Source organism: Halothiobacillus sp., assembly GCF_027346185.1.
In the GTDB taxonomy this organism is placed as follows: Bacteria; Pseudomonadota; Gammaproteobacteria; order Halothiobacillales; family Halothiobacillaceae; genus Halothiobacillus.
The window spans coordinates 1-43,934 of record NZ_DAIESY010000005.1 but is presented as its reverse complement, the minus strand read 5'-3'; the positions used below and the strand labels follow the sequence as shown (position 1 = coordinate 43,934).

General features: G+C 56.8%; 41 protein-coding genes and 1 pseudogene. 27 read left to right on the top strand and 15 right to left on the bottom strand.

All coding sequences use genetic code 11. The features are described 5' to 3' along the window. From M7R55_RS00570 to M7R55_RS00555, 5 genes are all read right to left on the bottom strand, one after another. Window positions 1-425 (bottom strand): peroxiredoxin (locus tag M7R55_RS00570; RefSeq protein WP_298217561.1); only part of this gene is annotated, 425 nt, incomplete at its 3' end. Window positions 426-586: 161 nt separating this feature from the next. Further along, entirely contained in the window at window positions 587-1,879 is a 1,293-nt protein-coding gene (lysA, locus tag M7R55_RS00565) for a diaminopimelate decarboxylase (RefSeq protein WP_298217559.1), read from the bottom strand. A gap of 1 nt (window position 1,880) precedes the next feature. After that, entirely contained in the window at window positions 1,881-2,042 is a 162-nt protein-coding gene (locus tag M7R55_RS12190) for a lipoprotein (RefSeq protein WP_366881105.1), read from the bottom strand. 297 nt (window positions 2,043-2,339) lie between these two features. After that, the gene (gene katG / locus M7R55_RS00560) at window positions 2,340-4,532 is read right to left on the bottom strand and encodes a catalase/peroxidase HPI (protein WP_298217557.1); all 2,193 of its coding nucleotides are present in this window, start codon (window positions 4,530-4,532) and stop codon (window positions 2,340-2,342) included. A gap of 98 nt (window positions 4,533-4,630) precedes the next feature. Next, on the bottom strand, window positions 4,631-5,923 hold the full coding sequence (locus tag M7R55_RS00555; RefSeq protein WP_298217555.1) for an RsmB/NOP family class I SAM-dependent RNA methyltransferase: 1,293 nt from the start codon (window positions 5,921-5,923) through the stop codon (window positions 4,631-4,633). Window positions 5,924-6,024: 101 nt separating this feature from the next. Here M7R55_RS00555 and M7R55_RS00550 point away from each other — a divergent pair, with 101 nt between their 5' ends. From M7R55_RS00550 to secF, 7 genes are all read left to right on the top strand, one after another. Continuing rightward, window positions 6,025-6,171: a hypothetical protein gene (locus tag M7R55_RS00550; protein WP_298217554.1), complete on the top strand. Its 147-nt coding sequence runs from the start codon at window positions 6,025-6,027 to the stop codon at window positions 6,169-6,171. Between the two features lie 167 nt (window positions 6,172-6,338). Continuing rightward, window positions 6,339-7,154 (top strand): alpha/beta fold hydrolase, encoded by an 816-nt coding sequence (locus M7R55_RS00545; protein WP_298217552.1) that lies wholly within the window; start codon window positions 6,339-6,341, stop codon window positions 7,152-7,154. Between the two features lie 881 nt (window positions 7,155-8,035). Then, entirely contained in the window at window positions 8,036-9,139 is a 1,104-nt protein-coding gene (queA, locus tag M7R55_RS00540) for a tRNA preQ1(34) S-adenosylmethionine ribosyltransferase-isomerase QueA (protein ID WP_298217550.1), read from the top strand. Then, on the top strand, window positions 9,129-10,253 hold the full coding sequence (tgt, locus tag M7R55_RS00535) for a tRNA guanosine(34) transglycosylase Tgt (RefSeq protein WP_298217548.1): 1,125 nt from the start codon (window positions 9,129-9,131) through the stop codon (window positions 10,251-10,253). Before queA ends, tgt begins: the two co-directional genes overlap by 11 nt. 289 nt (window positions 10,254-10,542) lie before the next feature. Continuing rightward, window positions 10,543-10,884 carry a preprotein translocase subunit YajC gene (gene yajC / locus M7R55_RS00530; RefSeq protein ID WP_298217546.1) on the top strand — a complete coding sequence of 114 codons (342 nt, stop codon included), beginning with the start codon at window positions 10,543-10,545 and terminating at the stop codon, window positions 10,882-10,884. A gap of 173 nt (window positions 10,885-11,057) precedes the next feature. Then, window positions 11,058-12,920: a protein translocase subunit SecD gene (gene secD, locus M7R55_RS00525; protein WP_298217544.1), complete on the top strand. Its 1,863-nt coding sequence runs from the start codon at window positions 11,058-11,060 to the stop codon at window positions 12,918-12,920. A 24-nt stretch (window positions 12,921-12,944) separates the two neighbouring features. Further along, entirely contained in the window at window positions 12,945-13,883 is a 939-nt protein-coding gene (gene secF / locus M7R55_RS00520) for a protein translocase subunit SecF (RefSeq protein WP_298217543.1), read from the top strand. A gap of 92 nt (window positions 13,884-13,975) precedes the next feature. Here secF and M7R55_RS00515 read toward each other — a convergent pair whose 3' ends face one another. Next, the gene (locus M7R55_RS00515) at window positions 13,976-14,767 is read right to left on the bottom strand and encodes an inositol monophosphatase family protein (RefSeq protein ID WP_298217541.1); all 792 of its coding nucleotides are present in this window, start codon (window positions 14,765-14,767) and stop codon (window positions 13,976-13,978) included. Window positions 14,768-14,875: 108 nt separating this feature from the next. Here M7R55_RS00515 and M7R55_RS00510 point away from each other — a divergent pair, with 108 nt between their 5' ends. The 14 genes and pseudogenes from M7R55_RS00510 to M7R55_RS00445 all read left to right on the top strand — a co-directional run bounded on the left by M7R55_RS00510 (window position 14,876) and on the right by M7R55_RS00445 (window position 29,027). Then, window positions 14,876-15,685, top strand: coding sequence for an RNA methyltransferase (locus tag M7R55_RS00510; RefSeq protein WP_298217539.1), 810 nt, complete (start codon window positions 14,876-14,878; stop codon window positions 15,683-15,685). Beyond that, a complete protein-coding gene (gene cysE, locus M7R55_RS00505) occupies window positions 15,682-16,533 on the top strand; it encodes a serine O-acetyltransferase (RefSeq protein WP_298217537.1) in 852 nt (283 codons plus the stop codon). Before M7R55_RS00510 ends, cysE begins: the two co-directional genes overlap by 4 nt. A 184-nt stretch (window positions 16,534-16,717) precedes the next feature. Next, on the top strand, window positions 16,718-17,221 hold the full coding sequence (locus M7R55_RS00500) for an Rrf2 family transcriptional regulator (RefSeq protein ID WP_298217534.1): 504 nt from the start codon (window positions 16,718-16,720) through the stop codon (window positions 17,219-17,221). Window positions 17,222-17,359: 138 nt separating this feature from the next. Next, window positions 17,360-17,788 (top strand): nucleoside-diphosphate kinase, encoded by a 429-nt coding sequence (gene ndk / locus M7R55_RS00495; RefSeq protein WP_298217532.1) that lies wholly within the window; start codon window positions 17,360-17,362, stop codon window positions 17,786-17,788. A gap of 63 nt (window positions 17,789-17,851) precedes the next feature. Next, the gene (gene rlmN, locus M7R55_RS00490) at window positions 17,852-19,015 is read left to right on the top strand and encodes a 23S rRNA (adenine(2503)-C(2))-methyltransferase RlmN (protein WP_366881106.1); all 1,164 of its coding nucleotides are present in this window, start codon (window positions 17,852-17,854) and stop codon (window positions 19,013-19,015) included. Further along, window positions 19,015-19,833 (top strand): type IV pilus biogenesis/stability protein PilW, encoded by an 819-nt coding sequence (gene pilW / locus M7R55_RS00485; RefSeq protein WP_298217531.1) that lies wholly within the window; start codon window positions 19,015-19,017, stop codon window positions 19,831-19,833. The genes rlmN and pilW overlap by 1 nt, the downstream gene beginning before the upstream one ends. Next, window positions 19,833-20,975 (top strand): RodZ domain-containing protein, encoded by a 1,143-nt coding sequence (locus tag M7R55_RS00480; protein WP_298217529.1) that lies wholly within the window; start codon window positions 19,833-19,835, stop codon window positions 20,973-20,975. Before pilW ends, M7R55_RS00480 begins: the two co-directional genes overlap by 1 nt. Beyond that, window positions 20,972-22,075: a flavodoxin-dependent (E)-4-hydroxy-3-methylbut-2-enyl-diphosphate synthase gene (gene ispG, locus M7R55_RS00475; protein WP_298217527.1), complete on the top strand. Its 1,104-nt coding sequence runs from the start codon at window positions 20,972-20,974 to the stop codon at window positions 22,073-22,075. Before M7R55_RS00480 ends, ispG begins: the two co-directional genes overlap by 4 nt. Before the next feature lie 36 nt (window positions 22,076-22,111). After that, window positions 22,112-23,404 carry a histidine--tRNA ligase gene (gene hisS, locus M7R55_RS00470; protein ID WP_298217525.1) on the top strand — a complete coding sequence of 431 codons (1,293 nt, stop codon included), beginning with the start codon at window positions 22,112-22,114 and terminating at the stop codon, window positions 23,402-23,404. 87 nt (window positions 23,405-23,491) lie between these two features. Continuing rightward, window positions 23,492-24,157 (top strand): tetratricopeptide repeat protein, encoded by a 666-nt coding sequence (locus tag M7R55_RS00465; RefSeq protein ID WP_298217523.1) that lies wholly within the window; start codon window positions 23,492-23,494, stop codon window positions 24,155-24,157. 2 nt (window positions 24,158-24,159) lie between these two features. Beyond that, complete coding sequence (bamB, locus tag M7R55_RS00460; RefSeq protein ID WP_298217521.1) at window positions 24,160-25,317, top strand: outer membrane protein assembly factor BamB; 1,158 nt, start codon at window positions 24,160-24,162, stop codon at window positions 25,315-25,317. A 77-nt stretch (window positions 25,318-25,394) separates the two neighbouring features. Next, complete coding sequence (locus tag M7R55_RS00455; RefSeq protein ID WP_298217520.1) at window positions 25,395-26,777, top strand: hypothetical protein; 1,383 nt, start codon at window positions 25,395-25,397, stop codon at window positions 26,775-26,777. A 210-nt stretch (window positions 26,778-26,987) separates the two neighbouring features. Beyond that, window positions 26,988-28,319 (top strand): annotated as a pseudogene (gene der / locus M7R55_RS00450) (ribosome biogenesis GTPase Der); the annotation flags it as partial. Between the two features lie 486 nt (window positions 28,320-28,805). Next, window positions 28,806-29,027 carry a hypothetical protein gene (locus M7R55_RS00445; RefSeq protein WP_298217519.1) on the top strand — a complete coding sequence of 74 codons (222 nt, stop codon included), beginning with the start codon at window positions 28,806-28,808 and terminating at the stop codon, window positions 29,025-29,027. A 68-nt stretch (window positions 29,028-29,095) separates the two neighbouring features. Here M7R55_RS00445 and M7R55_RS00440 read toward each other — a convergent pair whose 3' ends face one another. Genes M7R55_RS00440 through M7R55_RS00430 form a run of 3 tightly spaced genes read right to left on the bottom strand, consistent with a single transcriptional unit; the run spans window position 29,096 to window position 32,180 of the window. Further along, complete coding sequence (locus tag M7R55_RS00440) at window positions 29,096-29,959, bottom strand: ABC transporter ATP-binding protein (protein ID WP_298217518.1); 864 nt, start codon at window positions 29,957-29,959, stop codon at window positions 29,096-29,098. A gap of 8 nt (window positions 29,960-29,967) precedes the next feature. Further along, window positions 29,968-30,810, bottom strand: a complete 843-nt coding sequence (gene ntrB, locus M7R55_RS00435) for a nitrate ABC transporter permease (RefSeq protein WP_298217516.1) — start codon at window positions 30,808-30,810, stop codon at window positions 29,968-29,970. Window positions 30,811-30,812: 2 nt separating this feature from the next. Beyond that, complete coding sequence (locus M7R55_RS00430) at window positions 30,813-32,180, bottom strand: ABC transporter substrate-binding protein (protein ID WP_298217514.1); 1,368 nt, start codon at window positions 32,178-32,180, stop codon at window positions 30,813-30,815. Window positions 32,181-32,486: 306 nt separating this feature from the next. Between M7R55_RS00430 and M7R55_RS00425 the strand changes: the two genes are divergently transcribed. Then, window positions 32,487-34,106 carry a sigma 54-interacting transcriptional regulator gene (locus tag M7R55_RS00425; RefSeq protein ID WP_298217512.1) on the top strand — a complete coding sequence of 540 codons (1,620 nt, stop codon included), beginning with the start codon at window positions 32,487-32,489 and terminating at the stop codon, window positions 34,104-34,106. 25 nt (window positions 34,107-34,131) lie between these two features. Here M7R55_RS00425 and M7R55_RS00420 read toward each other — a convergent pair whose 3' ends face one another. The 5 genes from M7R55_RS00420 to M7R55_RS00400 form a co-directional block, all read right to left on the bottom strand. Further along, window positions 34,132-34,584: a CopD family protein gene (locus tag M7R55_RS00420; protein WP_298217510.1), complete on the bottom strand. Its 453-nt coding sequence runs from the start codon at window positions 34,582-34,584 to the stop codon at window positions 34,132-34,134. A 148-nt stretch (window positions 34,585-34,732) separates the two neighbouring features. After that, window positions 34,733-35,590, bottom strand: coding sequence for a sulfurtransferase (locus M7R55_RS00415; RefSeq protein WP_298217508.1), 858 nt, complete (start codon window positions 35,588-35,590; stop codon window positions 34,733-34,735). Window positions 35,591-35,650: 60 nt separating this feature from the next. Then, window positions 35,651-37,093, bottom strand: coding sequence for an FAD-dependent oxidoreductase (locus tag M7R55_RS00410; protein ID WP_298217507.1), 1,443 nt, complete (start codon window positions 37,091-37,093; stop codon window positions 35,651-35,653). A 30-nt stretch (window positions 37,094-37,123) separates the two neighbouring features. Beyond that, window positions 37,124-38,260, bottom strand: coding sequence for an acyl-CoA dehydrogenase family protein (locus M7R55_RS00405; RefSeq protein WP_298217506.1), 1,137 nt, complete (start codon window positions 38,258-38,260; stop codon window positions 37,124-37,126). Window positions 38,261-38,315: 55 nt separating this feature from the next. Then, window positions 38,316-38,879 carry an OsmC family protein gene (locus M7R55_RS00400; protein WP_298217505.1) on the bottom strand — a complete coding sequence of 188 codons (564 nt, stop codon included), beginning with the start codon at window positions 38,877-38,879 and terminating at the stop codon, window positions 38,316-38,318. A 457-nt stretch (window positions 38,880-39,336) separates the two neighbouring features. On the opposite strand from M7R55_RS00400, the gene cynS reads away from it, so the two are divergent. The 4 genes from cynS (at window position 39,337) to M7R55_RS00380 (ending at window position 42,939) form a co-directional block, all read left to right on the top strand. Beyond that, entirely contained in the window at window positions 39,337-39,783 is a 447-nt protein-coding gene (gene cynS / locus M7R55_RS00395; protein WP_298217562.1) for a cyanase, read from the top strand. A 607-nt stretch (window positions 39,784-40,390) separates the two neighbouring features. After that, window positions 40,391-40,858, top strand: coding sequence for a hypothetical protein (locus M7R55_RS00390; protein WP_298217503.1), 468 nt, complete (start codon window positions 40,391-40,393; stop codon window positions 40,856-40,858). A gap of 6 nt (window positions 40,859-40,864) precedes the next feature. After that, window positions 40,865-42,202: a GAF domain-containing protein gene (locus M7R55_RS00385; protein WP_298217502.1), complete on the top strand. Its 1,338-nt coding sequence runs from the start codon at window positions 40,865-40,867 to the stop codon at window positions 42,200-42,202. Window positions 42,203-42,354: 152 nt separating this feature from the next. Beyond that, window positions 42,355-42,939 carry a c-type cytochrome gene (locus M7R55_RS00380; protein WP_298217501.1) on the top strand — a complete coding sequence of 195 codons (585 nt, stop codon included), beginning with the start codon at window positions 42,355-42,357 and terminating at the stop codon, window positions 42,937-42,939. Between the two features lie 3 nt (window positions 42,940-42,942). On the opposite strand, the gene M7R55_RS00375 is transcribed toward M7R55_RS00380, so the two are convergent. Beyond that, window positions 42,943-43,170, bottom strand: coding sequence for a hypothetical protein (locus M7R55_RS00375; RefSeq protein WP_298217499.1), 228 nt, complete (start codon window positions 43,168-43,170; stop codon window positions 42,943-42,945). 143 nt (window positions 43,171-43,313) lie between these two features. Here M7R55_RS00375 and M7R55_RS00370 point away from each other — a divergent pair, with 143 nt between their 5' ends. Further along, the gene (locus M7R55_RS00370; RefSeq protein WP_298217497.1) at window positions 43,314-43,670 is read left to right on the top strand and encodes a DUF167 family protein; all 357 of its coding nucleotides are present in this window, start codon (window positions 43,314-43,316) and stop codon (window positions 43,668-43,670) included. Window positions 43,671-43,934 lie beyond the last annotated feature (264 nt).

Sequence of the window (43,934 nt, the reverse complement as noted above, 5' to 3'; positions counted from 1 at the left end):
ATGAACATTTTTTCGATCACGCCGTCCTTGACCAGCATGGAATAACGCCAGGAACGCTTGCCGAACCCCAGGTTTTCCTTGTCGACCAGCATGCCCATGCCTTCGCTGAATTCGCCGTTGCCGTCGGGAATGAACCGGATGTTCTCGGCCTTTTGATCCGCCGCCCACTCGTTCATGACGAAGGTGTCATTGACCGACAAACAAAGAATTTCATCCACGCCGTGTTTGAAGAACACCGGCGCCAACTCATTGAAACGCGGCACGTGGCTCGAAGAGCAGGTCGGCGTGAACGCACCCGGCAGAGAAAACACTGCCACGGTTTTGCCCTTGAACAGATCGTCGGTGGTGACATCGACCCATTGATTGTTTTCGCGCATACGGAATGTGACTTGGGGTACGCGTTGGCCTTCACGGTTTTCGAGCATAACGATCTCCTTAACAATTGATTACTGAACAACAATGCAATGATCTGACTTGCAAATCATTGAACTTTGATGACAATAACCCAACAAGTCATACGGTCAAAATTGAATGTTTGGATAAATTTGATAGAAATAAACTATCAAAACCAATTCCTCGCCTCAATCTATGCAAAATGTGCCGGAATCGATTCAGCCGCCCACAGCGACTCAACCGGCTCACGGGCGCGAATCAAGCTCGCGCCGTGCTCATCGACCAATACTTCCGCCGCCCGGCCGCGTGTGTTGTAGTTCGAGGCCATGGAAAAACCATAGGCTCCCGCGCCCAGAACGGCAATCAAATCGCCTTGCGCGAGTGCCAGATGACGACCATGGCCCAGAAAATCACCGGTTTCACACACCGGCCCCACGATTTCCCAGTCGCGCGCTGGCGTCGTTGCATCGGGCTTGACCGCTGCAATCGCCATGATGCTGCCATAAAGCGCCGGTCGCATGAGATCGTTCATCGCGGCATCGACAATCGCAAACGATTTTCCATCGGACGGATGCGGCTTGAGATACTCGACGCGGCTGAGCAACACCCCAGAGGGGCCCACCAGAAATCGCCCAGGCTCCAGCATCAAGGGCAGGTGGCGCGCAATGGGGTGCCGATCGACGACCGATGTGATGGCATCCACCCAATCGGCAGCGGATGGAGGGCGTTCATCGGTATAACGAATACCCAAACCACCGCCTAAATCAAGGTGCGCCAACTCGATCCCCTCCAGCAGGAGCGTATCCAGCAGCGCGAGCACACGCCGGGCCGCATCGGCAAAGGGCAATACATCGGTGAGCTGCGAACCGATATGGCAATCGATCCCGACCGCTTTAAGATTCGGATCGCGCGCGATATGGCGATACAAAGCGGGCGCCTGCTCGATGGGCACGCCGAATTTGTTGTCCTTCAAACCGGTTGAAATGTACGGATGCGTTTTGGCATCCACATCGGGATTCACCCGCAACGAAACAGGGGCGACGACACCGAGCGCAGCCGCCACTTCACTGATTCGAACCAACTCCGCCTCGGACTCGACATTCAGGCAACCGATTCCTGCGCGCAAAGCCTGCTCGATTTCATCACGGGTTTTGCCGACGCCCGAAAATACGATTTTTTCCGGAGCGCCGCCTGCTGTGAGCACGCGTGCCAGCTCTCCGCCGGACACAATATCGAAACCCGAGCCCAATCGCGCCAGCAAGGCGAGAATGGCCAGGTTGCCGTTGGCCTTCACGGCATAACAAATCCGGTGCGGACGGTCGCCGAACGCGGTCGTCAGCTCGGTGTAGGCTCGCTCAATGGCCGGGCGGGAATAAACATAGGTCGGCGTACCAAAGTCGATTGCCACTTGGTCGAGCGCGTACCCTTCCAGACATAAAGTTTGGTCAGCACCTTGGGTCAGATGGTCGTAGGGTAACGCAGTCATATCATGGTTTACCTGCGGTTTGAGAGGCCGTCGACGCGGGCGCATCCGATGGCATGACCAAGGGGCCTTTTTGGCCGCAGGCGGTCAGAAAAAGACAGAAAAAGCTAATCACCAGTGGCCATGTATATGGGCTGGCTTTGGCGTAAAAGCGGTAGTGATTCATAAAAAAGGGCTACTCGATAATGACCAAATCGGGAGTTCAGTTGGAAGTGTGCCGATGCCCGTGTTTTTTGTCCATGCTGCCAGAACCCTCTGCATAAACGCAGAGAGCTCTTAGAGCCGGTAAATCCCCCCTCCCCCCCTTTTTCAAAGGGGGGTGAATCCGTTGTTTTTCGGGTAAGTGCAGACCCTTTTTGTAACAAGGGGTGAAGCGCACTTAATTTTGCAAGAGCGCCTCCCCCTTTGTAAAAGGGGGAACGAGGGGGATTTACGAGGACTCCGTGGGTGCGAATTCCCTGGCTCAAACCAGATCGAATCGATCCAGATTCATGACCTTGGTCCAGGCGGCCACGAAGTCATTCCTGAATTTTTCCTCGCCATCTGCACTGCCATAGACTTCCGCCAGCGCCCGCAGCTCTGAGTTTGAACCGAACACCAGATCCACCCGGCTGCCCGTCCATTTGAGCTGACCGGTTTGGCGATCCCGCCCTTCGAACAGATTCTCGTCATCGGATTTGGCCGCCCAGGCCGTACCCATGTCCAGCAGATTGACAAAGAAATCATTGCTGAGCGTTTCTGGGCGCCCGGTGAACACACCGTGATCAGTGTGATCGGCATTGGTGTTCAATACGCGCATGCCACCGACGAGCACAGTCATCTGCGCAGGCGTTAAAGTAAGCAACTGCGCCTTGTCGACCAGCAATTCTTCTGCGGAAACCGTGTATTTGCCTTTCTCGAAATTGCGGAACCCATCGGCAATCGGTTCAAGCACGGAAAACGCCTCGATGTCGGTTTGTTCCTGCGTGGCGTCCATCCGGCCGGGTGTGAACGGAACCGTCACCGGGTGTCCGGCCTTTTGCGCAGCTAACTCGATACCCACACCACCGGCCAACACGATCAAATCCGCCAATGAAACCCGCTTGTCCCCTGCCTGGCTCTGGTTGAACCGCTCCATGATGCCTTCGAGCACGCCAAGCACATAGGCCAACTGCGCGGGTTGATTGGCTTCCCAATCCTTCTGGGGCGCGAGCCGAATCCGCGAACCATTGGCGCCACCGCGCATGTCCGAGCCACGGAAGGTCGAAGCAGAAGCCCAGGCTGTCGTGACCAGTTCACCGATACCCAGCCCGCTGTTGGCGATGCGGTTCTTCAGGAAGTCGATATCACCGTCATCAATCAAGGCATGGTTCAGCTCGGGGACTGGGTCTTGCCAGATCAGTTCCTCTTGCGGCACGTCCGGGCCGAGATAACGGCTACGCGGCCCCATGTCCCGATGCGTGAGCTTGAACCAGGCACGCGCAAAAGCATCGGCAAACTCATCCGGGTTTTCATGAAAATGGCGGGAAATCGGCTCGTAAATCGGGTCCATGCGCAGCGACATGTCCGCTGTGGTCATGATGATCGGTCGCTTCTGGCTGGCATCTTCCGCCGCCGGGGCCTGATTGTGCTCGTTGGCTTCTTTGGGCGTCCATTGCCAGGCGCCGGCCGGACTTTTGGTCAGCACCCACTCGTTACCGAACAAGACGTCGAAATAACTCATGTCCCATGTTGTCGGCGTCGGCGTCCACGCACCTTCCAGCCCGCTGCCGATCTGATCGCCGCCCTTGCCGCTGCGGAAACTGCTTTTCCAGCCCAGGCCCTGCTCGGCAAGACCGGCGGCTTCCGGCTCCGGCCCGACATGGGCGGCATCACCGGCTCCATGACATTTGCCGAAGGTGTGCCCCCCGGCGGTCAGGGCCACGGTTTCGTAATCGTTCATCGCCATGCGCGCGAACGTCTCGCGCACGTCGCGGCCGGAGGCGATTGGATCAGGCTGGCCATCCGGCCCTTCGGGATTCACATAGATCAGGCCCATCTGCACGGCTGCCAGCGGGTTTTCCAGCTCACGGTCGCCACGGTAACGGCTCTGCGGGTTATCGCTGGTCGCCAGCCACTCGCTTTCCGCGCCCCAGTAAATATCTTTTTCCGGTTCCCAGATATCTTCCCGTCCACCGGCGAAACCGAAGGTTTTGAAGCCCATGGATTCGAGCGCGACATTGCCCGTCAAGATAATCAGATCGGCCCAGGAGATTTTCCGGCCGTATTTTTGTTTGATCGGCCAAAGCAGGCGGCGGGCTTTGTCGAGGTTGACGTTATCGGGCCAACTGTTGAGCGGCGCAAAGCGTTGATTGCCCGTACCCGCGCCACCACGCCCATCGCCTGTGCGGTACGTGCCGGCACTGTGCCAGGCCATACGGATAAAAAAGGGACCATAATGACCGTAATCCGCCGGCCACCAGTCTTGCGAATCGGTCATCAGCGCATGCAGGTCGGCTTTGACGGCAGCCAAATCCAGTGTTTTGAATTCTTCCGCGTAGTTGAAATCAGCGTCCAGGGGGCTGGATTTGCTGCCGTGTTGACGCAACACATCCAGATTCAGGCGATTGGGCCACCAGTCTCGAACGGTTTTACTGGCGCTGGGCGCATGATGAAAGGGGCATTGGCTTTGTGTCATGGTGTCTGTCCTCGGGTGGTTTTTATGTTCGCCTCTTGTTGTACCGCCACCAGTTCAATCAAGCCAATTAATTTTTTCGCTTGATTTGATAGTTTTTATCAATCATTTGCCTGCTGCAATACGCAAAAGAAAAAACCGTCCGAGCCCTGAATGTCCGGCCGAATCCGCGCCATTCCTTCCTCCACAGTTAGTGCATGCGTCATCCGCGTGGGGAGTTCGGCTACGCGCCAATCAGGATGGCGCACCAAAAAGGACACGATCTGCATTTCATTTTCTTCACGCCACAAGCTGCACGTGGCGTAAATCAGCAAGCCATCGGCTTTCGTCAACCGCACACCATCATCGAGTAGTTGCGCCTGCGTGGCGCACAAGGCATCCAGATCAGCCGGAATCTGACGCAGCTCGGGATGACGGCGCCACGTGCCCGAACCCGAGCACGGCGCGTCGATAAGTACCCGATCAAACGGCCCGCGTCGATGCAACTCAGGATCGGCACTGTCCGCAATGGGCTGACACTCGATGTTGAGCCAACCCGCCCGTTCACTGCGTTCCGGCAAGCGCGCCAATCGTTCGGCTTCGGTATCGCAAGCCAAGACACTGCCCCGTTCGCCCACGGTCTCGGCGAGGCCGAGCGACTTGCCGCCGGCACCGGCACACAGATCCAACACATGCTGCCCTGATTGCGCCTGACATGCTTCGACAATCCACTGACTGCCCGCATCCTGAATTTCAAACGCACCGGCGTGATACGCATCCAAGGACGTGAGCGGCTTGTTGTCATTCAGCCTCAGGCCATTGGGCAACTCAGGGATTGGCATACTCTCCAGACCCGATGCGAGCAGCGTTTCTGCCAGTGCGCGGGGTTCGGCTTTAGCCGAATTGACTCGAATATCCACCGGCGCCCTCGCCAGAAGTGCTTTCGCAACCGCCACCGCATCGTTGCCAAAGGCCGCTTCCAACCGTGCCATATCCTCATCACGCAAACCAAAGCGCACCGCCGGGCTGCTGCGGGCGATCTGCTCGACCATCTCTCCCTGCGGTCTGGCAACCACGCCCGTCAAATCGGCCAAAGTCGCATCCAGCAATCCGGCCAGATGAACCGCCATGCCCACGCGTGGCAGCGCCGAACCCACCACACCGGGCGGCATGCCCAGTAATTCATCCAATAGTCGCCAGTGCCGCAGGACAAAAAACACCAGGGTTTGCAGTTGCGCCCGGTCGCGTTTGCCCATTTGTCGCTCGGCACGAAAGCAATGCTGCAATGCGCGATCACTCGGTACGCCATCAGACAAAATCACATCGAGAACGGCGGCTGCACGCTGAATCTGCTGCGGGAATACGCGTGTCACCGGCAATTCCGGCTTGGGTAATTTGAAACTTTGATCTGGCATGGTGGCCTTCATTGAATGAGTAATGGTTGTGTGGATCAGGGCGCGCCTGCGCGTTCGGCAGGACCTGGACAAATGCTAATATGGCCATAGGGAACCTCTGATTGAATCCCTCGTGCTACGCGAAGCTGGCGAAGCCCGCCGAGTTGCTGATCCAAAAGCCGCAAAACGAGGCAGAGGCCGCAGGTCGTAGTTTACGCTACGATGCCAAGGCCGATAACGAAGTGTTACGGCCCATGTTGGATGGATAAGGGGCGGCAACCCGCATGGGACGGGCTTTTGAGGGCGATTCGCCGTGTTGCGCCTTGCGACTCATCCCTCAAAAGCCCGTCTCGGCCACGAAGGATTCAATCAGAGGTTCCCTAGCATCCAGTCGAACGACAGGCTGCCAGCACCATGACCCAGGAACAAGGAACGAATGAAGCACTCACCCGTCGCATTGAATTTTGAGGAATCCGGAGGCGGATTGCCCGTCATCATTATGCACGGTTTGTTCGGCTCTCTGGCGAATTGGCGCGGCGTGGCCCGCAATCTGGCGGATACCTACCGGGTCATCAATATTGATCTGCGAAATCATGGCCGCTCACCCTGGGCAGACGATCTGAGTTATAAAGCCATGGCCGCAGATGTGCTGGCCCTCATGGATCGACTGGGTCTTGAGCGCGCCAAACTGCTTGGTCACTCACTCGGCGGCAAACTGGCCATGGTACTGGCGGATCAAGCCCCGGAGCGTTTTACCCGGCTGGTAGTCGTTGACATCGCCCCCAAAGCCTATCCCGCCTGGCACGAAGATGTCTTCGCCGGGTTACGAGCGGTCGATCTGAATCACCTGACCTCACGAGAACAAGCGCGAAGCCAAATGGGCCAATTCATCTTCGACCCGGAAGTTCGCGCCTTCCTTGCAGCCAATCTCAGTCATAACACACAGACCGGGCAACGCGCATGGCGCTGGCGTTTCAACCTGGATATATTGCAGCAGTTCTACACCGAAACTTCACAAATGCCCGAGCTTCAGGGATTTTTCTGTGGCCCCGCTCTATTCGTCCGTGGCGCAGGCTCTGCCTATATCGAGCCGGATGATCGTTCGATCATCATCCGGGACTTTCCCGGCGGCTGCCTACACACCCTCAAGCAAGCCAGGCACTGGCCACATGTCGAAGACCCGCAGGGCTTCATGAGCGCCATACGACACTTTTTTATTCACGGCTGCGAAGGAATCGATAAAACTTCTTGAAATCAATTTGTTACCAAATAACGACATGAAGTTCACTTCACCATTTACTCCATGGCCGCCATGCACAATAAAGTGGATTTCACTCTCCACTTTTACACGCAGAGGCTTGAGAAATCTGACCTCAAATTCGAGCAAGCCTAGCCTAGCGCCATTCCTCAGTAGGAAAATTCCTACAAACTAAATCGCAAAATCTGACGGAACTCTGCTCAATTCCCACTATGACCCGTCACATTCCTTCGGCATGATGCAGAAGTGTTCAAAACACAGCGGGTAGGAAGCCCCATAGCCCTGATCAATGATTGATCAAGGTGCTTACCAGAAAGGATTCGATACTGCCCACGGAAGGGTCAACGAAGGTACTCAGGAAAACCGGGGGCACGGATGCGCCCCGGACGTCACATCAGGACGATAGGACCTCAGCCCAGGATGGGCTATCCCAAGGAAGAATCACAAGGATGGCAGGACTCGGAACCGAATGGAATCGGCACCCAGGGATGACCCAAGGATGATCACCAGGGATGTTAACCAGGGACAAATTCACAGGATGACTGACCAGGACAACCGGCAAGGAAAGTCCGGCATGGACGAATCAGATTCAGGACAGAACCGTCGCTCAGGACGAGCGCCATGAGATAGGAATGCTCTGCTTGATCGAAACTCGTGCATATGAGTTCATTCGCCCACGGAAGGGCTGTGCTTTTCCACCAAAAACCCATGACGGGGGAAATCAGGATCGAACCGCAGGATTGGTTCCGGGCCACAGGATGGCCTTTTCTCACGCAAGCCGCAAAACCAGCGCACTTTCCTTAAAACGTATTTCTCATCGGTCTTTTTTGAACCGATTGCTGCCGGCTATCGCCCCCTGATAGACTGCGCGCGCCATGCAAACCAAGCTGTTCGATTACGCACTCCCATCAGAACTCATCGCACGACGCCCTATCGAGCCACGCGAAGATGCGCGCCTGCTCGTTCTCGAAAATGAACACACACCCAACGACCTCAGAGAATGCCGTATTGCCGATTTCCCCAGTTTGCTTGAACCGGGCGACCTGCTGATCCTCAACAATACACGCGTCATTCCTGCCCGCGTATTCGGTCACAAGGCCAGTGGCGGCAAGATTGAGGTACTGATCGAACGGCTTCAGGATGCGTTTAGCGCCTGGTGTCATATTCGGGCCAGCAAATCGCCACCGCCCGGTACGCAGCTTGATATGGATGGACAGGCCACACTCACGGTCAAGGATCGCGACAATGCTCTGTTTCTCGTCGAGCTCACACCAGACCCACTCAATTCGGACTTGCTGACCTGGCTCAATCGTGCCGGTCATATGCCACTGCCGCCCTACATCGAGCGAGCGGACGACGCGCAGGATCGCCACGACTACCAAACCGTCTTCGCCGCCCACGATGGCGCCGTTGCCGCGCCAACGGCCAGCCTTCATCTGACCGAAGCCTTGCTCGAACGGATCGCCGCCAAGGGCGTAAAGACGGCCTTCGTGACCCTGCATGTCGGTGCGGGCACCTTTCAGCCGGTTCGCGTCGACAACATTCAAGAGCACACCATGCACAGCGAATGGCTGAATGTACCGGAGGAAACGGTGGCTGCCATTGACGCCGCGCGCGAACGAGGTGGACGCGTTGTTTGCGTGGGCACCACGGCCCTGCGCGCCATCGAGACGGCAGCGAGGGCAAACCCCAAAGCCGCTGCCCAGCGCCGGATCGGCACCTATCAGGGCGATACCCGCCTCTTTCTCTATCCGGGACAGCCGGTATATGTGGTCGACGCCCTGCTCACCAACTTCCATCTCCCTCAATCCACCCTACTGATGCTGGTCAGCGCTTTGGCTGGTCGGGAACGCATTCTGGCGGCCTATGAGCACGCCATTCGCGCCGGTTTTCGTTTTTTCAGCTATGGTGACGCCATGTTCATTCCTGTCCATCATCCGATAGCGCCCGCGGGCGCGGAACAGTCACATGCAATTTGACCTCATCCACACCGATGGCGACGCACGGCGCGGCCAGATTCGCTTTGCGCGCGGGCACATCGAAACACCTGCCTTCATGCCCGTCGGCACCTATGGCACGGTCAAAGCCGTCGATCCGCTGGAAATCGAAGCACTGGGCGCTGAGATTATTCTTGGCAACACCTTTCATTTGATGCTCCGCCCAGGCACCGACGTCATTCGCGCCCATGGCGACCTGCATGATTTCATGGGCTGGAACAAACCGATCCTGACGGACTCCGGTGGTTTTCAGGTGTTTTCTTTGGCCGAAATGCGCAAGATCACCGAGGAAGGCGCGCGGTTCCAATCACCGGTTGATGGCTCGCCTGTCATGCTGACTCCCGAGCGCTCCATGCAGATTCAGCACGAACTGGGCTCGGATATCGTCATGATTTTCGACGAATGCACGCCCTACCCGGCCACGGAAATTCAGGCAGCGGAATCCATGCGTCTGTCGCTGCGTTGGGCTGCGCGTTCGCGCGCGGCGTTCGACACCTTAAAGCCCGACAACACCGATACCGCCTTGTTCGGCATCGTTCAGGGCGGCATGTATCCAGTGCTGCGGCGCGAATCGGCGATAGGTTTGCTGAACATCGGATTCGACGGCTATGCCATTGGCGGCCTTTCCGTCGGTGAACCGCTGGATGAACGCAATCACGTGCTGGAGGCCACAACCCACTTGCTGCCCAACGACAAACCCCGCTACCTGATGGGCGTGGGCAAGCCCGAAGATCTGGTCGAGTCCGTGGCCCGTGGCGTGGACATGTTCGACTGCGTGATGCCCACACGCAACGCGCGCAATGCCCACCTGTTCACCCGGTACGGCGACATCAAACTGCGCAATGCCCGTTACGTCAGCGACACCCGCCCGCTCGACGAAACCTGCACCTGCACCACCTGTCAGCGTTACTCGCGTGCCTATCTGAAACACCTCGACAAATGCAAGGAAGTGCTGGGCGCACGACTCAACACTATTCATAACCTGCATTACTACCAAACCCTCATGCGGGAAATCCGCGCGGCCATTGAAAGCAATACATTCGAATCATTCCGGGCGAAGTTCCACGCCGATCGAGCACGGGGAATTGACGAGTAAAATCAGCCCACTGCCCAAGGAAACTCTACACGAATCCATCCATGGCTTCGCGGGCTTGCGCCAGCTACGCGTTCACGCCCGGCCCGAGCTCCGCATTTCAATGACTTTCGTCATTGTGCGGCAGAGCATCCATGCCCTGCACGGGAAGGTCTGCATTTGTACAGACCTTCCCTAAAATGCAGGGAACTTGATCATGCTGTGGCATACTAATATGCGTTTTTTCGCGGAGCCGATACCCCGGCATCCATTGTTCGAACTCATTTTCAAAAGATGTAAGGAATTCTGAGCCATGTTTTTTATTTCCGACGCCCTGGCAGAAGCCGCACCGGCCGCCGCACAGCAACCCAATATGATTGCGACCTTCCTGCCCTTGATCCTGATCTTCGGGGTGATGTACTTCCTGCTCATCCGGCCTCAGGTCAAGCGCCAGAAAGAGCTGAAAAAGCTGGTTGAGTCCATCGAAAAAGGCGATGAAATCATCACCAACGGCGGCCTGCTGGGGCGGGTTGTCAAAGTGACCGACGCCTTTTTGATCGTTGAAGTGGCCGATGGCATGACGATTGTGGTTCAGCGCGGCGCGGTCAGTTCCGTCATGCCCAAAGGCACGCTCAAGGATACCCGCGAAGCCTGATGAGTGGTGGCGCTCAAACCGCGCTGCACGTACCAACATCCGTGAAAAGTCTTTACGGACTCGTTGTTGGGCATATTTCCCTGGATTTTCCAGGGCTTATTTTTCGGACTCATTCATGAAGGATGGGCCCTTGTTCGAGCCCCTTCGGGGCTGATTCAATACAGGCGTTCACGATGAATCGTTATCCGTGGTGGAAAAACCTGCTGATTATCCTGGTCGTTTTACTGGGCATTTTCTTCGCATTACCCAATATATACGGTGAGAGTCCGGCGCTGCAAATCTCCAAGCGCAATGCCGTGATGGATCAGGCAGCCGTTGATAAAGCGGTGGCCGCCCTCAAGGCGGCCAATATTCCCATCAAGAGTGCGCGTCTCGAAGACAAGGACGGGCTGATCCAGTTCTCCTCGACCGATGCGCAGCTCAAGGCAGTCAACATTGTGCGTGAAGCCTTGGGTGACGACTATCCCGTCGCGCTCAACCTCGCCCCATCAGCTCCACGCTGGATGCAGAACCTGGGCGCGAAGCCCATGTATCTGGGGCTCGATTTGCGTGGCGGCGTGCACTTTTTGATGCAGATCGACATGCAGGCCGCGATCAAGACCGCGCTGGAACGTCGTGTCGATGGTATGCGCGGAGATCTTCGACGGGCGAACATCCGTTATGTGGCCGCCGATGTCGAGAATGACGATGAAATTGCCCTGCGATTCCCGGACGCCACGGCGCGTGATGCCGCCCTCAAATCCGTGGCGGGCAATTACCCTGAACTCAAGTTCAGCACCGAAGAGCGCAACGGCGAACCCTACCTGACAGCCAAGTTTACCGACGTCGGAGCAACTGCCGAACGCAAGGCGGCCGTGGAGCAGAACATCACCACCTTGCGCAACCGCGTCAACGAACTCGGTGTAGCCGAACCGCTCATCCAGCAGCAGGGTGATGACCGGATCGTGGTCGAACTGCCCGGCATTCAGGATACGGTTCGTGCCAAAGAGATCATTGGTGCCACCGCGACGCTGGAATTCCGCCTCGTGTCCGGCACGCCCACCGACTGGGTCGATGCCGAGCAGAGCGGCCGCGTACCGCCAGATGCCCGGCTGTATCATGAAAAGGATGGCCGTCCGGTTCTGCTCAAGCGCCAGGTCATCGTGACCGGCGACCGCATCACCGGCGCCTCGTCCGGCTTTGACCAGCGCTCCGGCTCGCCGGCCGTGTTCGTGAATCTGGATGGCCAAGGCGCGCGACGCATGGCCGAGATCACCGGTCAGAACATCGGCAAACAGATGGGGGTTGTATTCATTGAACACCGTACCGAAACCAAAATGGTTGATGGCAAACCGGTCAAAGACAAGAAAATCATCGAACAGGTGATTAACGTCGCCACCATCCAGGACCAGCTCGCCAACCGCTTCCAGATCACCGGACTCGATTCCCCCAACGAGGCGCGCGACCTGGCCCTGCTACTTCGTGCCGGCGCTCTGCGTGCGCCAATGGACATCGTGGAAGAGCGCACCGTCGGCCCGAGCCTGGGTGCGCAGAACATCCAGTCTGGCGTCAATGCCTCAATCTTAGGCTTTGCGCTGGTCGCCGTATTCATGCTGATTTACTACCGCGTATTCGGCGTGACCGCGGTGGTTGCCCTCGGAGTCAACCTGATCCTGATTGTTGCCGTGCTCTCGCTGCTGCAGGCCACGCTGACCCTGCCGGGGATTGCGGGCATGGTGCTGACGCTCGGGATCGCGGTGGATGCCAATGTGCTGATCAACGAACGTATCCGGGAAGAACTGCGCAATGGCCTGACGCCACAAGCCGCCATCAAGGCGGGATACGAGCGCGCCTTCGCCACCATTATCGATTCCCACGTCACTACCCTGCTGGCCGCCATCGTGCTGTTTGCTCTGGGTGCGGGCGCGGTGAAAGGCTTTGCCGTCACCCTGACCATCGGGATTCTCGCCTCGCTCTTTACCGCGATCATGGTCACGCGGGCATTGGTGAACCTGATCTATGGCCGCCGGGCGCGCCTGACCAAAATCTCCATTTAATGGCTCCTAAAACCGAGAATAGTGATGTTTAACTTATTTCCCTACAACGCCCGGTTCGATTTTTTCGGCAAGCGCAAATATGCCTACGCCATCTCTGCCCTGCTGCTGGTTGCCGCCATCGTGTCGCTCGCCACGCGCGGCATCAATATGGGGCTCGATTTCACGGGTGGTATTGTCCTTGAAGTCGGTTATTCGAAAACGGCTGATCTGGATGCGATCCGTGCCGATTTGAAGAAAAACAATTTCAAGGAAGCCGTGGTGCAATATTTCGGCTCCAGTGAAACCGTGATGATCCGTCTGCCCCCCGCCAAGGGCCAGAATCAGAACCAGCTGGCCGATCAAGTGCTGTCCGCGCTCAAGCAGCAGGATGAAGGCGCGACCATGCGCCGGGTCGAATTCGTCGGTCCGGCGGTGGGCAAGGAGCTGTTCAATTCCGGCGGTCTGGCCATGATCGTGGTGTTAAGCGGCTTGCTGATCTTTGTCAGTCTGCGTTATCAGATCAAGATGGCAACAGGCGCCGTTCTCACGCTGAGCCATGACCTGATCATGGTCTTCGGCTTCATCAGCATCACCGGCATTGAGTTCAACCTCACCGTACTGGCGGCCTATCTCGCTCTTGCGGGCTACTCGATCAACGACATGATCGTGGTGTTCGACCGGATGCGGGAAAACTTCCGCAAAATCCGCAAAGGCAGCGAGATCGAAATCATGAATATTTCAGTCAACCAAACGATGTCGCGCACGGTGATGACCGCCGTCACGACCTTCCTCTCGGTGCTGGCGCTCTACATCTTCGGTGGCGAGGCCCTGCATGGCTTCTCTCTAACCTTGCTGGTCGGGATTGTGCTCGGCACCTTCTCCTCGATCTATGTCGCCTCCAGCCTATCGCTGGATTTGGGCCTCAAGCGCAAGGATCTGCTGAAACTGACCGACAAGGAAAAGCTGGTTGATACCGCACCCTGAGCTTTCACCGAATAGAACCCACAAAAAAGCCAGGCATTTGCCTGGTTTTTTTCATGCTGGCCACCACACACCGCGGCCGCCATCGGAAGCGATCAGAGCAGACTTTGAGAAATCGCCTTGAGCATGGCATGAGTGATCTTCGGGTTGGCCGCGATCAGATTGCCATTGGTCATGAATTCTTCTTTGCCGGAAAAATCCACCACGACACCACCGGCCTCACGCACCATCAATACGCCTGCGGCAATGTCCCAAGGTTTCAAACCAAACTCCCAGTAACCATCCATACGCCCCGCAGCAACGTAGGCCAAATCCAGCGCTGCCGAACCAGCGCGACGAATACCCGACAACGGGCCGTGCAGGGCGCGGAAGGTTTTGAGATAGGTGTCCAGATCCTGCTCGGGACGGAACGGAAAGCCTGTGCCCAGCAAAGCGCCTTCCAAATTGCGCAAACCGGCCACTCGAATACGTCGATTGTTCAAAAACGCACCGCCACCGCGCTCGGCTGTGTACAGCTCCTGGTTGCTGGGGTTATAAATCACCCCCAACTCGATACGCCCCTGATATTCCAGGGCGATCGAAACGGAGTAATGCGGCAGGCTATGCAGGAAATTGGTCGTACCATCCAGCGGATCAATGATCCAGCGATAGGCGCTGTCTGGCTGACCGGAATCGCCTGATTCCTCACCGAGAAACTGGTGATCGGGATAAGCGCGTTTGAGGATGTCGATAATCGTATGTTCCGCCTGACGATCGACCTCACTCACAAAATCGTTGCGTTGCTTGCTCTCAATGGTGAGATCGGCAACATGATCGGTAGCACGGGAAATCACGGTTCCGGCGGCACGAGCGGCACGCACCGCCATAGTCAGCATAGGATGGGGCATAATGTTCAGTCAGTTCGGTCAAAGTGAGCAGCCCAAGCGGCAGCAGAAAATTCAGAACTGCGCATTATACCCGTGAAAAGGGACACACTTCGGAAAAATTATTGACCTATGACGTCATCGTCCGCTATCCACCACGCCTCATCACCAGACGCGCGCGCCGACCGCATTCAAATCGTCTTGTGCGGCACTTCACATACGGGCAACCTCGGCGCTGTCGCCCGCGCCATGAAGAACATGGGCTTGCACCGGCTGGTTCTGGTTTCCCCCAAAGCGACCATCGATGATCAGGCGATGGCCACGGCAAAACACGCCGCAGACATCCTGAACACGGCCAGACAAGTTGACAATCTGCCTGACGCACTCGCAGATTCGGTGGAAGTCTGGGCCACAACAGCCCGCCCGCGCGATTTGCACCTGCCCGTCTTATCGGCCCGCGCCGCCGCCGAAGTCATCGCCGCCACCCCATCGACCGGGATGATCAGTATCGTCTTCGGGGCGGAGCGCACGGGACTCACCAATCAGGAGCTCTCATGGGCGCAACGGATCATAGAAATACCCGCCAACCCGGACTACCCTGTATTGAACCTCGGACAAGCCGTTCAGATCGTCGCCTACGAGTGGCGCATGGCGCATGAAACAGCCAGAAGTTCGCCCCAGACCGAAATCGAGAATCTGGCCACCTCGGTGGAATGGGCCGCATTCGAGCAACGATTGGCCGAACAGCTCGACCGCACATCGTTCTTTCATCGCACCGGCAGCGCCGAAAAAGATATTGCCGCTAACCGGGAGCGGCTCATGGCCCGCCTGCGCGTGCTGTGCCGCCGGGCAAACCCGACCCGAAACGAACTGGCCGTGATGCAGGGCATGCTGCGCGCCCTGACGGAATCGACGACACCCCAATCAGGAGCGAACATATGACACTTTGGCAGCGTTTTCGCGAGGATATCGACAGCGTCTTCGAACGCGATCCGGCCGCGCGCAGCCGCTGGGAAATCGCGCTCTGCTACCCCGGTATCCACGCGATCTGTTGGCACCGATTGGCGCACCGGCTTTGGAATTGGCGACTTCGCCTGTTGCCGCGGATCGTCGCCAACATAGCGCGCTGGCTGACCGGCATTGAAATCCACCCCGCGGCCAAGATAGGCCGGCGGTTTTTCATCGATCACGGCATGGGTGTCGTTATCGGTGAAACGGCTGAAATCGGCGACGACTGCACCCTCTACCACGGCGTCACCTTGGGCGGCACGCAATGGGAAGCCGGCAAACGCCACCCGACGCTCGGCAACGGCGTGGTTGTCGGGGCGGGGGCCAAGGTGCTTGGGCCCATCACGCTGGGTGATGGCGTTCGCGTGGGCAGTAATGCCGTCGTGCTGAAGGATGCACCGACCGGTGCCACCCTGGTCGGTATCCCCGCCCGCATCGTCGGCCAAAGCCCAAAAATCAGTGAACAGCAGGCGCGCATCGCCGAACGCTTGGGTTTCGATGCCTATGGCGTGGCGCAGGACATGCCCGATCCCGTGGCTGAAGTCATCGATCGCCTGCTCAGTCATGTGCAAGCGGCGGACGAACGCGCGACTCTTCTTGCCGGTCGCATCCGCGCATTACAAATACATGTCGGCATGAAAGCTGATGACTCCGCCACAGCAGAAGAACCTCCCTTGCCCAGCTTGGCTGGCTGCCATCTGACCAACGGAACCAAAGCCGTTGGCTGCCCGCCCGATACGGATGGTGAACCGGCACCACAAAGAGAAAAACAGACACTCTGAAGGTTGACTGTGCCGCGCCGATAGAGATCGTCAATACCGGTAACGGCAATGGGCGTCATTTGGTGCTTGTGTTCACGGACGACTTAACCAAGAATTAACCTCGGGAATTGTAGGGCTAACCGATCCTAGACCCCCCCTGGTAAATGGATCACAAGACCTAAGCGCAAAACAGCAGGATTAACACATGAGACTCACCACCAAAGGCCGCTACGCAGTGACCGCAATGCTGGATCTGGCCCTGCACGATCACGGCGACCCCACGGCACTGGCCGACATCGCAGACCGCCAAGAGCTTTCTCTATCATACCTCGAGCAACTGTTCGCACAATTACGCCGGGCAGGACTGGTCAAAAGTGTGCGCGGTCCGGGCGGCGGCTATCAACTCACGCGTCCTTCAACCGAAATCAATGTGGCAGAAATCGTCATCGCAGTGGATGAAGATGTGGACGTCACCCGTTGCGGCGGCCGGGGCGACTGCCAGCACGGCCACAAATGCCTGGCGCACGATTTATGGATGGGTCTGTCCGAACAGATCCGCAACTTTTTGACCGGTATCCATCTCGCCGACCTTCTCAACAACCCTGACCTGATCGGCGTCGCCATGCAGCAGGATCGTGCACTGCATGAATCGCGCGAACGCGATGGGGCTGGGCACCTGCGCGGCGCAGGCCTGCGACACAAGGGTTAAACCCGCACCGTTGCCTTTTATTTTGACCGGGCACTGGCCCGGTCATGGATTGTTGCCGCGCTTGGCGGTAAACTCTTGCCTCCTTGATTTTCTGTCATTTTTTCCATTTAACTTGTAACTTTTCCCAGGAGAAACCTTGTGGCCGTAGAACGCACCCTGTCGATTATCAAACCCGATGCCGTCGCTAAAAATGTGATCGGCAAAATCATCAGCCGTTTTGAACACGCTGGCTTGGCTGTTGTGGCCGCGCGCATGATGCAACTTTCCCGCGAGCAGGCAGAAGGCTTCTACGCGGTTCACCGTGAGCGTCCCTTCTTCGGCGAACTGGTCAGCTTCATGATTTCCGGCCCGGTATTCGTGCAGGTTCTCGAAGGCGAGAACGCCATCGCCAAGAACCGCGACCTGATGGGCGCGACCGATCCGAAGAAAGCGGCCCCAGGTACGATTCGTGCGGATTTCGCCGATTCCATCGACGCCAATGCCGTTCATGGCTCAGACAGCGCCGAGAACGCCGCCATTGAAATCGACTACTTCTTCAAGCCAGAAGAAGTCACCTCGCGCGCTTGATCGCCAAACGAAAGGTCTCTACCCGTGCCGCTTAACGCAAACACGACCGTTTCGAATCCGACCTTGGCAACATCCGGGCACAATGCCAGCCAGATCGGGGCTCCGGGCCGCAAAATCAATCTCCTGGGGCTGACGCCTCAGCAGTTGAAGGACTGGTTCGTCGAACTGGGCGAAAAGCCCTTTCGCGCAACCCAACTCCTCAAATGGGTACACCAGCGACGGGTAGATAACTTTGACGATATGACGGATCTGGCCAAGAGCCTGCGCGACAAGCTCAAGGAACTGGCCTGCATCCGCGCACCGGCCATCCGACTGGATCAACAATCCAGCGATGGCACGCGCAAATTTCTGCTTGAATTGGATGGCGGCGGCTCGGTCGAGATGGTGTACATCCCGGAAGACGACCGCGCCACCTTATGTATTTCCTCACAGGTTGGCTGTTCGCTGGCCTGCACGTTCTGCTCCACGGGCCGACAAGGTTTCAACCGCAATCTCACCACGGCTGAAATCGTCGGTCAGCTCTGGCTCGCGGAACGAATGATCGACCGGGCGGTCAACCACAATCGCGCCATCAGCAATGTCGTGTTCATGGGCATGGGCGAGCCCCTGCTCAACTTCGAATCGGTGGTTGATGCGGCCACGATCATGCTCGACGATAACGCCTATGGTCTGTCGCGGAGACGAGTAACGATCTCCACTTCGGGCATTATCCCGGCGATTGATCGGCTGGCCGAACGCCTGCCGGTGGCACTGGCGATTTCGCTACATGCGCCGAACGACGGTCTGCGTGATGTACTGGTGCCAATCAACCAGAAGTACCCGCTCAAAGATCTGATGGCCGCATGCGATCGTTACGCCAAGGTCGTACCGCACGGCGCCATCATTTATGAATACGTGATGCTCGAAGGTGTAAACGACGAACCCGAGCATGCAGAAGAGATGATCCGTTGGCTCGCGCCACGCAAGGATGCCGTCAAGGTGAACCTGATTCCCTTCAACCCATTTCCAAGTTCGGGATACAAGCGTTCGTCACGCAACCGCATCGAACGGTTCCGCGCATTGCTGAAGGCGGCAGGCATCAACACCGTGCCCCGCAAGACGCGCGGCGACGACATTGATGCGGCCTGCGGCCAGCTGGTCGGAGAATTTGAAGATAAGGCGCGGCGCCAGGAACGGCTCGCGCACATGGGTCTGGAACAGATCAGGGTCACCTCGGAGAATCATTGATGAATCAGCGCACGCACGCCCTCAACTTTTGCTCGTCGCTTTACATGCTGCGCGCTGCGCTCGTGGCGACCACCCTGGCCCTGCTCGTCGGTTGCGCGAGCATGAACAGCACCCCGCCGGAAAACAATGGCATGCCAGCCATCCAGACCAACAATCAACGCGCCGCCCAGATCAATACCGAACTTGGCGTCGGTTACATGAACGAAGGACACATGGATGTGGCCGTCGAGAAAATCAAGAAAGCGATTTACTACGATAATGACTTCGCACCGGCGCATCATGCCTACGCGCTCATGCTTGATCGCCTGGGCGAGAAAGAAAAGGCCGCCAGAGAGTTCGAAAAAGCCTACTCGCTTGATTCAAACAATTCCGATCTCGACAACAATTACGCCACATTCCTGTGCGGACAGAAGGAATACAGCAAAGCTCAGTCCCTATTTGCCCGCGCCTACGGGGATCCCCTCTACAAAACCCCTGAATTCGCGCTGACCAACTCAGGCGTCTGTTATGAAACCGAGGGCAAGCCGGATCAGGCCATCAGTCAGTATGACGCCGCACTGGTCAAACAGCCCGGATATGGCCCCGCACTGATCGGCAAGGCGCGGGTATATTACGAACAGAAAAAATACGCCGCAGCCGCCAATGCAATAAAAGTGTTTGAGGCCAACAACCGCAATACGCCCGACACACTGCAACTGGCCATCCGGATTGACCGCGCCACTGGCGATCAGTCCGCCCTTGCAAACCACGTCCTGATTCTCAAAGGCCGTTTCCCGGGGTCGGCTGCAGCTAAATGGTATGACAGCGGAGCGAAATAATGAGTGAAGGTCCGATCAAAAATCACGAATCCAGCCTACCGACACTCGGGCTGAAACAGCAAGCCACCGAGGCGACCACGTCATTCGATGTGGCCGCAGGCAAAAGTCTCGGCGCGTTGATTCGGGAGGCCCGAACCGCCAAGGGTCTGAGTGCCGCCGATCTGGCCCAATCGCTGAATCTGGATCTCAAAATTGTCGAGCGACTGGAAGCCGACCAGTTCGAAGGCGCACCGGAGCCCATCTATGTACGCGCCTATCTCAAACACTGGGCGGGGCTCATCGGAGCGGATCCTCAGGTTTGGTTGCAGGCCTATCAACTGCAACATGGCGGCAGCGTTGCGCCAACCAAAATTGGTGTCACGGCACCCATAGAGGTCATGACGGCCCACAAAACCGGCCATTCCGTCCATTCTGCCAATCAAAGCAAAATGGGACGCAGCATTTTGCGCTTGCTGCTGACATTGGTTGCCTTGGCCGTATTGCTGACTGTGATCGCCATTGCCTTGCCTAGTGTGTGGCAGAAAGGGCTCAGCATGCTTTCAGGGAAACATGAACAGACACTCCTCACACACAATAGTGGAGCGTCCGATAGCACCGTCAGTTTACCCGTCCAGCCCCTGCCTGAGCTCAATTCACCCGCAGTACCCTCCAAGGCTGTGACGGAAACCACGACCACCAACGTAGCCCCTCCCCCGCCCCCCATGACAACCCCATCGGCAAACCCGATAACGCCTGATGCAGCAAGCACAGCGCCAGGCGGTACGCCGACACCGAGACCGGTGACGCCGAGTGGAACAGAACCCACGACACCGGATGCAACGCCCGCAGACGGGGCACCGCCAGCACCCGCCGGTGTGACGCCAACGGAACAAACTGCGCCCGCCGCCGCGCCAAACACGAATCTGGTCATCAAGGTCGATTCGGCCGATTGCTGGGTTGAAGTGCGCGACGCGGCAGGCAAACGACTGGTGTACGACGTCCTCAAGAAAGGGGAAGAAAAAACCGTTCCTGGCGCCGGGCCATTCACCATCACACTTGGCAACCCCAGCGCAGTCACGGTGCTTTGGAAGGGAGAGCCAGTCAAACTGGGCGGCCCCAACAGCGCCACGGGTGTGATCCGCACCACGGTTGGTGGCTCATGAGCCACGTCGCTTCGCCGACGATTCGCCGACTATCCCGCAAGATATTCGTCGGCAATGTGCCGATTGGTGGTGATGCGCCGGTGGCCGTGCAAAGCATGACCAATACCGAAACCTGTGATGTGGCGGCCACTGTCGCCCAGATTCAGGCCTTGCAGAAAGCCGGGGCCGATCTGGTGCGTGTATCCGTTCCCAGCATGGAGGCCGCCGAAGCCTTTGGCGCAATCCGCAAGCAGGTCAACCTTCCGCTCGTTACCGACATCCATTTCGATTACCGCATCGCCTTGCGCGTGGCCGAACTGGGCGCGGATTGCCTGCGGATCAACCCCGGCAACATCGGTCGGGAAGATCGCGTTCGCGCCGTGATCGATTGCGCGCGCGACAAAGGTATTCCGCTGCGTATCGGCGTCAATGCCGGTTCGCTGGAAAAAGACCTGCAACAGAAATACGGTGAGCCCACCCCGGAAGCGATGGTCGAATCGGCCATGCGCCACATCGATATTCTCGATCGACTCGATTACCCCGATTTCAAGGTATCGCTCAAGGCATCCGATGTCTGGATGACCGTGCTCGCCTACCGTCAACTGGCCGGGCAAATCGAACAACCGCTGCATCTGGGCATTACCGAAGCCGGTGGGCTGCGTTCCGGAGCCGTCAAATCGGCGGTGGGGCTTGGCATGTTGCTGGCCGAGGGCATTGGCGACACGATCCGCATCTCGCTGGCTGCTGATCCGGTCGAAGAAATCAAGGTGGGTTGGGATATTCTCAAATCCCTGCGCCTGCGTAACCGCGGCATCAACCTCATCGCCTGCCCCTCCTGCTCCCGGCAGGAGTTCGATGTCATCAAGGCCGTCAATGCACTGGAAGGCCGGATTGAAGACATCGACACCGCGATGGATGTCGCCGTCATCGGCTGCGTGGTCAACGGGCCGGGCGAAGCGCGCGAAGCGGCCATTGGCCTGACCGGCGGGCAACCCAATCTGTTGTATATCAATGGCAAACCGGCGGGGAAACTGACCGAAGCGGAACTGGTCGATGGTGTGGAGCGCGCAATCCGTGAACGGATCGCCGCCAACAAGGTCGCGGAATCCAACCCTACCTAACTTTTCAAAGTACGATTATTAAAGCCCGATTACTCGATGAGCAAAACCATTAAAACCCTGCGCGGCATGCACGATGTATTGCCCGGACAGACGCCCGGCTGGTCCCGGCTGGAATCAACGCTGAGCCAGACCGCCCGCCAATACGGTTATCAGGAAATCCGGATGCCGATCGTGGAACAGACTGCGTTGTTTTCCCGCGGAATCGGCGAAGTCACCGACATCGTCGAAAAGGAAATGTATACCTTCGACGACCGCAATGGCGACTCGCTCACCTTGCGACCTGAAGGCACCGCCAGTTGCGTGCGGGCCTGTCTGGAACATGGCCTGATTCACAACCAGCAACGCAAGCTCTGGTACATCGGCCCGATGTTTCGCCATGAGCGCCCGCAAAAAGGCCGCTACCGACAATTCCACCAGTTCGGTATCGAAGCCTTCGGCGTGAACGGCGCGGAGCTGGATGTCGAGCTCATGCTGATGGCAGCGCGCATCTGGCAACAACTGGGCATCACCGACGTTCAACTGCAAATCAATACCCTGGGCAGCAGCAATGCACGCGCTGCCCACCGTGCGGTACTGATCGAGTACCTCAAAAGTCATGCCGACGACCTCGACGAGGAAGCCCGCGCCCGCCTGGAAACCAATCCCCTGCGGATTCTGGACAGCAAAAACCCCGACGTACAGGTGGTGGTTGCTCATGCCCCGGCGCTTGCGGACTATCTCGACGAGGCCGACCGCGAGAACTTTGCCGAAGTCCAGCAATTGCTGACCGCGGCAGGCGTGTCATTCGTCGTCAATCCCCGACTGGTGCGCGGGCTGGATTACTACAACCGGACCGTCTTCGAATGGGTGACCGAATCACTCGGTGCCCAGGGCACGATCTGTGCGGGTGGACGCTATGACGGTCTGGTCGCGCAGCTGGGCGGCAAGGCAACCCCTGCTGCCGGGTTCGCGATGGGTCTGGAACGCCTGATCGAGCTCATCGGACAGGCTGATGATGAAACCACCGCCGACATTTACGTGCTTTGGCCGGAGCCTTCCGCCAAGGGTGCAGCTCTTGCGGCAGCAGAAGGCTTGCGGCGAGCCCTGCCCGATCTGCGGGTTCAATGCGCGCTGGATGGCGGCGCGCTGAAAAATCAGCTCAAGCGGGCCGATCGCAGCGGCGCCCGATTCGCGGTTATTATCGAGGACACGGCGGCAGCCGACTCGTGGCGCGTGAAGTCGTTGCGTCAAAATGCACCGCTCGAACCCATCCCTGAAGCCCCGCTGGAACCGGCTGCGGCAACGGCCTTGCTTCGCGCCGAACTGGCTGCGGACAGACGGGCAACATAATCTGTATGATCTGATAATCCAACAACCTCGATCTTGGCGATTTTGAATCAGAATCGCACCCATGAACCACGAATAAGGTGATGAGCCGTGACTGCAACTGACGACGAACAACTCGATAAACTCCGCGAATTCTGGACGCAATATGGCAAGACCATCATCGCCGGCATCATCCTTGGCCTGGCTGCCTTGGTCGCCTGGACGGGCTGGCAAAGCTGGCAGGCGAAAAAGCAGACAGCAGCCGCCATCGCCTTTCATCAGATCGAGCAGTTGAGTGCCGCCAATCAGCCGAAACAGGCCATGGAGGCTGCACGCAAGCTCGCCGGATCCGATCAGGGTTCGGTATACGCCACACTGGCCCTGATGATCGGCGCGCATGAAGCCATGGCGCAAAACGACCCGGCCAAGGCAGCCATCTACCTGCAGGACGCCATGCAGCACGCCAAACAACCTGCACTTGCCGCACTAGCCCAGCTTCGCCTGGCACGAGTTCAGTGGGCGCAAAACAAGCCGGAACAGGCACTGGCTACCCTGAAAGCCAAAACCCCGCCCAAGGCCTATGAATCCATGTTCACCGAATTGACGGGCGATATCGAAGCCAGCCAGAAGAACTGGGCCGCGGCCCGCGCCGCCTACGAACAGGTACTCAAGTCCCCGGATTCGGCAAATACCATGGTACAAATCAAGCTGGACAACCTGCCGGCAGCTTCTGTCGCCACTTCCGCACCGACCGCATCCGGCAAGGAGAAATCGTGATCATGACTTCATCAAATGTGTTCAAGCACGCCGCGCGCCTGCTGATTCTCCCACTTGCCATCGCTGTGCTCGCCGGGTGTTCGTCCACGCGGGAACTGGTTAAGCCGACGCCCTTGACGCAAATCGACAACAAATACCCGCCCAAAATCCTGTGGGAAGCGAGCGCGGGCAGTGATCAAAAAGATGATCTGCTGCGAATTGCCCCGGTTGAATCCGGCGATCGCGTGATCGTTGCCGATGCCAAGGGCGATGTTTATGCCTACAACCTCAAATCCGGCAAACGGCTGTGGGAAGCCGAACTGAACATGCCGATCAGTGTTGGCGGCGGCGCCAACGATGCGATGGTGGTGTTCGGCTCGGATACCGGCAAAGTGGTCGCGCTGAGCACGGATAGCGGCAAGACGCTATGGCAGGCAACGGTATCGACCGCCGTCGAAGCGGCTCCCTCGGTGGGCGACACCAGTGTAGTCGTTCGCTCGAAAGACGGCAGCGTGACGCTGCTGGATGCCAAAGACGGCAGCACCGTCTGGTCTGTCAGCCATAACGAACCCGTGATGACGCTTCAGGGACAAAGCCGTGCCCTGCTGTTCCCGGACGCGATTGCCGTCGGTTACGACGATGGCGAATTTGCGATCCTGTCGCGGGCCGATGGTCGCCCATTGTGGAAAAACCAGGTGGCCCTGCCCATGGGTCGTACCGAGATCGACCGCATGGTGGATATCGATGCCACGCCATTGTTCGCGGATGCCGTTTTTTATGTCGCGACTTATCAGGGTCGGATTGCCGCCATCAATGCCAAGGGCGGACAAACCATCTGGAGTCGCAAGTTCTCCAGCTTCACCGATATGAGCATCGATCAGCACGCGTTGTACGCCACTGATGCCAACGGCATCGTCTGGGCGCTGGATCGCCGTACCGGCGAGCCGCTCTGGCGTCAGTCCGCTCTGGCTTATCGTGGTGTCACCGGGCCTGCACTCAGCAACGGCAAGCTCGTGGTTGGCGACAAGGAAGGCTATCTACATGTGCTCGACCCGCAAACCGGTGCCATCGTTGGCCGTCTGCGCGTCAGCGGCGGATTGATCGACCCGATGCGAACCGAGAACAATGTGGTGGCCGCTGTCACACGCGGTGGTGATCTGGTGGTATTCGATCTGCCGTAACCTTCCTCGCGAGCGCGAATAGTCACAAACAAAGGATCGTTCAGCGGTCCTTTTTGTTTGTACGGTATGCTTGCCGCATGAACGCCCTGCGCACGACATCCAAGCCCGAACGAACGCCTGCCGCACCGCGGCGAAGTAGGTTATGGCTTTGGCGCGGTCTGATATTGCTGGGGCTGCTGATTGCCCTGTGGTTGTATGTGCTGCCTTACCAGACCAGTGTGCGGCTGGATAAATCCCTGAGTAGCTGGGTATCCGATCACCCGAACTGGACGCTCGAACGTAAAGAACGCAGTTTGTTCCAGCGCCATTATCAGCTTCGCTGGCAGCCCGGCTGGGCGACCGAGCCCGTGGTTCTAAACGTACGGGTTTTCCCCCGGCCTTTCGGCTGGGGGAGTCCGGCGGGCAGGCAATGGGGCTGGGCGACCTTCACCATACAGATGGACCCAGGCAGCCCGGTGCAGATCAGAAACTTGCCGGATCGCGCCATCGAGATCACAGGCCAAGTGGAAGGCCTCGGCCTGGTCCGGTTCAACTGGGCTGGCAACGAAGCCGAAGGCAACCAACTCATCTACGACGGATCGGGCCACACCTGGCAGGGCACTCTGAACCTGCCCGGCTGGCAGGTGATCACCCCGACGCATCATTATCTGTTCGGCCGAACCTTGATTGACCTCCGCCTGCACCATCGCGTCGAAGCCAATTACACCTTCTGGCGTGGACTGGACGGTGAACTCGGTATCGATATCCGGCGAATCGGCTGGAGCAAGATCCCGCACGCGCAGGCATCATCGACCGAATCATCCATCTCCTCGTCCACGTTACTCGGTTCGTCAAAGAGTGGCCTGATCGATCATTTCCAGTGGCGTATCCGGTTGATGCCAGATTTTTCCGGCGGGCAGCGGGATGTAATCGGTTCCGGTGCGTTGGACGCACTTTCGCTCGATGGCCGACACCTCGGGGGCGGGCAACTGGCCTTTGCCGTTTATGCGGCCGATCCCGATTTTGCAGAACACTTTGCCGTTCTGGGTCGGCACCTTCTGTTCAATTCGGAGGCAATAGCCAGCGGACAGGTTCTGGCACCCGTACTGAGTTCCTTGCGCTCAGCCGAAATTCGCCTCGATGCCCTGCGGTGGCAAACGCCCACGGGCAACATGGAGATAACCGGCAAGGCATTCGGACCTCAGTTCGCCGGACTTGATCCGTTGACAAGTCGCCACGAGCAGGTACAGGCCCATTGGCAAGCCCAGGCACAACTTCAGTTCAGTGGTGCCATCCTGCAAACACCACTCATCTTCCCCTTGGTCGATTGGCTGAATTCATGGCTCCCCGAACCGATACCCAAGCTCGCCACCCTCAAGGGCGTACCGATTCATCTCTTTCTGACCTATTCACTCGACAGTTGGGAAGTGGATAAAGCCACGAGCAAATACTCATCTTCAAATCAATCAAAGGCACCTTAGCCAAACCCCATAATGCATCGAGCTACGGTGTGGCGTATGCCTCGAACGGGCATGTACGCGGGACTTGAAGACACATCCACTCAGCGATGTGGTGGTTTCACCGCACGCTGTTCAATGATAATTCAGCATTGTTAGCTCAAGGCTGCGATAATCGCGCGCAATACCAGAACCGTGCACGGCGCGGTTCATTTCGAATTTGATTGGTGAACCATGAAACCTGTGATTGCTTTAGTCGGACGACCCAATGTCGGCAAGTCCACCTTGTTCAACCAGTTGACGCGTTCGCGCGCGGCGCTGGTGGCCGATTATGCCGGTCTGACGCGGGATCGCCAGTACGGTTCGGCCGAACACGAAGGACGCGACTTCATCGTCATCGACACCGGTGGCCTGACCGGCGAGCGCGGCGGCATCGAGGCCTTGATGCAGGATCAGGCTTGGGCGGCGATCGAGGAAGCCGACTGCGTGGTGTTTCTGGTCGATGCGCGGGCGGGCCTGACGGTGGCCGATCAGGAAATCGCCGAGAAACTGCGCCGTTCGAGTAAGCCGATTCAGCTCGTGGTCAACAAGGTCGATGGCGTGGATGAATCGCTGGTGCAGGCCGAATTCGCGCGCCTCGGCCTGGGCGAACCGGTGTTCACCACGGCATCGCACGGTCGCGGGATCAGCGCCTTGTGGGATGCGGTTGTGGTGAAACTGGCCGATAAATTGGCCGTGATGGATGAAGAGCCGGAATACGACGAAAAAACCATTCGCGTGGCGCTGATCGGCCGGCCGAACGTCGGCAAATCCACGCTCACCAATCGCCTGCTCGGCGAAGATCGCGTGCTGGCATTCGACCAACCAGGCACCACGCGCGACAGCATTTACATTCCTTTCGAGCAGAACGGCAAGGCGTACACGCTCATCGACACCGCGGGTGTGCGCCGCCGGGCGCGCGTCAACGAGATGATCGAGAAATTCAGCATCGTCAAAACCCTGCAAGCGATTGAAGCGGCCAATGTCGTGATTCTGGTCTGCGACGCCCACGAAGGCATCAGCGAACAGGATCAGCATCTGCTCGGCTTTATCCACGATCGGGGCCGTGCATTGGTCATCGCAATCAACAAATGGGACAACCTGACCGACTACGCGCGCGCCGAGATCAAACGGCAAATCGACCTCAGACTCGACTTCATCAACTACGCCGAGATGCACTTCATCTCCGCCTTGCACGGCACCGGCGTGGGGCATTTGTTCGAAAGCGTGGACAAGGCTTATCTGGCCGCCATGCGCGACATCAGTACCAATGTGCTCACCCGCTCGCTGGAAGCCGCCGTGTTCGCGCATCAACCACCGTTGATTCATGGACGCCGCATCAAGCTGCGTTATGCACATCAAGGGGGCAGCAACCCGCCGATCATCGTCATCCACGGCAAGCAGACCGACCGCCTGCCCGGAAACTATTCGCGTTACCTCGAAGGCTGGTTCCGCAAGGAATTCCAACTCATGGGCACTCCGATTCGGCTGGAATTCCGCACGGACAGCAATCCTTTTGAGGGCAAATACGATATCCGCACGCCACTGCAACGCTTCAAGGCCAAGAAGGAAGAACGACAGATCGCGGGTATGAAGCGAAAATCTGCCGCCAGTGCCGAACGGCGTGCACGCGACGAGGCTGCATCAGGCAACACGCCGCCCGCGATATCGGTTAAAGCAGGAAAACCGGCGAGCAAAGGCGGTTCAGCCAAATCAACGATCAAATCAACGACCAAATCAACGACTAGGCCCGCGGCCAAGACAACCGCCAAAGCCGCTGCCCCCAAAACCGTAGCCAAAGCCAACAGCCGTAAAAGCGCCCTGTCGGCCCGACCGGCGGCCAAACCAGGTGCAGGGCGAAAACCAACCGGCGGAAGAGGCGGGCGGTGAAGAAATTAAATTAGTGCTTGATTGGGGTTGTGTTAGCTTGAGCAAGGGCATCTTGCCTTGATCGATGATCCTGAGGTGTCGAGAGTTCGGATTAGTATGTTTTCTAAATAGAAGGAGATTGAAATGGACGCTATCAGAATCGCAGCAATTGCATTGATTATTGCCGGAAGCCTCGGATTGGCCTATGGCAGTTTCAGCTTTACCAAGGATACCCACGAAGCCAAAGTTGGGCCTATTGAGTTGTCGATCAAGGACAAGCAAACCGTCAATGTCCCCGTTTGGGTGGGTATTGGAGCGATTGTCCTTGGCGGTGTGCTCTTGTTAGTGGGAAGTAAAAGGGCCTGAATTACCTCGGATCGAAAGGCAGGGTAGCGGGCGCCAGAAATCAAATTCGATGCACGCTACTACAAGCCTCATACCGCCAAACTCAAGGGCCGAATGATGGGTGGGTGTTGCGGGTCGTACCCTGAGGGCAGTTCGCCTTCGGCAATCTTGCGTGAACGGCTGACAAGAAAATCAACCATGTGATTTCGCACTGAGTAAAAATGTGGGTTGTGGTGCATTTCTGTGCGTAAACGCGGACGTTCCAATGGATTCTCCACGATCTCGGCAATTTTGGCATATGGCCCGTTGGACATCAGCAGGATTTTATCCGCCAGCAAAATCGCTTCATCGACATCATGGGTAATCATGAATACGGTCTGCCGGGTCGCTGCACAGATTTTCACAAGCTCATCCTGGATTACGCCGCGTGTCAACGCATCAAGTGCGCCGAAGGGTTCATCCATCAGCAGCATTTTGGGTTCGATAGCAAAAGCACGGGCAATACCCACACGTTGTTTCATGCCACCCGAAAGTTGATGCGGTTTTTTATTGAGTGCGTGTTTCAATCCGACCAGTTCCAGATACTTAACACATTGCGTCAGAACTGCTTCCTTGCCCCACTGTGGCCAGCGGGATTTCACAGCAAATGCTACGTTTTGTTCAACGGTCAGCCAAGGCATCAGGGCGTGGCTTTGGAAGACCACGCCTCGATCGAGGCTGGCGCCGGAAACTTCCCGTCCATCCATGAACACATTGCCTCCACTCGCGGAATCCAAACCCGCCAGCACATTGAGAATGGTCGATTTGCCGCAACCCGAGTGGCCGATAATGCAGATAAACTCACCTTGTTGCACCTCGAAGTGGATATTGTCGAACACCGTCACGTCGTCGCCGCCCGAAACTCCGGGGAATATTTTCTTGAGTCCTTCGACCTTAAGGAATGCCTTGCTCATGCTATTTATTACTCCTGATAGGATACAAAGCGGGTCAGTGCGCCAAAGATTGCATCCAGCAGCATACCGACGACACCTATCATGAAAATGGCAAAAATCACATTGGCCAGATTAAGATTATTCCATTCGTTCCAGACGAAATAGCCAATTCCGGTGCCGCCTACCAGCATTTCTGCCGCGACGATGACGAGCCATGCAATGCCCATGGAAATGCGCATCCCGGTGAGAATTGTGGGTGCTGCGGCAGGCAGGATCACCGTAATGGCTGTCCTGAGCGGGCTGACTTCAAGCGTTTTGGCCACGTTCAGCCAGTCTTTTTTGACCGAGGCCACGCCATGCGCGGTATTGATCATCATCGGCCAGATGGAACAAATGAATATCACAAAAATCGACGACGCATTGGCATCTTTGATGGTGTATAGCGCGAGCGGCATCCAGGCCAGTGGCGAAATCGGCTTGAGCAACTGAATGTACGGGTTGAGCGCCTTGAACATCAGCGGCGACATACCGATCACAAAACCGAGCGGAATGGCCACAATCACGGCGAGTAGAAAACCCGCCAGAACCCGACCGAGCGACCAGGACAGTTGGATGCCGATTCCCTTGTCGTTGGGGCCGTTGTCGTAGAACGGATTGGCGAGTTGATGCAGCAGGGTTTGACCTACGGCCTCGGGCGTGGGTAATCCGGCTGCCTTCGTCGCGGCCGACCCCATCATCGCGGCATATTCCGGATCAGCATAGGCTGGCGCACTTGACGCTTTGGGTTGAGTGGCCAGTTGCCACACGCCCACAAAGGCCAATAACAACATGATGGATACCAGCCCGGCACGCAGGTTCAGGGACGGGCTCATGTTCAGGTTCTCCGAATGCTGAATGAGTCGAGATAAACCTGGGGTTGTGCGGGGTTGAAGACCTTGCCCATTATGGTGTGATTTTCATAGTTCGAATCCGGTGCGCTCAGGCCCATTTCACGCAAGCGGGTTCTGGCATCGGTAGCCAGGAAAACCTGTTCGGCGATTTGTTTGTAGTCAATCTCCTGCTTGATATACCCCCAACGCTTGAGTTGGGTCAGCATCCAGACCCCCATCGACTGCCAAGGGAAGGGATCAAAATCCACCCGACCCGGCACATCTCGAATATTGCCCAGGCCATCGGCAAACTTGCCGGTCATGACCTGTTGCAGCACGGGAATGGGCTGATTCAGATAATTGGCCGGTGCGATCGCTTCGATGATGGCCGGTCGATTCTCTTGTTTGTGGGCATACACCGTGGCATTGGAAATGGCGCGGAACAGGGCAGAGAAAGTGTTCGGGTTTTCCTTGACAAATTTATCGGTAACCCCGAAGGCGCAGCAGGGATGGCCGTCCCAGATGTCCTTCGACAAAACTTGGATAAAGGCGAAGCCTTCATAAACCGCACGTTGGTTGAATGGCTCAGGCCCGAGAAACCCATCAATATTGCCTGCGCGCAAGTTCGCAACCATGTCGGGCGGGGAAATAATGGTGAGCTGAACATCCTTATCGGGATCAATGCCATGCTCGGCCAAGTAATAGCGCAGCAGCAAATTGTGAATCGAGTAGTCGAACGGAATGCCGAATTTCATGCCCTTCCAGTTTTTTGGATCGCGGTTATCTTTGTGCTTGATGTGCATCGTAATCGCCTGACCATTGATGTTCTGAATGGTGGCAACAAAGGTTTCATTCGGCTGAGAGCCCAGCCCCATCGTGGCGGCAATGGGCATGGGTGCCAGCATTTGCGATGCGTCGTATTCATGATTTAGCACCTTGTCGCGGATAAGCGCCCAGCCTGCGGTTTTGATGATGTCGACATTCAGGCCCTCCCGCTCATAAAACCCCATGGGCTTGGCCATAATGATCGGGGTGGCGCAGGTGATGGGTATAAAACCCACCTTCAAACTCTTTTTCTCGATGGCGCCCCCTTCGGCAGCTAAGGCTTGTGCCGCGCCAAGGGGAAACAGGCTCGACAAGGCCGCCATAGCCGTACCCACGCCAACTGCCTTCAGGAAATTTCGGCGGGTTTCATCGTGAGGAAAAATCGAGCGCATGAGGGTTGATTCGATCACGCGGTTGAGCGCGGCTTCTTCCTCTTTTGGCTCGGAGGCGGCTCGCGCGTCGTGCTCGGATTGACTGGCATGCTGGCCGCAAGAGCATCCCTTCTTGAGGTGAACGGAAGAATCGAATGGATTTTTGAAAGCGGACATGAGCGATCTCCCGATGAGTTATGAATCAGTCAATACTAACAACGCAATCCTCATGCCAAATAAATGTCCGTCATTCAACTCACTGAAAAGAATTAGTCAAATGCGCCTTAAACCCTGAATTAACAATATTAAAGAACCAATATGGTGCGCAAACAAAAGCATTTGACAATTATCGGTGCAGGTCGAATTGGACATTGACCAAATTCAAACCACCACACATTGTCGAACAATGTCTTACAAAGCGATCACCTATTTGGCCTGTATCTTGCGTGATGTTCAGTGTCGTTTTGCGGAGCACAACCGACCATGACCATCCCAATCAAACCAACCACGACAACAAATGCAGATGAAGATGTCGAACTTCTGATCATCTCCGAAGCTTCGCGGTTGATGACGCACAACGGCACCACCGATGAGCCCATTAACGGCATCCTGCGGCTGATGTCACAGATGATCGGCCTGAATCGCGGGCGCGTCGCGCTGAAAGACGACGACATGGACACTATAAGCATTCGCTATTCCTATGGGCTAACCCCACCAGAGCGAGCCCGGGGGCACTATGTCATCGGCGAAGGCGTTACAGGGCGTGTCATGCAGACCAAACAAGTCGCCGTTGTCCAGAATATCGACGACGAACCGATCTATCTGACACGCGCCGTGGAACGCGGCACCCTGCCACAGGAAACCGTAGCCTTCCTGGCCGTTCCCATTCTCTATAACAACACCCCGCTCGGTGTACTCGCAGCCCACCGGCTACGAGGGCGCAAACGCCCCTTCAGTAGAGACATCACCCTGTTGCAGGTATTGGCGACACTGATTGCACAAATTCTGAGCCTGAGTCGACTCATTGAAGAAAAGACCGCCCTGCTGGCCGACGAGAACCGCGCCCTTAAACAGGCGTTGGATCAGAAGACCGAAGGCACCCACGGCATCCTGGGCGAAAGCCCGGCTCTACGCCACGCACTGCGTCAGGCGCTGCATGTTTCCCCGACTCAGGCGACAGTGCTTCTTGCCGGCGAATCGGGCACCGGCAAAGAACGCTTCGCTCGCTTAGTGCATATCACCAGTCAGCTGCGCGACGGACCGTTCATGGCCATCAACTGCGCGGCCATACCAGAGGCTTTGCTCGAATCTGAATTGTTCGGCCATGAAAAAGGCGCGTTCACCGGTGCGGTGGTCAAGAAACAAGGGATTATCGAACTGGCGAACAATGGCACATTATTTCTCGATGAAATTGGCGATCTGGCGTTGGATTTACAGTCTAAGCTGCTACATGTACTAGAAAAACAGGCGATTAAGCGTGTGGGCGGCACTCAGGACATTCCAATCAATGTCCGCATCATCGCGGCCACACATAAAAACCTACAGAAGGCCGTCAACGAAGGGCGATTCCGTATCGATCTGTTTTATCGCCTGAACGTATTCCCCATTCATTTGCCACCGTTACGGGAACGGGGAGGTGACGTGAGTCATCTGGCGCGGCACTTCCTGCAACGGGCCAACCATGAATTCGACCGCAATACGGTATTTGGCCCCGGCGTATTGGAACGGCTGGAGGGCTATAACTGGCCTGGCAACATACGCCAGCTTGAAAACATTGTTAAACGCGCCGTTCTGATTGCGCAGAACCGCGAAATTACCATCGACGATGTGATTTTGATCCTGCAGCACGAAGCGCATATCGGAGAACATCTGGAAGCGGGCACGACGCAACGCATCACACCGATCGAGCCCCCATCGTTACCTTCAATACCGCATCAACCCGCTCAGCGTGGTTACGGCTGGGTGCGCGCCGATGAAGCACAAAGCCTGCTCGATGCCTTACGTCAAACCGGTGGGAACAAGACCCGAGCCGCGATGAGCCTGGGCATGACACCGCGCCAATTCCGCTATCGGCTGGAACGACTGGGGCTACTGAATCAATAGAGCGAACGTAATGTCTAGGAGACTATCAGAAAATCGGGCGGGCCACACCGATTACGGTAATCAGAATTCCGAGTCCCAAATTGATAGCCATGATCCGGCGGATGGGCTGCATGGCCGCAGCGGCATCCGGCCAGCGCTGCTCACTGACGGCCCGATGCAACTTTCCAACCAGTACAAACGACAGCCAGGCAAACAGCAAGATCATGATCCAGCCAATCACCTGCATCGCCAAAAGATATCCCTGCGTCATCGATCCACCAAAACGAGTGAACAGATCAACATAACCGGTGATTACCAATATCACGATGAAGAACCAGACCCACGGAAAAAACCGTGCGAAAACAGTGCTCCAAAGTCGCAACCGCTGGGGCGGTTCGAACATCGTGCTCACTGGTCGCAGCACCATGAAAGCGAAGAAAATGCCGCCGATCCAGAGAACGGCAGCCAGGCTGTGCATAGCCATTATGAGCATGTTCATCACTGATTCCTCTTGCGATAGAACACCCTGAATCATAAGCCAAGGTTGGTTCGCTTTGGGCCGTATCGCGCAACCCTTCCAACCACTTATCGCTCAACGGTGCGCGACCTGGCTTCAGCACGGATGACCCCAGTCGAGGAATCCCCGTTCAGGCGACGGCGTATGGCAAGCCTTCCTCGATCGGCAGGGACGGATCGCGAGACCACTCGTTCCAAGATCCGAAGTACAGTTTCACGTTCTCGATACCGGCTGACTTCAAGGCGACCAGTGTATTGGATGCGCGCGCCCCTTTAAAGCAGTAGAGATACACCGGCGTATCCTTAGAGATACCGACAGTCGCACATTCTGCCAGCACTTCTTCCGGCGCCTTGAACATCGGTATGGCGCCCGGTTTCATCAGGCGATACCACTCAATCCAGACTGCGCCGGGCAGTCGCCCTTTGCGCGGGCAAAAATCTTTGCCATAGGGTGAAGAACTGGTGCCGATCCACTCATCGATATCCCGCACGTCGAGTAAAACTGGGCTCTCGCTGCCCAGAGCAGCCAGAATCTCGTCCTTCCCGATCATAAGATCAGTACCCGTATCGATCAGCGGGAAAGTGGCGGGTATGGGCGTCGGCACCTCGGTTGAGACCGGCAGCGATTCGGCCAGCCAGGCTTGATAGCCGCCATGCAGAATCCTCACCTTCGGATAACCGAAGTAACTCAACAGGAAATAACCGCGGCACGACATGCCAAAACCGGTATTCATTGCATCTTCGTAGATGATCGCCGTTTCTTTGCCAGACAATCCAGCCTTGCCGAACGTTTCGGCGAATTTCGCTTTCAATTCTTCCAGTCCCTCGGGCGAAGACGTCGCCAGAAAGGTAAAAATGTCATGGATATTGACCGCACCGGGAATGTGGCCGGCGGCATACGCGTCTGGGTTTCGGGCATCAATGACCACTGTTGGTTCGGTGTCCATCAGGGTCTTCATTTGGGGGGCGGTTAGCAGGACAGAACTCATGGCAAATCTCCTATAAATCAATGAACAAGAACGATAATAAGGCGTTGTTTTGAATTTAATTCATGCTGCGGTGGTAGCCGCAAACAAGGACTCGATCACGATACGATGCAGGTGCTCGCTTTGCGGCGTGCACCTTCCGGTCAAGGCATATCCCACCAATTGGTTACGGACCAGAAAATCCATACGACAAGTTCCTTTGTCATCGTCACTCACCTCAGCCGGAGTATGAGCATGCCAGTCACCAAAATCGGCCACACTCTGATCTGGAGGGCAAACGTTGATTGGCAGGCTGGGGGTTTTGATCCTTACGGCCATTGGAAGATGCGCAAATGGTCTGTGCTTTCCAACAAGCGCAGCCGCAACGGTTGCAGCCTGTCGGCGAATTGGCTCGATGTAAAAGTAGCTCCGCCCATCGACCTCAACACAATCACCAATGGCGTAGATGTGCGGGTCGCTGGTGCGCATATTGTCCGCGTTCGCGACGATGCCGCGATTCACATTCAACCCCGCCCTTTTGGCCAAATCGGTGTTTGGCACCAGCCCCACCGCAGAGATCACCAAATCAGTGGTCAGTGACTCGCCATCGCTCAAGGTCCCGCGCAAGCGATTACCGTCTGTGTCCAGCGCCGCCAAGCTGACGCCGGGCAGAAATTCGGTACCGTGCTGACGCAGCGAAGCCAACAAGCGACGGGCGATGGGCAGTGGCGCCAACCGACCGAGCAACTGCTGCCCCAGATCGAGTAAAGTGACCCGGTGCCCCCCCGCATGAAGATCTTCGGCGAACTCGACCCCAATCAATCCCGCTCCGATCAAGGTGACGTGCTGGGGGCCTCTGGACAGTTTTTCTCGCATCTTGCGGTAGCTGGTCAAATCATTAACCCGCAGGATCTGGTCGGCTGCATCGCCTTCAAAGGTAAGGCGACGTTGTGAGGCACCCAGCGCCAGTACCAAATCGCCATAGGTTACTTTGCCCTTGGTCGTCATCAGCCGCTTGTCTTTGGGCTTGATGCCCAAAACGCGCGTGTTGGCCTGCAAGGTCACACCAAGCGCTTCTGCCTTGTCCGGCCCGGATTGTTCGATCAAGTCATCCGCAGTTCGGCCTTGCCCCATCGCCATGGATAGGGACGGTTTGGGATACACACAACCGTCGTCGGCGGTAATCAGTGTGATCGGTCGATCCGCATCCTGTGCACGAAGCTGCTCGGCGGCCGTCCAACCGGCAATGCCACTGCCGATGATGACTACGGCATCCTCGCCACCGACCTGACCCCGCGCACGACGTGGACGAGTCATCGAACCACTGGACGCTCGCTGCGCCGCGTATTCTTCCATCGTGACGAAATCTGCCTTGGTTACCCCGCACAACGGGCAGGACCAGTCCTCGGGGATGTCTTCGAAACGGGTGCCGGGGGCGATGCCACTGTCCGGATCGCCCTTGGTCTCATCGTATATCCACCCACATATCAGGCAGATCCAACGCGGTGTGTCGTCATTTATTGCCATGCACCCAACCTCTTATCCTGCTCGATTCGCTCAGAGAGCCGCCATGGCATCGATTTCTTTGCGGAGATGTTTGGTCGCTGGGGTCACGATAGCGACGAAATAGGCTTCGCGCAGCTTGCGCTGTGCGGGGGCGTCGTGCAGATAACCACTGGCTCCCGTGTGCAACATGGCGGAATTTGCCGCGCGCAAGGAGAGCTCGGACCCGAGCAGCCGCACCTCCAATACCGTACGCATAAACTCTGCATCCTTGTTAAAAATATCCTCACCCAAACTGGAGATAAGATCGCGTGCATCTTCCAGCTCCTCGCGCAGTTCGTCCGGGCGATCATCCAGATAGCAGTTCACATGGCCGAGCTTGGGCTCGACGTCTTCGCACAGTTTGATGCACCCTTCGACCAAACCGGTGGCCATGCCGGTTTGCAACAGCACGAAGCCAGCCTTTATCTTTTTGATGTAAGGGATCAGCGGATCGCCCAGAACATGGTTCCTGGGCACGAACACATCCTTAAAAGACAGCGCGTAAGTACCTGTGCCTTCCATGCCACAAAATTTGGCCAGTTGTTTCAACGTCACCCCGGCCCAGGAGGTGTTGACCATGGCCATCACATCGCGTGACTTATTGCCTCCAACCTTGAAGATGGAGCCGAACCAATGATCCGGGCCGAGATTCGACACCCACGGCAAGGTGCCATTGAGAATAAAACCATCTTCTGTTTCGACTGCAGAAAGCAGCAAGGGCTCAATACCGGCCAGATACTTCATGGGGTTGGAGAGTGCCGTGCCACCTAAAGCCTCACCGCGGGCAAGCTTAGGCAGGAGGGTTCGCTTGAGATAGTCGTTGTCGGACATTTCGACATACCATGCTGCGACATTCTGAGCCCAAACCATAAAGCCGGTAGACATGCACTCTTGGGAAACGATATCCATCGCCTTCAGGGCTGCATTGATATCAAATTCACCACGGCCATTCTGCGAGGCCAGATGCTGGCGAAAAACGCCGGCTTCACCCAAGGCGCGAAGAACTTCGGCCGGGTAATAGCCCTCATCAATCTTGACGGTCAACGGGGCAAGCTTATCGCGCACAATATCTCTTACCTGATTAAAGAGAAGTTCGCCCTCGGGGAAGCTCGATGGCGGATTTTTCAAATTCGCAGCTACGGCAGTCATGGCATTCTCCTGGAATATATAAGCCGCATACCTGTGCATGCGGCGCAAGTCAGCGTTAGAGCACAGCGCAGTCGAGAGCGACCGGGCGCATCATGGTGTTGGCAACCGGTGACCATTTCTTGGCATGTTGCAACAGGGCGTCTTTTTCGGCCCCGCTCATCGGGTCGAGTGTTTCGATGTCGAACTTCACGCGTATGGCGGTAAAGCCCAGAGGCTTGTCGTCGTCCAGGTCGCCGGTACCCCAAACAGCCGTGACGTTGATGTCGCCTTCGATGTGAAGTTCGAGCTTGGTCAGCTTGATGCCGCGCGCCGTGGCATTGGCATGCACGCCAACCGCCAAACAAGCGCCCAATGCTGCCAACAGTGCCTCGGATGGATTCGGTGCGGTATCTTCACCTAACAGGTGAGGTGGTTCGTCCACAATGACCGGATCAAGGCCACGGATATAGGTCAGATTGCGGAATTGACCTTCGCAAACCGTTTTCGCTTTTAGCGTGACCACCGCGTTCGGGTTTGCTTTGCCTTTCTCGCCCAGTGCTGCCAAACCTTGCTTGTCGATTTCACGCAATGCCTGACGGACACAAGATGGCGCTACGGGTTCTAGAATAGGGGTGCTCATTGAAATTCTCCTGATCGTGGGTTTGTGGGGTCAAGTACGAAACACTTGTAATGTCCAACACAGCACACCCTATGCCAACCAAATTAAATGCTTTAAAAACATATTGTTGAGTTATTTTATTAAGTCTTCGAGGGTGATAAGCCATGATTGTCAGCTCCCAGTGTCCGACAATGTCATGAATAGATCGGACAATGTTGCCATTTGATGGGGCACTTGCCGAAAACGGGGCCGGGTAAGCAGACTCCGTGGAAAATGGTTGAATTGTGAAACAGGTTGCACGCAAGAAAATACCAAGCACAACGCTTTGTATTGGAAGCAAATTCCATAAACGTAAACACATAGCCAAGCAATTAACCGCGTGAACCAAGATTGCGTTCATCAACTTGGCAGGATTCTTGATGAGTATTCGTTCGAGTGCACCTGACGCGCTTTGATAACCACAGCAAACGGAGTGATCATTATGATGACCAAAGAAGCCCTGACCGCCTTGATTCTGGAAAAGAAAGCAGCCCTGTCCCTGAGCTGGGAAGCCATTGCAGCCGGCATTGGTCTGTCGCCCGTGTTTGCCGTGTCGGCTTGTCTCGGCATGAACAGCCTGAAGGAAGAACCCGCCCAGAAACTGTTGACACTGTTGGATCTGCCTGCCGAAACCAAAGCTGTGCTCATGGCATGCCCAACCAAGGTTTGGGACAAAGCCATCCCGACCGATCCGCTGATCTATCGCTTTTATGAAGTGATCGGCGTGTACGGCCCGACCATCAAATCGCTGATCCACGAAAAATTCGGTGACGGCATCATGAGCGCCATCGATTTTTCCATGCACATCGATAAGGAAGAAAACCCGGCGGGCGACCGCGTCGTCGTCACCATGAACGGCAAATTCCTGCCCTACAAATCCTGGTGAGCAAAACCGTTCTCACGCGTACAGGCCGGTACACTCATCGGCCTTTTAGTTTTTGCGTGAGCGAGCTGAGCTCGACAGTCCCAAGTAGCCTGTCTCCCTGACATGCATGATATGCCGCATATGTTCCTGAACTTGCGCCTTTCATTCGTTTGAATGGCATTGAGTCCGACCCCCTTGATTGCGCAGATCAAGTTAAGACTTTCACGGGAGCTTCAGCCTGGTGCAACTTTTCCAATATTTCTTTAGCTTTGGTTACCTTGGCTAAGATGGAATCAGGCGTTGCGGTCCAGTGACAGGGTTTTGGGTGTGCATTTCGATGTTCAAGATAGGCCAAAAAGGAAACGCGGGTGCCTGCCAGCTCTGTTCGTGGTCGCACGCACAAACGCTAACAGCCGGCGCGGTATGAACTTGCTTCCCCATCCGTACTAATGAAGTCGTATCAATCGATTCTGACTCCATTGATCCGCTCGTAAAATTGTTCAGTCGGTTCTGTTGACCATTGCCACGGCGACCGCTCCCGTTGCATCATTTGATGTGGCAGCGACAGCGGGCGCACCCCGACTGCGAGCACTCGAACATAAAAATCCAACGTAGGCCGTGAGTCCACATGATCGACAGCGAAACCGCCGCATTCATCCAGACCGGGGTCAGCATCAGCGTGGCGGCCTGTGGCCCGGATCACCTGCCGAGCATGAGCCGGGGTCTGGGTTGCCGGGCTTCGGATAATGGCAACGAGGTGCGTGTCTTCGTGAAGCGCTCGCAAGCAGCTGAGTTGATCGAGAACATCCGCTACAGCGCGCGGGTGGCCAGCGTGTTCAGTCTGCCCAGCACCAACCGCACTGTCCAATTGAAGGGGAGCGACGTCAGGGTGGAGGCTTTCGAGGCGGCCGACACCGCCGTCGTCGAGGAACACATCGTGCTCTTCCTCGAACAGGTGGTGCCGTTGGGCATTCCGGAGGGAATTGTCCGTGTGATTCTTGCTTACACGCTCGACGATCTGGTGACCGTAGTCTTCACACCTAGCGCGGCCTTTTCGCAGACGCCCGGACCCAAAGCCGGCAAGCCACTGGATTGACGCAACATGAGCGTGCGCATCGAAACCATCCGCGAATGTCTGGAAGGCGTGATTCCTGGCCAGATCGCCACCTGCGACTCGGAAGGTATGCCAAACCTGGCCTACCTGTCGCAGGTGCAATTCATCGACAACAAACACGTCGCGCTTTCCTACCAGTTTTTCAACTGCACCCGGCAAAACGTATTGGCCGGTTCGCCGGTTCGCCTGCTACTCACCGACCACCTGACCGGCGCGCAATACCGCCTTCGGCTAGAGTATTTGCGCACCGAAACCGCCGGCCCGCTATTCGAACAGATGAAAGCCAAGCTGGCCGGCATTGCTTCGCACGAAGGTATGAGCGATGTATTTCGCCTGTTGGGCTCGGATATTTATCGCATCCGCGACATCGAACACGTGCCCGGGCCGACCTTGGCGCCGCCAACGCCACCCGTGAACTACCTCACGGCGCTGCGACGCGCCACGCAACGCCTGTCTAGCTGTAGCAACTTGGAATCGCTGCTGGAAGCGGCGATGAATTCATTGGGCGAAGACTTTGGCATCGACCATGTCATGCTACTGATGCACGATCAGGCGTACAGTCGGCTGTATACACTGGCCAGCCGCGGCTACCCGGAATCCGGCATCGGCTCGGAAATTCCGATCGGCGCCGGTGTAATCGGCATTTGCGCCCGCGAAATCTCGCCGATCCGCATTGGCTTCATGACCAGCGAATACAGCTACGGTCGCACTGTACGTGACAGTATCGAAGCCGAGGGCAGGGGCGACGGTCTGGAAAGCGCCATCCCCTTGCCCGGCCTGCCAGAAGCCCGCAGCCAGATGGCGGTGCCAGTCGCCGTTTTTGGCCAGTTGCTCGGCGTGCTTTACGTGGAGAGCGTCGATGACCTGCATTTTGGCTACGACGACGAGGATGCGCTGGTCGCCTTCGCCGCCCAACTGGCGTTGTCCATTCATCACCATCAGCACGTGGCGGAGCAGACCGATGAGCTGTCATCCGAGACCGTCGAGGCGACACCGGCTGCCGGCCCGGCGCTGTCAGTGCGCCACTTCGCCACCAACGACAGCATTTTCATTGACGATGACTATCTGATCAAGGGCGTCGCCGGTGCGATCCTGTGGGCGCTGCTGACCGACTTCGTCGAACGGCGACGCACCGAGTTCACAAACAAGAGTTTGCGGGTGGACTCGCGCATCCGCCTGCCCGGTGTAAGCGATAACCTCGAAGCGCGCCTGGTGCTGCTGCAACGGCGCCTGGACGAACGTGCCGCAGGCATCCGCCTAGCCCGAACCGGTCGCGGACGCTTTTCGCTGACGGTCAATCGCCCCCTGCAGCTGGTTTCGGGCTAAGTTCCCGGCACGTTCTTGGGGCAATTCGGCCTCATTTCTTAAATCTTCATTCATCAATTCTTAAGAATTTCATAAGTAGATCTGCCGCATCTTGTCTGGATTTTCGGCTGACCTAGACTTGCCTCTCTCATCCAACAACAGGAGAAATTACCATGCCCACCCCCAAGCAAACCGCCCTGATCCTCACCATCATTGCTGGCAGCTTTGCTAGTTGGTCCGCGCAGGCCGACGGCACGCAAGCTGATGACACCACCGCCGCGCTCGTGAAGCGCGGCGCCTATCTCGTTAACTTCAGCGGCTGCGCCGATTGCCACACACCAACCAGGATGGGCCAGAATGGTCCGGAGAAGGACATGGCGCTCGGTCTCTCGGGTCATCCGCAAGCGCTGCATATGCCTTCGCCGCCGCCGTTGAACGGTGACTGGAACTGGGTCGGTTCGGCCAGCTTGACCGCCTTCAGCGGCCCTTGGGGCCAGACCTACGCCAGCAACCTAACACCCGACCGTGAGACCGGTATAGGCAACTGGAGCGCACAGAATTTCATCGCAGCGATGAAGAACGGCAAGCATATGGGCGTAGGTCGGCCAATCCTGCCGCCGATGCCCTGGCAAGGACTATCCCACTTGTCGGAAAAGGACTTGCATGCGATCTATGAATACCTGATGGCGCAGCCGCCAGTCAGGAACCGCGTGCCTGAATACGTGCCACCCGCCAGAACCACGGAAAAGTCCATGTGAATCTTAATGCGGCAACAGTGGCTTAGCGCTTATTTTCAACTTCAATGGGATGAAAAAGACGCATGCCCTTGCCGCTGGTGGTTTTTTCACGCAATCATTGGAGGCGGACTCAATACCAAATGCAACCTGTTGGCGCAGGTTGATATCCTGGTCGATATGATCACTGATGACCGCACGCAGGTGCTCGATTTCCTCATCCAGTGCCTTGAGTATGTTTGTTACCGATGCCAAGGCATCGCCAGTCAGTTGTTACGCGAAGACCCAAGAGATTCCTTGGAGAAATTTGCTTGATCTTGACGCTCATTGCCCGAATCATCCCCTGTGAATAAAGGCCTGTGTTTGTGCAGATCTGCCTAAATTTGGATGCGAAAAATATGAACAAGCAGCGAGTCCGTGTTTCAGGAGCCAAGTCCGAGGGACGCGGGCTTGATATCCCCTCATTTTGTGCCTGGGACGGGAACGACCTGGTTCTGAATATTCTTGGGTCGCCGGAATCAACGCGCGATGCCATCGGGAAGTCCAAGGGGAAACAGTTGAAGATCAGTGTTACAGCGGCCGCTGTGGCAGGCAAAGCAACTGACCACATGGTTAGATTCTTGGCTGGTGAGTTTGGTGTGCCAGTCACGCACATCACGGTGGTTTTTGGTCGCTATAACGTGAATAAGCAGCTGCGCATCAAAGATCCGGCAAGGTTGCCTTCAATAGTGGCGAAAGCGCTTGCAGTGGAATAAAGCGCTATGAGCGCCAGCCTGAAGGCAAATATGGCGCGATCCGCATGCTATCTGATTGGGCTTATGCGGTGTGCAATGCACCGTTCAAGGGCACTGGTTTCGCCTTATAACCGCCCAGTAGTGTGAAAAGGCGGGTGGTGTGGATTTTGCTTGAAAACCTTCGCAGGGCGCGATTGCTATCGACCTCGGGACGACCCGACCCACTGCTTGTCTGGACGACCAGGTAACTCACTTATTTAAGGGAGATTTACATGGCGCATACCC

Excerpts from the sequence above, each read along its gene's own strand:
- lysA (WP_298217559.1), bottom strand. The coding sequence starts at position 1,879 with ATGACTGCGTTACCCTACGACCATCTGACCCAAGGTGCTGACCAAACT.
- M7R55_RS12190 (WP_366881105.1), bottom strand. The coding sequence starts at position 2,042 with ATGAATCACTACCGCTTTTACGCCAAAGCCAGCCCATATACATGGCCA.
- katG (WP_298217557.1), bottom strand. The coding sequence starts at position 4,532 with ATGACACAAAGCCAATGCCCCTTTCATCATGCGCCCAGCGCCAGTAAA.
- M7R55_RS00555 (WP_298217555.1), bottom strand. The coding sequence starts at position 5,923 with ATGCCAGATCAAAGTTTCAAATTACCCAAGCCGGAATTGCCGGTGACA.
- M7R55_RS00545 (WP_298217552.1), top strand. The coding sequence starts at position 6,339 with ATGAAGCACTCACCCGTCGCATTGAATTTTGAGGAATCCGGAGGCGGA.
- queA (WP_298217550.1), top strand. The coding sequence starts at position 8,036 with ATGCAAACCAAGCTGTTCGATTACGCACTCCCATCAGAACTCATCGCA.
- tgt (WP_298217548.1), top strand. The coding sequence starts at position 9,129 with ATGCAATTTGACCTCATCCACACCGATGGCGACGCACGGCGCGGCCAG.
- yajC (WP_298217546.1), top strand. The coding sequence starts at position 10,543 with ATGTTTTTTATTTCCGACGCCCTGGCAGAAGCCGCACCGGCCGCCGCA.
- secD (WP_298217544.1), top strand. The coding sequence starts at position 11,058 with ATGAATCGTTATCCGTGGTGGAAAAACCTGCTGATTATCCTGGTCGTT.
- secF (WP_298217543.1), top strand. The coding sequence starts at position 12,945 with ATGTTTAACTTATTTCCCTACAACGCCCGGTTCGATTTTTTCGGCAAG.
- M7R55_RS00515 (WP_298217541.1), bottom strand. The coding sequence starts at position 14,767 with ATGCCCCATCCTATGCTGACTATGGCGGTGCGTGCCGCTCGTGCCGCC.
- M7R55_RS00510 (WP_298217539.1), top strand. The coding sequence starts at position 14,876 with ATGACGTCATCGTCCGCTATCCACCACGCCTCATCACCAGACGCGCGC.
- cysE (WP_298217537.1), top strand. The coding sequence starts at position 15,682 with ATGACACTTTGGCAGCGTTTTCGCGAGGATATCGACAGCGTCTTCGAA.
- M7R55_RS00500 (WP_298217534.1), top strand. The coding sequence starts at position 16,718 with ATGAGACTCACCACCAAAGGCCGCTACGCAGTGACCGCAATGCTGGAT.
- pilW (WP_298217531.1), top strand. The coding sequence starts at position 19,015 with ATGAATCAGCGCACGCACGCCCTCAACTTTTGCTCGTCGCTTTACATG.
- M7R55_RS00480 (WP_298217529.1), top strand. The coding sequence starts at position 19,833 with ATGAGTGAAGGTCCGATCAAAAATCACGAATCCAGCCTACCGACACTC.
- ispG (WP_298217527.1), top strand. The coding sequence starts at position 20,972 with ATGAGCCACGTCGCTTCGCCGACGATTCGCCGACTATCCCGCAAGATA.
- hisS (WP_298217525.1), top strand. The coding sequence starts at position 22,112 with ATGAGCAAAACCATTAAAACCCTGCGCGGCATGCACGATGTATTGCCC.
- bamB (WP_298217521.1), top strand. The coding sequence starts at position 24,160 with ATGACTTCATCAAATGTGTTCAAGCACGCCGCGCGCCTGCTGATTCTC.
- M7R55_RS00455 (WP_298217520.1), top strand. The coding sequence starts at position 25,395 with ATGAACGCCCTGCGCACGACATCCAAGCCCGAACGAACGCCTGCCGCA.
- M7R55_RS00445 (WP_298217519.1), top strand. The coding sequence starts at position 28,806 with ATGGACGCTATCAGAATCGCAGCAATTGCATTGATTATTGCCGGAAGC.
- M7R55_RS00440 (WP_298217518.1), bottom strand. The coding sequence starts at position 29,959 with ATGAGCAAGGCATTCCTTAAGGTCGAAGGACTCAAGAAAATATTCCCC.
- ntrB (WP_298217516.1), bottom strand. The coding sequence starts at position 30,810 with ATGAGCCCGTCCCTGAACCTGCGTGCCGGGCTGGTATCCATCATGTTG.
- M7R55_RS00430 (WP_298217514.1), bottom strand. The coding sequence starts at position 32,180 with ATGTCCGCTTTCAAAAATCCATTCGATTCTTCCGTTCACCTCAAGAAG.
- M7R55_RS00425 (WP_298217512.1), top strand. The coding sequence starts at position 32,487 with ATGACCATCCCAATCAAACCAACCACGACAACAAATGCAGATGAAGAT.
- M7R55_RS00420 (WP_298217510.1), bottom strand. The coding sequence starts at position 34,584 with ATGAACATGCTCATAATGGCTATGCACAGCCTGGCTGCCGTTCTCTGG.
- M7R55_RS00415 (WP_298217508.1), bottom strand. The coding sequence starts at position 35,590 with ATGAGTTCTGTCCTGCTAACCGCCCCCCAAATGAAGACCCTGATGGAC.
- M7R55_RS00410 (WP_298217507.1), bottom strand. The coding sequence starts at position 37,093 with ATGGCAATAAATGACGACACACCGCGTTGGATCTGCCTGATATGTGGG.
- M7R55_RS00405 (WP_298217506.1), bottom strand. The coding sequence starts at position 38,260 with ATGACTGCCGTAGCTGCGAATTTGAAAAATCCGCCATCGAGCTTCCCC.
- M7R55_RS00400 (WP_298217505.1), bottom strand. The coding sequence starts at position 38,879 with ATGAGCACCCCTATTCTAGAACCCGTAGCGCCATCTTGTGTCCGTCAG.
- M7R55_RS00390 (WP_298217503.1), top strand. The coding sequence starts at position 40,391 with ATGATCGACAGCGAAACCGCCGCATTCATCCAGACCGGGGTCAGCATC.
- M7R55_RS00385 (WP_298217502.1), top strand. The coding sequence starts at position 40,865 with ATGAGCGTGCGCATCGAAACCATCCGCGAATGTCTGGAAGGCGTGATT.
- M7R55_RS00380 (WP_298217501.1), top strand. The coding sequence starts at position 42,355 with ATGCCCACCCCCAAGCAAACCGCCCTGATCCTCACCATCATTGCTGGC.
- M7R55_RS00370 (WP_298217497.1), top strand. The coding sequence starts at position 43,314 with ATGAACAAGCAGCGAGTCCGTGTTTCAGGAGCCAAGTCCGAGGGACGC.